49 protein-coding genes (2 of these 49 running past the window's edge) are annotated in these 55,935 nt (G+C 69.5%); 14 read left to right on the top strand and 35 right to left on the bottom strand.

Annotated elements, in window-relative coordinates:
* A protein-coding gene (locus tag EYW49_RS06595; RefSeq protein ID WP_131307444.1) for an ABC transporter permease crosses the window boundary here: on the bottom strand, window positions 1–605 show its 5' portion. 220 nt of this gene lie to the left of the window's left edge; 605 of the gene's 825 nt are visible here — the first part of the coding sequence; its start codon is at window positions 603–605; its stop codon lies beyond the left edge, outside the window.
* Window positions 602–1,795, bottom strand: a complete 1,194-nt coding sequence (locus EYW49_RS06590) for a hypothetical protein (RefSeq protein ID WP_131307442.1) — start codon at window positions 1,793–1,795, stop codon at window positions 602–604. The genes EYW49_RS06595 and EYW49_RS06590 overlap by 4 nt, the downstream gene beginning before the upstream one ends.
* A gap of 322 nt (window positions 1,796–2,117) precedes the next feature.
* Here EYW49_RS06590 and EYW49_RS06585 point away from each other — a divergent pair, with 322 nt between their 5' ends.
* Window positions 2,118–3,341, top strand: a complete 1,224-nt coding sequence (locus EYW49_RS06585) for a Stf0 family sulfotransferase (RefSeq protein ID WP_131307440.1) — start codon at window positions 2,118–2,120, stop codon at window positions 3,339–3,341.
* 19 nt (window positions 3,342–3,360) lie between these two features.
* On the opposite strand, the gene EYW49_RS06580 is transcribed toward EYW49_RS06585, so the two are convergent.
* The 10 genes from EYW49_RS06580 to EYW49_RS06535 form a co-directional block, all read right to left on the bottom strand.
* Window positions 3,361–4,575, bottom strand: a complete 1,215-nt coding sequence (locus tag EYW49_RS06580; protein ID WP_228259520.1) for a lytic murein transglycosylase — start codon at window positions 4,573–4,575, stop codon at window positions 3,361–3,363.
* Window positions 4,576–4,750: 175 nt separating this feature from the next.
* Window positions 4,751–5,731 (bottom strand): ABC transporter ATP-binding protein, encoded by a 981-nt coding sequence (locus tag EYW49_RS06575; RefSeq protein WP_131307438.1) that lies wholly within the window; start codon window positions 5,729–5,731, stop codon window positions 4,751–4,753.
* A complete protein-coding gene (locus tag EYW49_RS06570) occupies window positions 5,728–6,738 on the bottom strand; it encodes an ABC transporter ATP-binding protein (RefSeq protein ID WP_131307436.1) in 1,011 nt (336 codons plus the stop codon). The genes EYW49_RS06575 and EYW49_RS06570 overlap by 4 nt, the downstream gene beginning before the upstream one ends.
* Window positions 6,735–7,604 (bottom strand): ABC transporter permease, encoded by an 870-nt coding sequence (locus EYW49_RS06565; protein ID WP_131307434.1) that lies wholly within the window; start codon window positions 7,602–7,604, stop codon window positions 6,735–6,737. Before EYW49_RS06565 ends, EYW49_RS06570 begins: the two co-directional genes overlap by 4 nt.
* The gene (locus tag EYW49_RS06560) at window positions 7,601–8,542 is read right to left on the bottom strand and encodes an ABC transporter permease (RefSeq protein ID WP_131307432.1); all 942 of its coding nucleotides are present in this window, start codon (window positions 8,540–8,542) and stop codon (window positions 7,601–7,603) included. Before EYW49_RS06560 ends, EYW49_RS06565 begins: the two co-directional genes overlap by 4 nt.
* 85 nt (window positions 8,543–8,627) lie before the next feature.
* Entirely contained in the window at window positions 8,628–10,166 is a 1,539-nt protein-coding gene (locus EYW49_RS06555) for an ABC transporter substrate-binding protein (protein WP_131307430.1), read from the bottom strand.
* Between the two features lie 81 nt (window positions 10,167–10,247).
* Complete coding sequence (locus EYW49_RS06550) at window positions 10,248–11,402, bottom strand: NAD(P)/FAD-dependent oxidoreductase (protein WP_131307428.1); 1,155 nt, start codon at window positions 11,400–11,402, stop codon at window positions 10,248–10,250.
* Complete coding sequence (locus tag EYW49_RS06545) at window positions 11,402–12,778, bottom strand: FAD/NAD(P)-dependent oxidoreductase (RefSeq protein WP_131307426.1); 1,377 nt, start codon at window positions 12,776–12,778, stop codon at window positions 11,402–11,404. The genes EYW49_RS06550 and EYW49_RS06545 overlap by 1 nt, the downstream gene beginning before the upstream one ends.
* Window positions 12,771–13,088, bottom strand: coding sequence for a (2Fe-2S)-binding protein (locus EYW49_RS06540; RefSeq protein WP_323052981.1), 318 nt, complete (start codon window positions 13,086–13,088; stop codon window positions 12,771–12,773). The genes EYW49_RS06545 and EYW49_RS06540 overlap by 8 nt, the downstream gene beginning before the upstream one ends.
* Complete coding sequence (locus EYW49_RS06535) at window positions 13,085–13,768, bottom strand: SDR family NAD(P)-dependent oxidoreductase (protein ID WP_206365402.1); 684 nt, start codon at window positions 13,766–13,768, stop codon at window positions 13,085–13,087. Before EYW49_RS06535 ends, EYW49_RS06540 begins: the two co-directional genes overlap by 4 nt.
* 159 nt (window positions 13,769–13,927) lie before the next feature.
* On the opposite strand from EYW49_RS06535, the gene EYW49_RS06530 reads away from it, so the two are divergent.
* Window positions 13,928–14,794 carry an IclR family transcriptional regulator gene (locus EYW49_RS06530; RefSeq protein WP_131307422.1) on the top strand — a complete coding sequence of 289 codons (867 nt, stop codon included), beginning with the start codon at window positions 13,928–13,930 and terminating at the stop codon, window positions 14,792–14,794.
* 18 nt (window positions 14,795–14,812) lie between these two features.
* Here the strand turns inward: EYW49_RS06530 and EYW49_RS06525 are convergent, their stop codons facing one another.
* The 5 genes from EYW49_RS06525 to rocF form a co-directional block, all read right to left on the bottom strand.
* A complete protein-coding gene (locus tag EYW49_RS06525; protein ID WP_131307420.1) occupies window positions 14,813–15,940 on the bottom strand; it encodes an ABC transporter permease in 1,128 nt (375 codons plus the stop codon).
* Between the two features lies 1 nt (window position 15,941).
* On the bottom strand, window positions 15,942–18,707 hold the full coding sequence (rbbA, locus tag EYW49_RS06520; protein WP_131307418.1) for a ribosome-associated ATPase/putative transporter RbbA: 2,766 nt from the start codon (window positions 18,705–18,707) through the stop codon (window positions 15,942–15,944).
* Window positions 18,704–19,705 (bottom strand): HlyD family secretion protein, encoded by a 1,002-nt coding sequence (locus tag EYW49_RS06515; RefSeq protein ID WP_131307416.1) that lies wholly within the window; start codon window positions 19,703–19,705, stop codon window positions 18,704–18,706. The genes rbbA and EYW49_RS06515 overlap by 4 nt, the downstream gene beginning before the upstream one ends.
* Before the next feature lie 248 nt (window positions 19,706–19,953).
* Window positions 19,954–21,015, bottom strand: coding sequence for an ornithine cyclodeaminase (locus tag EYW49_RS06510; protein ID WP_131307414.1), 1,062 nt, complete (start codon window positions 21,013–21,015; stop codon window positions 19,954–19,956).
* Window positions 21,012–21,941 (bottom strand): arginase, encoded by a 930-nt coding sequence (gene rocF / locus EYW49_RS06505; RefSeq protein ID WP_131307412.1) that lies wholly within the window; start codon window positions 21,939–21,941, stop codon window positions 21,012–21,014. Before rocF ends, EYW49_RS06510 begins: the two co-directional genes overlap by 4 nt.
* A gap of 127 nt (window positions 21,942–22,068) precedes the next feature.
* Between rocF and EYW49_RS06500 the strand changes: the two genes are divergently transcribed.
* Window positions 22,069–22,506, top strand: a complete 438-nt coding sequence (locus EYW49_RS06500; protein ID WP_131307410.1) for an Lrp/AsnC family transcriptional regulator — start codon at window positions 22,069–22,071, stop codon at window positions 22,504–22,506.
* Between the two features lie 27 nt (window positions 22,507–22,533).
* Here EYW49_RS06500 and EYW49_RS06495 read toward each other — a convergent pair whose 3' ends face one another.
* The 4 genes from EYW49_RS06495 to EYW49_RS06480 form a co-directional block, all read right to left on the bottom strand.
* Window positions 22,534–23,295, bottom strand: coding sequence for an ATP-binding cassette domain-containing protein (locus EYW49_RS06495; RefSeq protein ID WP_131307408.1), 762 nt, complete (start codon window positions 23,293–23,295; stop codon window positions 22,534–22,536).
* A complete protein-coding gene (locus EYW49_RS06490) occupies window positions 23,295–24,260 on the bottom strand; it encodes a sugar ABC transporter substrate-binding protein (RefSeq protein ID WP_131307406.1) in 966 nt (321 codons plus the stop codon). Before EYW49_RS06490 ends, EYW49_RS06495 begins: the two co-directional genes overlap by 1 nt.
* 17 nt (window positions 24,261–24,277) lie before the next feature.
* Window positions 24,278–25,252, bottom strand: coding sequence for an ABC transporter permease (locus tag EYW49_RS06485; protein ID WP_131307404.1), 975 nt, complete (start codon window positions 25,250–25,252; stop codon window positions 24,278–24,280).
* Between the two features lie 169 nt (window positions 25,253–25,421).
* A complete protein-coding gene (locus EYW49_RS06480) occupies window positions 25,422–26,927 on the bottom strand; it encodes a xylulokinase (RefSeq protein WP_165498154.1) in 1,506 nt (501 codons plus the stop codon).
* 325 nt (window positions 26,928–27,252) lie between these two features.
* Here EYW49_RS06480 and EYW49_RS06475 point away from each other — a divergent pair, with 325 nt between their 5' ends.
* Window positions 27,253–28,476, top strand: a complete 1,224-nt coding sequence (locus tag EYW49_RS06475; protein ID WP_131307400.1) for an acetylornithine transaminase — start codon at window positions 27,253–27,255, stop codon at window positions 28,474–28,476.
* Between the two features lie 47 nt (window positions 28,477–28,523).
* Here EYW49_RS06475 and EYW49_RS06470 read toward each other — a convergent pair whose 3' ends face one another.
* A complete protein-coding gene (locus tag EYW49_RS06470) occupies window positions 28,524–29,228 on the bottom strand; it encodes a pirin family protein (RefSeq protein ID WP_131307398.1) in 705 nt (234 codons plus the stop codon).
* A 123-nt stretch (window positions 29,229–29,351) separates the two neighbouring features.
* Here EYW49_RS06470 and EYW49_RS06465 point away from each other — a divergent pair, with 123 nt between their 5' ends.
* The 4 genes from EYW49_RS06465 (at window position 29,352) to EYW49_RS06450 (ending at window position 33,772) form a co-directional block, all read left to right on the top strand.
* A complete protein-coding gene (locus EYW49_RS06465) occupies window positions 29,352–30,257 on the top strand; it encodes a LysR family transcriptional regulator (RefSeq protein WP_131307396.1) in 906 nt (301 codons plus the stop codon).
* An 823-nt stretch (window positions 30,258–31,080) separates the two neighbouring features.
* The gene (locus tag EYW49_RS06460; protein ID WP_131307394.1) at window positions 31,081–32,217 is read left to right on the top strand and encodes a mandelate racemase/muconate lactonizing enzyme family protein; all 1,137 of its coding nucleotides are present in this window, start codon (window positions 31,081–31,083) and stop codon (window positions 32,215–32,217) included.
* 33 nt (window positions 32,218–32,250) lie between these two features.
* Window positions 32,251–32,958: a GntR family transcriptional regulator gene (locus EYW49_RS06455; protein ID WP_206365401.1), complete on the top strand. Its 708-nt coding sequence runs from the start codon at window positions 32,251–32,253 to the stop codon at window positions 32,956–32,958.
* 49 nt (window positions 32,959–33,007) lie between these two features.
* On the top strand, window positions 33,008–33,772 hold the full coding sequence (locus EYW49_RS06450; RefSeq protein WP_131307392.1) for an SDR family NAD(P)-dependent oxidoreductase: 765 nt from the start codon (window positions 33,008–33,010) through the stop codon (window positions 33,770–33,772).
* Window positions 33,773–33,811: 39 nt separating this feature from the next.
* Here the strand turns inward: EYW49_RS06450 and EYW49_RS06445 are convergent, their stop codons facing one another.
* From EYW49_RS06445 to EYW49_RS06430, 4 genes are all read right to left on the bottom strand, one after another.
* Window positions 33,812–34,909, bottom strand: coding sequence for an ABC transporter ATP-binding protein (locus tag EYW49_RS06445; protein ID WP_131307391.1), 1,098 nt, complete (start codon window positions 34,907–34,909; stop codon window positions 33,812–33,814).
* A 78-nt stretch (window positions 34,910–34,987) separates the two neighbouring features.
* Entirely contained in the window at window positions 34,988–35,812 is an 825-nt protein-coding gene (locus tag EYW49_RS06440) for a carbohydrate ABC transporter permease (protein ID WP_131307389.1), read from the bottom strand.
* A 1-nt stretch (window position 35,813) separates the two neighbouring features.
* Entirely contained in the window at window positions 35,814–36,755 is a 942-nt protein-coding gene (locus EYW49_RS06435; RefSeq protein WP_131307387.1) for a carbohydrate ABC transporter permease, read from the bottom strand.
* Window positions 36,756–36,780: 25 nt separating this feature from the next.
* Entirely contained in the window at window positions 36,781–38,112 is a 1,332-nt protein-coding gene (locus EYW49_RS06430; protein WP_165498153.1) for an ABC transporter substrate-binding protein, read from the bottom strand.
* Between the two features lie 412 nt (window positions 38,113–38,524).
* Between EYW49_RS06430 and EYW49_RS06425 the strand changes: the two genes are divergently transcribed.
* Complete coding sequence (locus tag EYW49_RS06425; RefSeq protein ID WP_131307383.1) at window positions 38,525–39,604, top strand: mannonate dehydratase; 1,080 nt, start codon at window positions 38,525–38,527, stop codon at window positions 39,602–39,604.
* Window positions 39,605–39,660: 56 nt separating this feature from the next.
* Here EYW49_RS06425 and EYW49_RS06420 read toward each other — a convergent pair whose 3' ends face one another.
* Together EYW49_RS06420 and EYW49_RS06415 are read right to left on the bottom strand one after the other, a co-directional pair.
* Window positions 39,661–40,365: a glutathione S-transferase N-terminal domain-containing protein gene (locus EYW49_RS06420; RefSeq protein ID WP_131307381.1), complete on the bottom strand. Its 705-nt coding sequence runs from the start codon at window positions 40,363–40,365 to the stop codon at window positions 39,661–39,663.
* A gap of 147 nt (window positions 40,366–40,512) precedes the next feature.
* Entirely contained in the window at window positions 40,513–42,480 is a 1,968-nt protein-coding gene (locus tag EYW49_RS06415) for a ferritin-like domain-containing protein (protein WP_165498152.1), read from the bottom strand.
* Between the two features lie 397 nt (window positions 42,481–42,877).
* Between EYW49_RS06415 and EYW49_RS06410 the strand changes: the two genes are divergently transcribed.
* From EYW49_RS06410 to EYW49_RS06400, 3 genes are read left to right on the top strand one after another with little or no spacing between them, the layout of a single operon-like run.
* The gene (locus EYW49_RS06410; RefSeq protein WP_131307376.1) at window positions 42,878–43,912 is read left to right on the top strand and encodes an amino acid ABC transporter substrate-binding protein; all 1,035 of its coding nucleotides are present in this window, start codon (window positions 42,878–42,880) and stop codon (window positions 43,910–43,912) included.
* Between the two features lie 20 nt (window positions 43,913–43,932).
* On the top strand, window positions 43,933–45,141 hold the full coding sequence (locus EYW49_RS06405) for an amino acid ABC transporter permease (RefSeq protein WP_131307374.1): 1,209 nt from the start codon (window positions 43,933–43,935) through the stop codon (window positions 45,139–45,141).
* A 2-nt stretch (window positions 45,142–45,143) separates the two neighbouring features.
* The gene (locus tag EYW49_RS06400; RefSeq protein ID WP_131307372.1) at window positions 45,144–46,223 is read left to right on the top strand and encodes an amino acid ABC transporter permease; all 1,080 of its coding nucleotides are present in this window, start codon (window positions 45,144–45,146) and stop codon (window positions 46,221–46,223) included.
* 122 nt (window positions 46,224–46,345) lie between these two features.
* Here the strand turns inward: EYW49_RS06400 and EYW49_RS06395 are convergent, their stop codons facing one another.
* The 7 genes from EYW49_RS06395 to EYW49_RS06365 all read right to left on the bottom strand — a co-directional run bounded on the left by EYW49_RS06395 (window position 46,346) and on the right by EYW49_RS06365 (window position 53,671).
* A complete protein-coding gene (locus tag EYW49_RS06395) occupies window positions 46,346–47,665 on the bottom strand; it encodes an O-acetylhomoserine aminocarboxypropyltransferase/cysteine synthase family protein (RefSeq protein ID WP_131307370.1) in 1,320 nt (439 codons plus the stop codon).
* Between the two features lie 27 nt (window positions 47,666–47,692).
* Entirely contained in the window at window positions 47,693–48,751 is a 1,059-nt protein-coding gene (locus tag EYW49_RS06390; protein ID WP_131307368.1) for an isopenicillin N synthase family dioxygenase, read from the bottom strand.
* Between the two features lie 328 nt (window positions 48,752–49,079).
* Window positions 49,080–49,775 (bottom strand): methionine ABC transporter permease, encoded by a 696-nt coding sequence (locus EYW49_RS06385; protein ID WP_131307366.1) that lies wholly within the window; start codon window positions 49,773–49,775, stop codon window positions 49,080–49,082.
* Entirely contained in the window at window positions 49,729–50,871 is a 1,143-nt protein-coding gene (locus EYW49_RS06380) for a methionine ABC transporter ATP-binding protein (protein WP_131307364.1), read from the bottom strand. The genes EYW49_RS06385 and EYW49_RS06380 overlap by 47 nt, the downstream gene beginning before the upstream one ends.
* An 11-nt stretch (window positions 50,872–50,882) precedes the next feature.
* Complete coding sequence (locus tag EYW49_RS06375) at window positions 50,883–51,677, bottom strand: MetQ/NlpA family ABC transporter substrate-binding protein (RefSeq protein WP_131307362.1); 795 nt, start codon at window positions 51,675–51,677, stop codon at window positions 50,883–50,885.
* Between the two features lie 59 nt (window positions 51,678–51,736).
* Window positions 51,737–52,912 carry an aminotransferase gene (locus EYW49_RS06370; RefSeq protein ID WP_131307360.1) on the bottom strand — a complete coding sequence of 392 codons (1,176 nt, stop codon included), beginning with the start codon at window positions 52,910–52,912 and terminating at the stop codon, window positions 51,737–51,739.
* A gap of 171 nt (window positions 52,913–53,083) precedes the next feature.
* The gene (locus EYW49_RS06365; RefSeq protein ID WP_131307358.1) at window positions 53,084–53,671 is read right to left on the bottom strand and encodes an RBBP9/YdeN family alpha/beta hydrolase; all 588 of its coding nucleotides are present in this window, start codon (window positions 53,669–53,671) and stop codon (window positions 53,084–53,086) included.
* A 575-nt stretch (window positions 53,672–54,246) separates the two neighbouring features.
* Between EYW49_RS06365 and EYW49_RS06360 the strand changes: the two genes are divergently transcribed.
* Window positions 54,247–55,773 (top strand): nitrogenase component 1, encoded by a 1,527-nt coding sequence (locus EYW49_RS06360; protein ID WP_131307356.1) that lies wholly within the window; start codon window positions 54,247–54,249, stop codon window positions 55,771–55,773.
* Window positions 55,767–55,935: the start of a nitrogenase component 1 gene (locus tag EYW49_RS06355; RefSeq protein WP_131307354.1), read on the top strand. Its footprint extends 1,214 nt past the window's final position; only the first 169 of its 1,383 coding nucleotides appear in the window; the start codon lies at window positions 55,767–55,769; its stop codon lies beyond the right edge, outside the window. The genes EYW49_RS06360 and EYW49_RS06355 overlap by 7 nt, the downstream gene beginning before the upstream one ends.

Raw genomic sequence — 55,935 nt, 5'->3', positions numbered from 1 at the left:
CCGGTGACCGGCAGCGACAGGTACATGATCGGCCCGACGAAACGTTCGACCGCTTCCGAGAGTTCCGTCAGGCCGGCCAGGATCAGCCCGAAGCCGAAGGAGAACCACGACATCAGGATCCACGCCGAGAGCAGGATCAGCGGATCCTCCATCGGTTCGAGAGCCCCGAGCAGGACCAGCGGCACATAGGCGATGTAGAAGGCCGCGAGCCCGCCGACGCTCTCCAGGATCGCCCGCGCCACCAGGATGTCGAGGAAGCGGATGTTGCGATGGAACACCAGACCGATGTTCTGGCGCATCGCATGGACCGAGCGGAACACGATGTGGCGCCACAGGGTCAGCAACGAATAGCCCGACAGCACGAAGGGGATGACCCCGATCGAATGGCCATGGGTGCCGCCGGTGAAGGTCCACACCACCATCACCCCGAGGGTCAGGATCAGCGGCTCGCCCATCACCCAGAAGAAGCCGAGGTTCTCATGGCCGAAGCGGGTCAGCGCCTCGCGGATCATCAAGGCCGAGATCACCCGGCGTTGCACCGCCAGCGAGGCGAGGAAATCGCCGGGCGGCACCGGGCGGATCGGGTCGGGAGCGGCGAGGCTCATTGCGCGTGTTCCCCCGCGCCGACCGTGACGATCCACACCACCGCGAACACCGAGAAACCGAGCACCAGTACGGTGAACAGACAGCGCAGCCGCTCCGGCTCGGTCGATTCGTCGGGCAGGTTGGCCGAGACCACCTCCTCGATGTAGATGTGCTGGCGGCGCACCTCCTGGCGGGCCGTCTCCAGCGCCCCGAGGGCCGCCGCGAGGCTCTTGTCGGCGATGTCGCGGCGCAGCGCCAACTGGTCGTAGATCGCCACCTTGCTCGCCAGCGAGCCGTCGCCGCCGGTCATCTTGGCGCGTTCCAGCCGCACCCGCTCGTCGAGCGCCGCGATCTTGGCCTTCAGCGACGGGATGCTGGGATTGTTCGGCGAGGACGACTGCAGCTCGCGCAACTGTACCGAGGCGAAGGCCAGATCGGTGTTGAGGTTGCCGATCGTCTCGATCAGCGACACGATCGACTTGGACGGGTCGACCAGGACCTCGCGGTTGCGGAAGGCGGTGACTTCGGCCTGGGCCGCCAGGACCGCGTCTTCGGCGCGCCGGACCTCGGTCTGGGCGCCGCCCATGGCGTCCTGCTGCGCCCGCTCGTTCATCCGGTTGACCATCGCCTCGGCCATGCGCAGCAGCGTATTGGCCAGAAGCTGGGAATCCTGCGGGCGGAAGGTGACCACACGAAGGCTGAGGATGCCTTTGACCGAATCCTCGTGCACCGAGATGTGGTCGAGGAAATAATCGTAGAGCGCCTCGTTGGAATCGGTCCGCCAGATCCGGGGATGGCGCGACAGCCGATCCGCCTCCGGGCGAGTGAAGATCGCCCGGATGTCGACGCCCTCGGCCGGCAGGGCCGCGACCACGTCGCGCGACAACAGAAACTTCTGGATCAGAAAGGCGTCGTCGACGGTCTTGGCGAGGCCGAACGAGCGGAACAGCATGTCGATGCCGCTCATCCGCGAACTCGACACCGAGCGCACGATGAAACGGGCCTCCGACGCGTAGCGCGGTCCGGCCAGGACACCGTAGAACACCGCCGCCGACAGGGTCGGCACGATCACCGCGAGCACGAACACCCATCGGGTGATGCGGGCGCGCATCCGCACCAGCGCGACGTAGGCTTCGGAGGCACGATTGGCGGGGTCGCGGTCGGTGGCGACGGCGACGGTCCTCGACGCGCTCCGCAGGATACGGTTCATACTCGTCCAGTCTCTCCGGTCGACGACGACGCACCCGTCAGGGTACCCGATATTCGCCCCCCGGTCACCTTTCGGCACCGGGCGTGCCGGGCGCCGTCGTCCCGTGGCCCATCGTCGCGATCGGGCGTCGGCGCCTTTGTTTCCGAGCCGGGGACTGGACAGATACCGACCGACACGGTCCAATCGGCCCGATCAACCGCCGCGCCGGCCGGGCTGCGGCACCCACCTCTTCGTCGACGACGCGCTCCCGCCCTCGAGAGCGCCGTCCGACCCAGTCGGATCGCGGTGCGATCGCCCTCGCTCGCCCGCCGAATGGAGCCTCATGGGCCGCCCGAACAAGTCGATCGTCATCGCCTGCACGCTCAGGTCGGGATCCAATCTCCTGTGCGAACTCCTCCACCGCCTCGGCTATGCCGACGCCACCGAGTTCTTCCAGGAATCGCGCTATTACAACCGGCTGAGCGCCAATCGCCCGGATCTGCCGCAGCCACCGTCGATCCTGGAGCTGCGCAGCGAGTTCGAAGCCCGTCACGCCGGTCTCGACCACTACGGCGTGAAGTGGAACCTCGCCCAGTACGAACTGTTCCTCGAGACCATCGCCGGCCAGATCGAGGCCCGCGACTTCGCCGACTGGCTGCCGAACGCGGTGTGGATCCGCCTGAGCCGCCGCCACGCCATCGATCAGGCGGTGTCGCTGGTGCTCGCCCGCAAGACCGGCATCTGGGTCTACGGCGACCTGCCGGCGATCGAGAAGGCACCGGTCTACGACTTCGACGAGATCTGGGCGACCTTCGTCGATCTCGCCGTGGAAGAAGCCCGCTGGAACGATCACCTGCGGCGGATCGGCGTCGTCTCGGTGCCGGTCGTCTACGAGGACTTGATCGACGACTACGGCGGCACGATGCGGCGCATCCTGGCGGTGGTCGATCCGGCCGCCGTCGATCGGGTGGCGCCCGGCGAGGCGCTGCCGCCCGGTCTCCTCAACCAGTCGATCGGCAATCCCAACGCCGCCGAGTTCATCGAACGCTTCGCCGCCGATCTCGCCGCCGGCCGCCGCTCCGATCACGACGTCGCCGAGATCCTGTGGCCGCTGATCGAGCAGATGACCAGTCGGCGCGACGTCGATCTGTTCTCGCGCTTCCTCGGCGACCACGCCGGTCACCATCCGGTGATCCGCAAGCTCGACCTGCGCCGCCTCGCGGCGGTCGAGGGCGACGTCTTCTGGGACGAGCGGCCGCATTTTCTCGACGGCATCGCGGTGCGCCTGACTCCCGGAGCGAGCCTGCGCCTCGAAGCCACCTTCGCCCGCCTGTTCATCGAATTCCTCGGTCATCCCTGGTCGGGCACCGTCAAGATCGACGTCGACGGGGTGACCGAGAAGCTCTCGCTGTACAGTCCCTCGACGGTGACCGTGCCGTGGCTGCTGACCTTCGAGGACACGCGGGCGCGGGTGATCACCCTGCGTCCGCTCTCCGAGGCGTCGCGGCTCTCCGACGGTTACGAGGTCTGGACCCAGCGGGTCTGGATCAGCGCCGACGCGGAGTGAACCGCGCCGGCGTCGGCCCTCAGCGCCGGGACTCGAGCGCGGTGATCAGTTCGGCGGTGGGATAGCCGTCGGCCGGCAGTCCGACCTTGACCTGAGCGGCGCGGATCGCGCTGCGGGTCGCTTGGCCGAGGCGCCCGTCGGGTGTCTCGTCGGTGAAGCCGGCCTTGACCAGGAGGCCCTGCAGGCGGCGCAACTGCTCGGGGGCCAGCGCCGCCGGCGCGCCGCGGCCGTGCGACACCGGCGCCGCACCGGCCAGCCGCGTGGCGAAATAGGCCGCGGTGGTCGAATAGACCATCGCCTTGTTCCAGCCGAGATAGGCCTGGAAATTCGGATAGGCGAGGAAGGCCGGGCCATTGCGGCCCATCGGCAGCCACAGCCAGGCCGGCGGCCCTCCGGCGGCGAGCGCGCTGCCGTCGGCGCGCTGCACCCCGAGGCCACGCCAGCCGGCGCGCTCGTGGGCGATCTCGGGATCGGCCTCGGCCCAGTTCATCTCGGCCGGCACCCGCACCTCCTCGAGCCACGGCTCGCCGCGCCGCCAGCCGAGATTCTTCAGGAAATTGGCGGCGGACGCCAGCGCATCGGGCACCGAGCGGATCAGGTCGCGCCGCCCGTCGCCGTCCTCGTCGACGGCATAATGGAAATAGTCGGACGGCGTGAACTGCATCGGCCCGAGCTCGCCGGCCCAGTCGCCGACCATTTCGGAAGGCTTGAGGTCGCCGCGCTCGACGATCCGCAGGAGGTCGATCAGCTCGGCCCGGAAGATGTCGCCGCGCCGGCAGTCGTAGGCCAGCGTCGCTACCGCGGTCGGCACATTGAACTTGCCGAGATCCGAGCCGAAGTCGGTCTCGAGCCCCCAGAAGGCCACCAAGACCGGTCCCGGCACGCCGTATTCCTGTTCGATCCGCCGCAGCAGGCCGGCATAGGTCTGGAGCAGGCGGGCGCCGCGCGTCAGCCGGTCGGCCGACACCATGCGGTCGGAGAACTGCAGGAAGGTCTGCTGGAACACCGCCTGACCATGGTCGCGCCGGACGATCGACGGATCGAAGGTGACGCCGGCGAGCCCCGCCTCGATCGCCGCGCGCGACACCCCGGCCGCCGCCGCTTCGGTCTTGACCCCGGCGAGCCACGCCTCGAAGCCTTCGCGGCGGCAGGACGTGTCGGCGAGCGCCGCGGAACTCGCGCCGCCGATCGCCAGGGCCATCGTCAGGAGCGTCGCCAGGGGCATGCGGTTCATGGGTCTCGTCTCGCGGGCCCGAATGCGGCGGGAACGGACGGCGCGCGACGGGGAGTCGGGCGGCGGCGGCTCGGATCGAGCCGCCGCGCGGTCGCTCGGGCGAATCGGCCGCGTCGCCGCCAACCTGCGGCGAGATCTGGGCGGTTCTGCGCCGCACCCGCGCGGGAATTGCCGGTCACGTCGCCAGATGGCAGGCGACGCTGCGCCCCGGCGCCACGTCGCGCAGCACCGGGCTCTCGACCCGGCAGCGGTCGATCGCCAGCGGACAGCGCGGATGGAAGTGGCAGCCCTTGGGCGGATCGACCGGCGAGGGCGGTTCGCCCTCCTGGAAGGTCATGGCCACCGCCCGGGTCGGGTCGGGCTCGGGCGAGGAGACCTTGAGCAGGCGGGTATAGGGATGGCGCGGATCGACGAAGATCTCCGGCACCGGCCCGGTCTCGACCACCCGGCCGAGATACATCACCACCACCCGCCGGCAGAAATAGCGCACCACCCCGAGGTCGTGGGAGATGAAAACGAAGGCGAGGTGGCGCTCGGCCCGGAGCGTCTCCAGGAGTTTCAGGATCTGCGCCTGGACCGAGACGTCGAGCGCCGACACCGGCTCGTCGGCGAAGATCAGGTCGGGTCCCAGCGCCAACGCCCGGGCGATGCCGATGCGCTGGCGCTGGCCGCCGGAGAACTCGTGCGGATAGCGATCGAGCGCGCTGTTGGGCAGTCCGACCTCGTCGAGCAGACGGGCGACCATCGGCCGCACCGCCGCCCCCGAGGCGAGCCCGTGCACCCGCAGCGGCTCGCCGAGCGCGTCGACGATGCGCTGGCGCCCGTCGAGCGACGACGACGGGTCCTGGAACACCATCTGCATGCGGCGACGGATCGCCCGCATGTCGATCTTGGAGGCCTCGAGCACGTCGGCGCCGTCGAAGTTGACCGAGCCGCCGTCGGCCTCCTGCAGGCGCAGGGCGACGCGGGCGACGGTCGATTTGCCGCAGCCGCTCTCGCCGACCACGCCGACCACCTCGCCGGCGCCGACGGTGAAGGACACGCCGTCGAGCGCCTTGACCACCGAGGTCCGGGCGATCGGCCAGCCGCGCCGCGAGGTGAAGCTCTTGCGCAGGTCGCGGATGTCGAGCAGCGGCGTCGCAGGGATCGCGTTCATGTGTCCATCCTCACCCAGCAGCGCACACGATGATCGGGATCGCCGCCGACCGCGGCGAGCGGCGGCAACAGTGCGCAGCGGTCGATGCGCAGCGGGCAGCGGCTCTGGAAACGGCAGCCGACCGGCATCTCGGTCAGCGTCGGCACCTGACCGGGGATCGGTTGCAGGCCGCCCTCGCCCTCGATGCGTGGCATCGCGGCGAGCAGCGCCGAGGAATAGGGATGGGTCGGCCGTGCGAAGAAGGCGGCGACCGGCGCGCTCTCGACCACGTCGCCGCCGTACATCACCATCACCCGGTCGGCGACCGAGGCGACCACGCCGAGATTGTGGGTGATCAGCAGGACCGCGAGGCCCTCCTTCTCCTGGAGATCGGCGAGCAGCGCCAGCACCTGCGCCTGGATGGTCACGTCGAGCGCGGTGGTCGGCTCGTCGGCGATCAGCACCCGCGGCCGGCAGGCGAGCGCCAGGGCGATCATCACCCGTTGCCGCATGCCGCCGGAGAACTGGTGCGGATAGGCGTCGAGCCGATCGGCCGCCGCCGGCACCCGCACCCGTTCGAGCAGCTCGCAGGCCCGGGCGCGCGCCTGTTTGCGGGTCAGCCCGTGGTGCTGCATCAGCGCCTCGCCGACCTGGAAGCCGATCGGCAGCACCGGATTGAGCGAGGTCATCGGCTCCTGGAAGATCATGCCGATGCGGTCGCCGCGCATCGACTCGCGCTTGGCCTCGGCGGCGGCGGTCATGTCGACGCCGTCGACGACGATCCGGCCCGCGGTCACCGAAGCGACGCCGGCCGGCAACAGCCCCATCACCGACAGCGCCGTCATGCTCTTGCCGCAGCCGGATTCTCCGACCAGCGCCAGCGTCTCGCGCGGCCCGATCGAGAACGAGATGTCGCGCACCACGTCGTGGCGATCGGAGCCGACATGGATCGAGGTGGTGAGATGTTCGACGATCAGCGGCGGACCGTCGGTGGCCGCGGTTGCGGCGGGCGCGGGGATCGCGGTCATTGGGGGGCCCTCGGGTCTGAGGCGTCGCGCAGGCCGTCGCCGATCATGTTGAGACCGATCATCACGGCGAGGATCGCCAAGCTCGGGAACAGCGCCAGCCATGGCCCGTCGAGCAGGTTGTCGAAGCCCTCGCGCACGATGCCGCCCCAGGTGGCGGTCGGCGGCGGCACCGACAGGCCGATGAAGGCCAGCGTCGATTCGGTGCGGATCGCCGAGGCGAGCCACAGCGAGGCCATCACCACCAACTCGTCGAGGATGTTCGGCAGCACGTGCACGAACATGATGCGGAAATCGGAGAAGCCGAGCGAGCGGCAGGCGTCGACGAAGTCGCGCTCGCGCATCGCCAGGGTCGAGCCGCGCGCCATGCGGATGAACGCCGGCACCGCGGTCACCGCGATGGCGATGATCAGGTTGGTCAGCGACGCGCCGAGCACCGCGACCAGCAGCAGTCCCATGATCAACTGCGGGAAGCTCAGCAACACGTCGGTCGCCGCCACCACCAGCCGGTCGACGATGCCGCCGTAATAGCCGGAGATCACGCCGATCACCGTGCCGATCACCACCCCGGCGGCGGTCGCCACGAAGCCGACGTAGAGCGACACCCGCGCCCCCCACAGCACCCGCGACAGCACGTCGCGACCGAAGGCGTCGGTGCCGAACCAATGGACCGAGTCCGGCGTGCCGAGCACCAGGAGCACGTCCTGGGCATCGGGGTCGTAGGGGGCGATCCACGGGGCGCCGAGGGCCGCGGCGATCATCGCCACGACGATCACCGCGCCGAGCACCAGCCCGACGTTGCGCAGGGCCTTGCCGAGCACCGACAGGCGGCGGCGCGGCTGGGGGGCGGGAGGAGCGGCAGCGGTCATTGCGTCTTCACCCGCGGGTCGACGAGGCCATAGGTCAGGTCGGTCAGGATGTTCGCCACCACGATGGCGAAGGCCGAGACCACCATCAGCCCCTGGAGGAGGGTGTAGTCGCGCTGGTTCAGCGCGGTGACGATCAGTTTGCCGATGCCCGGCCGGTTGAACACGATCTCGGTCAGCACCGCATTGCCGATCAGCACCCCGAGATAGAGCCCGACGACGGTGACGATCGGCACCAGCACGTTGCGGAAGGCATGGCGCCACACCACGATCCGGTAGGGCAGGCCCTTCGATCGGGCGGTGCGGACATAGTCCTCGCCCAGCGCCTTGAGCATCCCCGAGCGGGTGACGCGGGTGACATAGGCGACCATCAGCAGGCCGAGATTGACCGACGGCAGCACCAGGGCGCGCAGTCGTTCGAGCGGATCGGCGGCATTGGCCGAGGAGATCACCGGGAACCAGCGCAACTGCACCGAGAACACCATCAGCAGCAGGATGCCCGAGACGAAGGCCGGGAAGGACACGCCGGCCAGCGAGAAGATCCGGGCGAACCAGTCGGCCGGGCCGTCGCGCCGCTCCGCCGCCAGCACCCCGAGGGGGATGCCGATCACCGTGCCGACGATCAGCGAGGCGATGGTCAGTTCGATCGTGTAGGGCAGCACCGCCAGCACGTCGTCGACGATCGGCCGGTTGGTGGCCAAGGACCGGCCGAGGTCGCCGTGCAGGATCTGGCCCATGAAGTCGAAATACTGCGACAGGATCGACTTGCCGAGCCCGAGCCGCTGGCGCAGTTCCATGCGCGAGGCTTCCGAGGCCTGATCGCCGAGGATGATGATCGTCGGGTCGCCGGGGACCACCCGGACCAGCACGAACACGGTGGTCAGCACGGCCCACAGCGTCGGGATCGCCAAGAGCAGCCGTTTGATCACGAATCGCAGCATCGCTGGAGCACCCCGCTCGGTGACGACCTGATCGGAAGGGTTCCGTCGGTGCCGGCCCCGGAGGCCGGCACCGACGGAAGACGGGTCACTTCTTGGTGGTCGCCTCGGTGATCACCGGGCCGAGGTGGATCGCCCCTTCGAAGGTGTAGCCGTAGTCGACGGTGGTCTTGCGCGCCCACACCTGGAGCTGCTCGAACAGCGGCACCGCGCAGACGTCCTCGATGATCTTGGCCTGGGCGGTCTTCCACAGTTCCTTCTGCTTGGCGGCATCGCCCTCGATCGCCGCGGCGTCGATTTCGGCGTCGGCCACCGCGCAGTGGGAGAAGTTGGTCACCGCCGTCGGCTTGCCGACGATCGAGTCCGAATGGAAGAACTGGCGCAGGTAGACGTCGGCGACCGGGAAGCGCGCCGCCGAGTAATAGACCGCACCCGACAGGTCCTTGCGGATCTGCGAATGGAACGACTGATGGTCGACCACTTCGAACTGCAGGTCGATGCCGGCCTTCTTGAGCTGGCTCTGCACGATCTGCATCGAGTTGAGCATGGTCGGTAGGCTGGTCTGGATCACCTTGATCGCCACGCCGTTGGGATAGCCGGCCTCGGTCAGCAGCGCCTTGGCCTTGGCGATGTCGTTCGGGAACAGCTTGGCCTTCTCGTCGGTGCCGAGATACCCGGTCGGCACCACCGAGACGGCGGGAACGGCGGTCGCCGCACCCTTGAAGCCGGCGATCTGCGGCCGGTCGATGGCATAGGCGATCGCCTGACGCACCCGCTTGTCGTCGAGCGGCTTCATGCCCTCGTTGAGATAGAGGGTCGCCAGTTCCGACGGCTTGACCACTTCGACGACCGTGCCGGGCTCCTTGGAGAAGCGCTCGACCCAACGCTGATCCTGGCGGCCGTAGACGATGTCGAGTTCGCCCGAGGAGAAGGCGAGATCGCGCGACGCGTCGGCCGGGATGAAGCGATAGACGATCTTGTCGATCTTCGGCTTGCCGCGGAAGTAATTGGGGTTCGAGATCAGCGTCAGGCTCTCGTTGGACTTGTACTCGACGATCTGGAACGGCCCGGTGCCGACCGGCTTGGTGCGGAAGTCGGCGCCCAGCGCCTCGGCCGCCTTCTTCGAGACGATGTTGCCGCCGTGGTAGTTGGCGACCAGACCGAGCAGCGCCGGGATCGGCTTCTTCAGCACGATCTTGACCGTCACCGGATCGACCGCTTCGATGCTCTCGACCACCGCATAGTCGGGGGCGAAGGCCGAGGTCTTGCCGTCGGCGGCGCGCTTCAGCGAATAGACCACGTCCTCGGCGGTCATCTCGCCCCAGTCGCCGTGGAACTTCACGCCCGAGCGCAGGTGGAAGATCCAGGTCTTGCCGTCGGCGCTCTTGTCCCAGCTGGTGGCGAGGTCGGGCTCCAGCGTCTCGAGGCTGGCCGAGCCGGGCTTGAAGCGCACCAGGCCGTTGAAGATCCACGACACCACCGGCTTGTCCTGGGTAGTGGTGGCGCGATGCGGGTCGATCTGGCCGATGTCGGCGGCCGCCATGCCGATGTTCAGCACGGTTTCGGCGCGCGCCGTGGCGAAGCTCGCCAGCAGTATCGCGGCGGTGGCGAAGATGTGTCGCTTCATCGTGCGGTTCCTCTTTGCTAGGGACGCGACCGGGCCCGGTCGATGGTCTGGTGGAGCGAGCCGCGCCGCGGAGCGCGAAGCTCAGTGTTCGGTGTGAGCGGCCTCCGCGCTGGTCGCTGTGGGCATGTCGCGGAAACGGGTGATCGCGAAAGGCTCGATCGGCGAGGGCGTGCGGCCATCCGTCACCAGTTCGGCGAGGATCAGCCCGATCACCGGCCCGAGCTGGAAGCCGTGGCCGGAGAAGCCGAAGGCGTGGATCAGCCCGGGTGTCGTCGCCGACGGCCCGATCACCGGGATGTGGTCGGGCATCTGGCCGTCGAAGCCCGACCAGGTGCGGATGACGTTGGCCTGGGCGAGGCTCGGCACCAGTTGCAGGGTCCGTCGCATGCCGTCGAGCGACTGCTCGGCGGTCGGCCGGCCGAACCCGAGCTCGACGTCCTGCCAGCCGTGGCCGCCGCCGAAGATCGCATTGCCGCGCCGCGTCTGGCGGATGTAGACGTCGCCGCCGCACACCCCGATCGAGCGCGAGATGAAATAGGGCAAGGGCTCGGTCACCAGCATGTTGGGCGACAGCGGCGTCACCGGCACCGTCTCGCCGAAGGCGGTGGCCAGCAATCCACCCCCGGCCCCGGCGGCGTTGATCAGATGGCGGGCGGTCACCGTCAGCCCTTGCGCCTCGATCTCGAAACCGCGGCCGGTCGCCACCGCACCGGTCACCGGCGTGAATTCGCGGATCTCGGCGCCGAGGCGGCGGGCGAGCCGGGCATAGGCCGGCCCGACCACCCGCGGATTGGCCTGCCCGTCGGTCGGCGACAGCGAGGCGCCGAGCACCTTCTCGCCGAGCCACGGCAGTTCGGCATGGACCGCGTTGGCGCCGAGCATGGTCAGCTCGAGGCCGTACTCCTGCGCGGCGAGCCGGTAGGCTTCGAGATCGGCGAGATCGGCCTCGGAGCGGGCGAGCTTGATGTGGCCGCTGACTTCGAATTCGACGTCCTCGCCGAGCAGGGCGGAGAGGCCGTCCCACAGGGTGCGCGAGCGGCGGGCGAGCGGCAGTTCGCGTAAGTCCCGGCCCTGCTGGCGCACGCCGCCGAAATTGACGCCGGACGCACCGGCGCCGCAGCGACGCTTCTCCAGCACCGCCACCGTCAGGCCGTGGCCCCGGAGTGCGACCGCGGCGGCGCAGGCCGCGGTGCCTCCACCGACGATCGCCACATCGACGTCGAGACGTTCGACCATCACAGCGTCTCCTTGACCGGGATCGGTTTGACCGGCGGATTGCCGCGCAACCGGCCGACCGCCGCCGGCTCGCTCGCCAGCGTCCGCGCCAGGATCTCGGCGGCCGCCTGACCGCACACCCGGCCCTGGCAGCGGCCCATGCCGATGCGGGTGAAGGCCTTGAGGCGGTTCATCTCATGGGCTTCGCGGACCTTCGCGGTGTCGCGCAGGCGACCGACCGTGATGCCCTCGCAGCGGCACACCATCTCGTCGTCCGGCACCGCGTCGAGGAGATGGCCGGGGAAGGGATAGGCCGCTTCGAGCGCCGCGCGGAACCGGCGCTGGCGGGCGAGGCGGCGATCGAGCAGCGCGACGCGGGACGCGTCGACCGGCCGGCCGAGATCGGCGAGCAGCGTCAGCGCGGTGCGTTCGCCGGCCAGCTCCGCGACATCGGCACCGCCGATCGCCGCGCCGTCGCCGGCGAGATAGACGTCGGCCCGGCTCGACCGGCCTTCGGGATCGCGCTCCGGCTGCCACTGGCGGGTGACCGCGTCGAAGGTGAAGCGGCAGCCGGCGAGATCGGCGAGCTGGGCCTCGCTGCGCAGTCCGAAGGACGCGCCGACCGCGTCGCAGGCGACCCGGTGTTCGCGCCCGCGGCCGTCGGTCCACACCAGCGCCTCGACCCGCGCGCCGCCCTCGACCCGCAAGGATTTGACGCCGAATCGGATCGGGTGGCCGGCGAGCGTGATGTGGGCGGTGTACCACAGGCCCTTCAGCAGCGTCGCCGGCTGCCAAGCCAGGCCGAGGCCGTGGCGGATCTTCGGCGCCAGCGGCGTCACGTCGAGGACGGCGGCGATCTCCGCCCCGGCCTTCAGATATTGATGGGCGACCAGCGGCAACAGCGGCCCGGCGCCGACCAGCGCCACCCGGCGGCCGATCGCCACCCCTTGGGCCTTCAGCGCGATCTGCGCCGCGCCGAGGGTGAACACCCCCGGCGTGGTCCAGCCGGCAAAGGGCAGGACGCGGTCCATCGCCCCGGTCGCCAGGATCACCCGGTCGAAGTCGATCTGGTCGAAACTGCCGGCCGACAGCAGGTCGAGACGGTTCTCGAGCAGGCTCCAGGCCAGCGTGTCGGGGCGGTGGTCGACCCGGTCGCCGAGCCGGTCGAGGAGGCGATGCAGGGCCACCGCCTTGGGCGCTTCGAAGCCGTAGAGGTCGCGCGCCGGGCGCTCGGCGCCGACCGGCGGCTGGCGATAGATCTGGCCGCCGGGGCGCGGCGCCTCGTCGATCAGGATCGGCCTGAGGCCGGCCGCGGCCAGGGTCTCGACCGCCCGCAGCCCGGCCGGACCGGCGCCGACCACCACGATCGCCGGATCGCGCTTCGCCACGTCAAGCATCCTGCGGGTCCTCCCCGATGATCACCGCCATGCCGGCTTCGACCGGCGTCGAGCACGAGCGCACCCGGCGGCCGTCGGCGAGCTGGACCCAGCAGTCCTGACAGCCGGCCATCAGGCAGAAGCCGGCGCGCATGCCGGCCGCGAATTCGAAGCGCCGGAGATGGGGGCGATGGGTCAGAATTGCGGTGATCAAGAGATCGCCGGTCTGGGCTTCGACCGGTTCGCCGTCGATGGTGATCGGCACCGGCGGACCGGCGCGCGGCACCAGACGGTGGAACAGGGGCGTAGCGGCGGCGACGGGGTTCTTCACAGCGTGGTCTCGTAGCGGCAGTTGACGAGGAGTTCGGCGACCGAGGCGGTGTTGGGCAGCGCGACCACGGTGGCGACGAGGCGGGCGAGATCTTCGGGCGCGGTCATCGCCGCGGCAGGGATCTCGGTGACGCCGGCGGTGAGGTCGGTGGCGACGTAGCCCGGGCACAGCGCGGTGGCGCGGATGCCGTGCTCGAAGCCGAGCCGGCGCACCGCGTGGGTCAGCCCCACCACCGCGAATTTCGACATCTGGTAACCGGCGTTGAGCCCCAGCACGCGCTTGCCCGACAGCGACGCGACGGTCACCACCCGGCCGGTGCCGCAGGCCTTGAGGGCCGGCAGCGCCGCGCGGATCAGCCGGAACGGCGCCTTGACGTTGATCTCGAACATCGTGTCGAGGTCGTCGTCGGCGCCGTCCTCGAGCCCGACGAAGGGGGCGATGCCGGCATTGGCGACCAGCACGTCGATCCGTCCGAAGCGTGCGAGCGTCGCCGCCACCCAGGCGTCGCCGGCGCCCCGCTCGGCCGCCTCGTAGGGCAGCGCGACCACCGCCGGCCCGTCCTCGGGGAACAGCGCGGCCACCGTCTCGGGCCGCCGCACCCCCAGCGACAGGGCGAAGCCGTCGGCCCGCAGGGCCCGGGCCACCGCCAGGCCGATGCCGCGGTTCGCTCCCGATATCATCGCCACTCTGGTCATTCGATCGACAGCCTCGTAAGGGATTTTTCTGATTTCCGATCAAAAAACGCCGTCTGTCAATTTGATCTCTTGATAAATGGAATTTTGGAGCAAAGAATTCCACTCAATGGAATTTGCTCAAGGAATGAACGGGAGTCGTTTCGGATGAAGAAACAGGCAGACGACCTCGCCGCCCCGACCAGCCTGCAGCGGGGCCTGCGCATCCTGGCGGTGCTCGGCAGTGCTCCGGTCGGCGGCATGCGCCTGTCCGACATCGCCGAGGCCTGTACCGCCAGCGAGGCCACCACCCACCGATTGCTGAAGTCGCTGATCGCCGAGCGCTTCGTCGACCAGACCACCGAGCGCCGCTATCGCCTGTCGCTCGACTTCTTCTCGCTCGCCGCCTGCGCCGCCAATCCGGACAATCTGCGCGACATCTGCCGACCGCATCTGATCCACCTCTCGGCGACCCTCAACGACACGGTGTTCCTCCTGGTGCGCAGCGGCTTCCACGCGGTCTGCGTCGATCGCGCCGAGGGCCCGTTCCCGATCCGCTCCTTCACCGGCGACATCGGCGGCCGCATCCCGCTCGGCATCGGCCAGGGCTCGCTGGTGATTCTGGCGTTCCTGCCCGAGGAGGAGCGCGAGGAGGTGATCCGCTTCAACATCCCGCGGCTGCTCGACATGGGGGCGATGGACGAGGTGGTGCTGCGCACCGAGATCGCCCGCGCCGTGGCCCAGGGCTACAGCGGCGTCGAGACCGGGATCATTCCGGGGATGACCGGCGTCGCCGTGCCGATCTTCGACACCAACGGCCGGGTCGTCGCCGCACTCAGCGTCGGTACGCTCAAGGAACGCCTCGGCCCCGACCGGCGCCCGACGGTGATCGAGCTGCTGCGGCGTGAGGCGGCGATCATCGGTGCGCGGGTCTCGCCCTTCGATCCGGCCCTGCGCCGGCCCGCCCAATATCTCGGCGGCGTCGTCGCTCCGCTCGCCGCGGCGTCGCGGGTCACGCCCGGCGACGTGTCCTGACGCGGGCCTCGGCCGGGCTCAGCCGGCGTGGGCGAGCATGATGCGGAAGCGGTGGACGGCGAAGGCGAGATAGACGACGCCGAGGCCGACCATGATCGCCAGCGGCTGCCAGACGATCTCCAGCGTCGCACCGCGGTAGAGCAGGCCCTGCGCGAACTGGACGTAATAGACCGAGGGCGAGACGTGCATCGCCCATTGCAGCGCCTGCGGCATGCTCTCGAGCGGCGTCATGTTGCCCGACAAGAGCATCATGGTGGTGAACACGGGGATGGCCATCAGCGCGAACTGCGGCATCGACCGCGCCAGGGTGGCGATCAGAATGCCGAGCGAGGTGGTCGAGAACAGGTAGAACACCGTCCCGCACAGGAACAGCGCCCGCGATCCGGCGATCGGCACCCCGAGCCAGCCGCGCACCACCAGTTCCATCGACAGCACCACCGCCAGGAGCAGCACCGCGCCGTTGGCCAGCACCTTGGCCAGCGCGATCTCGAAGGCGCCGACCGGCATCACCAGCAGGTGCTCGATGGTGCCGTGTTCGCGCTCGCGGATCACCGCCGCCCCGACCAGCAGGATCGACAGGATCGTGATCGAATTGGTCAGCTGCATGATCGACGAGAACCAGCGGCCTTCGATGTTCGGATTGAAGCGCACCCGCGAAACCACGGCGATCGGCAACTGCGCCTCGAGCGGCGTGCCCTGGAGATAGGCGGTGGCCTCGCGCAGCAGGATCGACTGGATGTAGGCGGCGCCGTTGCCGGCCTGGACCATCACCGTGGCGTCGATGGTCAGGCCGATCGCCGGCACCCGCCCGCGCAGCACGTCGGCCTCGAAGCCCGGCGGGAACTCCAGCACGAAACCGTAGCGCCCGACGTCCATCGCCCGGTCGACCGTGCCGCGGTCGATCACCTCCGGCGTCTTGAAATAGGGGGCGGCGAAGGCGTCGGTCATCCGCCGCGAGAGCTGCGAGCGATCGTCGTCGACCACGCCCATCGTGGCGTTGACGACCTCCAGCTTGACCCCGTCGGCGACCATGATCACCGCCGCCGAGAAGGCGTAGACGATCAGGAACAGCATCATCGGATCGTGGCGCAGGCTCTGCAGTTCCTTGATCGCCAGCCGGAAGACGTTCAGGAAAAAGCGCCCCATGTCACTTCTCCTGCTTGGCGAGCAGCGCGCAGGCGCCGCCGATGAACACGAGCGCGAAGCCCGCCAGCGCCAGATCGCAGGTCAGGAGATCGAGCGCGCCGACCCCCTTGGCGAAGCTGCCGAGGGCGATGGTCTGGAACCACGCCGCCGGGAACAGCAGCCCGACCCAGCGGGTGACGCCCTCGATCGACGACATCGGATTGATGAAGCCCGAGAAGTTGATGGTCGGCACCACGCACAGGATTGCCGTCGCCATGATCGCCGCCACCTGGGTGCGCACCAGGGTAGAGACGAGCAGGCCGAAGCCGGTCGCCGCCATCACGTAGAGCGCCGCCCCGATCGTCAGGGCCACGAAGGAGCCCTGGAAATGCACCCCGAAGAACAGCCGCGCGAAGGCGAACAGCACCCCGAAGCTGATCATCGCCACGACGACATAAGGGATCTGCTTGCCGACCATGAAGGCGAACACCGGCGCCGGTGACGCCTGGAAATTGGCGATCGAGCCGATCTCGCGTTCGCGCGCCACCCCGACCGCGGTCATCACCGCCGGGATCAGCACCAGGAGCAGCATGATCACCCCCGGGGTGATCGCGTCGAGCGACAGGAAGGCCTGATTGTAGGCGAAGCGCGGGCGCAGATCGAAGGGCATCAGCGCCGGCACCCCGGTCGGCCCGAGGACGTCGCCGGCCCGCTCGGTCGCCCAGGCGAGCACCACCCCCTGGACATAGGCCTTGACCGTCTCGGCGCGGAAGGTGTTGGCGCCGTCGATCCACACCGACACTTCCGGCCGGCGTCCGCCGATCAGATCGGCGCCGAACCCCGGCGGGATGCCGAGCACCAGCCGCAACTCGCCCGACACCAGCCGGCGGTCGACCTCGCGGTCGTCGGCGATCGGCGCCTGCGCCGCGAAATAGCGCGAGCCGGAGAAGGCGTCGATCAGCCGACCGCTCTCGATCGAGCGGTCGCGATCGAACACCGCATAGGGCAGGTTCTCGACGTCGAAGGAGATGCCGTAGCCGAACAGCACGAACAAGAGCAGCGAGCCGAGGATCGCGAAGGACAGCCGGACCGGATCGCGCAGCAGCTCGAGCCCCTCGCGCCGCGCGAAGGCCCAGGTGGTCGCCAGCGTGTCGACCCCGCCGGCGGCGGTGGTCGCCGGCGCCTCGGCGGCGGGCGCGCCGGCGATCGCCGGTGCGGCCGCCTTGGGGCCGGCGGCCGCGGCTTCCGCGGTCTCGAGGCTGGAGATGAAGGCCTCTTCGAGTGTGGCGGCACCGGCGGCGCGCACCAGTTCGGCCGGCGGCCCGACCGCCAGCACGCGGCCGAGATGCATCAGCGAGATGCGGTCGCAGCGCTCGGCCTCGTTCATGAAATGGGTCGAGACGAAGATCGTCACCCCGTCGCGGCGCGACAATTCGGCGAGGAAGCGCCAGAAGTCGTCGCGGGCCTGAGGGTCGACCCCCGAGGTCGGCTCGTCGAGGATCAGCACCTCGGGGCGATGGAGGCAGGCCGCGGCCAGCTGCAGGCGCTGGCGCACCCCGAGCGGCAGGGCGGTCGGATAGGCGTCTGCGACCTCGGCGAGCCCGAAGCGGGCGAGGCTCTCGTCGACCCGCGGCGTCACCGCCGCCTCGGCCAGACGATAGAGCCGGGCGTGCAGCACCAGATTGGCCCGCACCGTCAGTTCCTCGTAGAGCGAGAAGCTCTGCGACACGTAGCCGACCCGCAGCCGCACGGTGATGTCGTCGGCGTCGACCGGCACGCCGAGCAAGGTGGCGCTGCCCTCGCTCGCCGGCAGGAGGCCGGTCAGCATCTTCATGGTGGTGGTCTTGCCGCAGCCGTTGGAGCCGAGGAAGCCGAAGATCTCGCCCTTGCCGATCCGGAACGAGACGTGGTCGACCGCGGTGAAGGCGCCGAAGCGGCGGGTCAGGTCATGGGCCTCGATTGCCGGCGCGGCGTCGTTGGCCACCCGCGGCGGCATCACGAAGGCCGGCGGCAGGGCTTCGCCGGGCGCCCGCCCGAGCCGGCGATAGGCGTCGTCGAGGGTCGCTTCGCCGGTCTTCGCCAGGATCTCGGCGACCGTGCCGTCGGCGACCACCCGGCCGGCGTCGAGGGCGATCACCCGGCCGAAGCGCCCCGCCTCGTCGATATAGGCGGTGGCGACGATCACCGTCATGGTCGGGCGCGAGCGGTGGATGTCGTCGATCAGGTCCCAGAACTGCCGCCGCGACAGGGGGTCGACGCCGGTGGTCGGCTCGTCGAGGACCAGCAGGTCGGGGTCGTGGACCAGGGCGCAGCACAGCGACAATTTCTGCTTCATGCCGCCGGACAGTTGCCCGGCCGGCCGGTCGGCGAAAGGATCGAGCCCGGTGGCGGCGAGCAGCCGCGTCAGCCGGGCGGCCCGCGCGGCGGCGTCGAGGCCGAACAGCCGGGCATGGAAGTCGACGTTCTCGGCCACCGTCAGCGCCGGGTAGAGATTGCGGCCGAGGCCCTGCGGCATGTAGGCGATGCGGGCCGCGACCCCGTCGCGCACCCGGCGTTCGCGCATCGAGCCGCCGAACACCGCGATCTCGCCGCTCTGGATCGCCCGAACCCCGGTGATCAGCCCGAGCAGTGTCGACTTGCCGACCCCGTCGGGGCCGATCAGCGCCGTCGACGATCCGGTGGCGAAGGCGAGCGTGACCTCGGCGAGCGCCGTGCCGGCGCCGTAGCGATGTCCGAGCGCCGTCACCGCGACGGCCGTGGCGGCCGCGCCGGTGCGGCGCTCGCTCATGGCGCGCCCTCGCCGGGTTTGGGCAGCCGGACCTCGAGTGCCGCCGGCCAAGTCGCCCCGGGCTCGGTCAGGAGATGGACGTCGCCGGTCAGGCCGGATTTGACATAGGCCCGGTGGGCGTCGAGCACCGCCGGATCGATCCGCACCTTGACCCGGTACATCAGCTTGTCGCGCTCTTCCGCCGTCTCGACGCTCTTCGGCGTGAACTGGGCTTCCGCCGCGACGAAGGACACCGTCGCCGGGACCACCCAGGTCTTGGCGGCGTCCAGCACGATGCGCGCCGGCGCGCCGAGCGAGACGCGGCCGACCAGCCGGGTCGGCAGGAAGATGGTCATGGTGACGTCGGAGAGGTCGAGCAGCGTGGCGACCTTGCCGCCGGCGCCGATCACCGCGCCGGGATCGACCAGCTTGTATTCGACCCGGCCGGCGGTCGGCGCCTTCAGGGTCATGTCGTCGATCGACACCTGGATCAGGTCGACCTGAGCGCTGGCGGCGTCGCGGGCGGCCATGGCGTCGGCGACCGCGGCGCGGGCCGCGTCGACCGTGGCGGCGGCGACGTCGCGCTGGGCCTTGCGCTGATCGAGCAGCGACTGCGGACTGACCGCCTTGTCGAGCAGTTCCGCCGAGCGGCGCATCTCGACCTCGGCCAGCGCCAGCTGCGCCATGGCCGCGGCGACGTCGGAGACGGCTTTGGCGATGCCGGCGGTGGCGCGGGCGACGGTGGCGCGCGCCGCGGCGCGCTGGGCCAGGAGGTCGGCGGTATCGAGCACCGCGACGACCTCGCCGGCGGCGACCAGATCGCCCTCCTTGACGCGGATCTCGGCGACGCGGCCGGGGAGCTTGGTGGCGACGTCGATGCGTTCGACCTCGACCCGTCCGTTGGCCGCGGCGACGCCGGGCGGCAGCGCCGGGGGTCGCAGCACGGTCCAGGTGATCCAACCGCCGACGGCGAGCACCGCGGCGACACCCGCGACGACGACGAATTTCGGCTTGTTCATCGCGGCGCCTCTTCGAGATTGCCGGCGGGATGACGACGACCCGATCCTAGTCCAGGTCGCCCCTCGCAGGCAGGGGACACATTACGTAAGGGATCGGTCACCCGTCGACCGCGGCGGCGCATCCGACGCCGCCGGTGCCGCCGGAACGGCCGTTCGATCAGTCGCGCAACCTAGGGCTCGGCCTCGGCGGTCGGCAGGCTCGGAATGTACTCGAGCTCCACCGCGACCGGGCGCGCCGGCACCGGCCCTCAGGCCGAGACCGCCTCGCGGATCGCCGAGCGGTGCAACATGCCGAACAGATCGCGCGGTTCGTCGGGATCGGCGAGCAGATCGAGGTCCTCGTGGAAGCCGCCGAGCGCCAGTTTCGAGCGCACATAGCGCAGCGCCGCGAAGTCCTCGATGGCGAAGCCGACCGAATCGAACAGCGTCACCCGGTCGACCGAGCGCCGCCCTGCCACCTCGCCGGCGATCACCCGCCACAGTTCCGTGACCGGATGGTCGGGGGGAAGCTGCTGGATCTCGCCTTCGATGCGGGTCTGCGGCGGATATTCGACGAAGATGTCGGAGCGCAGCAGGATGTCGCGATGGAGCTCGGTCTTGCCCGGGCAATCGCCGCCGACCGCGTTGATGTGCTGACCGGCACCGACCAGATTGTCGGTGAGGATGGTCGCGCATTGTTTGTCGGCGGTCACCGTGGTGACGATGTCGGCGCCCTCGACCGCCGTCGCCACGTCGGCGCAGATCGTCGCGGCGATGCCGTGGCGGGCGAGGTTGGCGGCGCATTTGGCGCTCGCCCAGGCGTCGATGTCGTAGAGCCGCACCCGCTCGATGCCGACGAGCGCCTTGAACGCCACCGCCTGGAACTCCGATTGCGCGCCGTTGCCGATGATCGCCATGTTGCGCGAGTTGGGTCGGGCGAGGTGGCGGGCGGCGACGGCGGAGGTCGCGGCGGTGCGGAGCGCGGTCAGGATCGTCATCTCGCACAAGAGGTCGGGATAGCCGGTGGCGACGTCGGCGAGCAGGCCGAAGGCGGTCACCGTCTGGCGACCCTCGCGCATGTTCTTCGGATGACCGTTGACGTATTTGAAGCCGTAGGTGGTGCCGTCGCTGGTCGGCATCAGTTCGATCACCCCGTCGATCGAATGGGAGGCGAGCCGCGGCGTCTTCTCGAAGGCCGGCCAGCGGCGGAAATCGTCCTCGACGAACCCCGCGAGCTCGGTCAGGAAGCGTTCGACGCCGATCGCGTTGACCAGCCGCATCATGTTGTGGACGCTGACGAAGGGCACCAGGTTGAGGGGGCGACGGGTCATGACCAACTCCGGGTCGGACGATCGAGGATGCGCCGGCCCATCAGGCTGGCGATCAGATCGACCAGCAGCAGGGCGGTGCGGCCGCGATCGTCGAGGAAGGGATTGAGTTCGACCACGTCGAGGCTGCGCACCCGGCCGCAGTCGTGCAGCATCTCCATCACCAGATGGGCCTCGCGGAAGGTCGCCCCGCCCGGCACCGTGGTGCCGACCCCCGGGGCGATCTCGGGATCGAGAAAATCGACGTCGAAGCTGACGTGGAGGATCCCGTCGCGTGCTTCGACCTCGCGCAAGAAGGCGCCGACCAGCCGGCCGATGCCGGTCTCGTCGATGGCGCGCATGTCGTGGACGGTGATGCGCCCCGCCTCCAACGCCGCCCGCTCGGCCGGATCGACGCTGCGCAGGCCCACCATGCAGACGTTCTCCGGCTTCACCGGCGCGGCGAGCGGCGGGAAGAAGCCCTCGAAGCCCGGCCGGCCGGTGACATAGGCCATCGGCACGCCGTGCAGATTGCCGCTCTCGGTCGACTCGAGGGTGTGGAAGTCGGGATGGGCGTCGAGCCACAGCACGAACAACTCGCGGCCGTCCTCGATCGCCCGGCGGTTGATCCCGGCGATCGAGCCGGCCGACAGACTGTGGTCGCCACCGAGGAAGATCGGCATGCCCTGGCCGGCGGCCGCATAGGCGGTCGCCTCGATCAGTTCGGTCCAGGCGGCGATCTCGGCGAGGTCGCGGATCGCCGCATTGGGATGGGCGCGCGGCGCCACCGGGCCGATCGCCAGGGCGCCGGCGTCGCGCACCGCGAGGCCGAGGTCGCTCAGCGTCTCGGCGAGGCGGGCGCAGCGGAAGGCTCGCGCCCCCATGTCGGCGCCGCGCCGTCCGGTGCCGGCTTCGACCGGCGCGCCGATCAGGATGCAGGTGTCGATCATCTCGGGTCCTCGCCGCTCAGGGACCCTCAGGCTAACCGTCATCAGTGGCGGAATGAACGGATCATATTGGCAAAAAGCGCGAAAGGACTTATCGATATGGTCGATTTGCCTGATCGGAGCGCTCTCCATGGACGATCTCGACCGCCGTCTGGTGTCCATCCTGCGCCATGACGGGCGCCGCAGCATTTCCGATCTCGCCCTCGAGCTCGGCCTGTCGCGGGCGACCGTCCGCGCCCGCCTCGAGCGGCTGGAGGCGAGCGGCACCATCCTCGGCTACACCGTGGTGCTCCGGGCCGATGCGGTGGCGCTGCCGGTGCGCGGCCTGACCATGATCGAGGTCGAGGGCCGCATGCTCGACAAGGTGATCGACGGTCTGGTCGGTTTTCCCGAGATCGGGGCGATCCACACCACCAACGGCCGCTGGGATCTGGTGGTCGAACTGTCGGCCCAGAGCCTGACCGATCTCGACGCGGTACTGCGGCGCCTGCGTCTGGTGCCGGGCATCACCGCCTCGGAGACCACGCTGCTGCTCGCCACCCCGCGCAGCACCCGCGCGCGGCTGTGAGCGGGGAGGGGGGCGTCGTCGCCCCCGTCACCCTTCGCGGCCGGTCATCACCATGTGCGCCAGCCGGTCGGCGTCGACGCCGTCGATGCCGCGATCGATCACCTTGCGCCCGCCCTTGAGCACCGCCACCCGCGTCGCCACGGCGCAGACGTCGGCCATGTTGTGCGAGATCAGCACCACCGTCCGGCCCTCGGCGTGCAGGCGGCGGATCAGGTCGAGCACCAGCCGCGTCTCCTGGACGCCGAGTGCCGCGGTCGGTTCGTCCATGATGATCATCCGCGCGTCCCAGCGCAGCGCCCGCGACAGCGCCACCGCCTGACGCTGGCCGCCCGACAGCCGCTCGACCGGCGTATCGGCGTCGGCGACGTTGACCGACAGGCGGGTGAGCAAGGCCCCGGCCTCACGCCGCATCCGCCGCTTGTCGAGCAGGTGCAGGCCGGGCAGCCCGGGGATGGTCCGCGTCAGTTCCGAGCCGAGAAAGATGTTCTCGGTGATCGACAGCCGCGGCGCCACCGCGAGGTCCTGATAGATCGTCGCGATGCCCTTCTGCAGCGCGTCGCCGGGTGAGGCGAAGTGCACCGGCTCGCCCTTCAGCCGGATCTCGCCGCCGCTCGGCGGATGGGCGCCGGCGAGGATCTTGACCAGACTCGACTTGCCCGCCCCGTTGTCGCCGACCAGCGCCAGCACGTCGCCCGCATGGACGTCGAGGTCGACGCCCTTCAGCGCCTCGACCGGTCCATAGGACTTGGTGACGCCGGTGAGCGACAGGAACGGGGCGGTGTCGGCCATCACGGCTTGAGGAACTGCGCGACGTTGACGGCGTCGACCAGGGTCGCGTCCATGAACAGGTAGGGTCCGGCGGTGATCGCCGCCTTGGCCTCCTTCTTGACGACGATACGGTCGAGCGCCTCGACCGCCCCGCTGCCCATCGCCTCGAAGGGGATCGCCACGGTGGCCATCAGCAGCGAGTCCGGATCGGCGATGCGGCGGAAGGTCTCGGCGCCGCCGTCGATCGACACGAACTTGATCTGGCCCTTCTTCACCCCTTGCGCCTTGAGGATGTCGTCGATGACGAAGGCCTGACCGTCGAACGAGGCCCAAAGTCCGTCGATCTCGGTGCCGTGCTGGAGCAGCTGCGTCTGCATCCCCTGGCGGACGTCGTCGCGCCACGACTGAGTGCGGGCCATGGCGTGGCTGCCGACCACCTTGACTCCGGTGTTCTCGGCGAGCACCGCATCGAGCACCCGGCCGCGGATGCGCGTGCCGACGTTGCCGTCGAAGCGTTCGGTGAGGATCTTGCCCTGGAAGCCCATCTGGCCGAGCAGCCACAGCGCGGCCTCGGCGCCGACCTTGTACTCGTTGGCCTCGATGTCGAACAGGATGTGCGGCGAGGCGCCGGACATCACCATCACCACCGGAATGCCGGCGTCCTTGGCCTTCTTCAGCTGCTCCTCGGCCTCGACCGGCTTGCCCATCGCCACGATGATCGCCGAAGGCTTGGACTGGATCAGCGTCTCGAGCTGTTCGGCGTGCTTGGGCAGCGAGCCCTCGGAGTTGAGGATCGTCGTCGACCAGCCCTTGGCCTTGCCGGCCGCGGCGGCGGCATTGGCCACCCGCGCATGGGTCTCCGACGACATCTGGAAGGCGACGACCGCCAGTTCGAAGCCGGCGGCCGCCGCGGCGGTGCCGGCCAAGCCGACGGTCGACAGCGCCAGGGCGCCTCCCACCAGGTCGCGACGCGTGATCTCGTTCATGGGCGTAGTTCTCCGACTCACGAAGGCCGTTTGAAATTCAGTTTCTCGACGAAGGCCGCCCGCCCGAGGGCACCGGCCGACAGGGCGACCGAGGCGACGATGACCAGACCCAGCACGATGTCCTGAACGTAATAGGCGGCGCCGACCAAGACGAGTCCATTACCGAGCGCCTTCAGCGAGAAGGCGGCGACCAACGTGCCCGGCACGTTGGGCCGCCCCGGCTCGAACATCGTCATGCCGAGCAGAACCGCGGCGATGGCGTAGAGAAAATGGTCGCCGGCCATGTTCGGCGCCGCCGACGACAGGCTGGCGGCGAGCAGAACGCCGGTCAGACCGGCGCCGAGGCCGCACATCGTCAGGCCCGCCCGCTTCATGCGACCCGTCGCCACGCCCGCCAGCCGCGCCGCTTCTTCCGCCTCGCCGGTGGCCCGCAAGTGAGCGCCGATCCGCGTCCAGTCGAGCAGGACCCAGCAGGCCGCCGCCGTTCCCGCCAGCCACCAGGCGAGATTCGACAGGCCGAAGATCGAGCCGCGGGCGAGCCCGGTGAAGCTCACCGGCCAGCGCCCGACGAAGGCCACGCCCTGGGTGATCATGAAGCCGAGGCCCTTGGCGATCGCCGCCATGCCGAGCGTGGCGATCAGCGACGGCACCCGCAGCCGGGTGACCACCAGCCCGTTGGCCGCGCCGCAGACGAGCCCGGTCGAGAGCCCCGCGGCGACGGCGACCGTCGCACCGAAGCCGGCATGGACCAGCGCCCCGGTCACCACCGCCGACAGGCTGGCGACCTCGGCGATCGACAGATCGAGCTCGGCGGTGACCAGCGCCAGCGTGAAGCCGAGCGACAGGATGCCGAGAAACGCCGTCTCCTTGAGGATGATCGCGAAATTGGCCGGGGTCAGGAACACCGGTTTCAGAAGCGCGAAGACCACGACGACGGCGAGGCCGGCGAGCGCCGTGCCATAGGTCGCCAGGAAGGGTCGCAGCGCGGTCATGCGGTCGGTCACCGGGTCGATGGGGCCTCGGTCGGATGCCGGTCGCGCCCGGTCTGGGCGCGCCGTCGCCGAGGCGCGGGCGGGCGGCCGCGAAACTCGCATCGCGGGATCGTCGGCGCAAGCCCTCGCCGCCGTCGATCCCGCTCGGGCAGGGCAGACGCGCGATCGCTCAGCCGCTCGCCGACGGGTCGCGGTCGATCGCCGCCAGCCGCCGGGAGACGTCGGCGACGAAGCCCTGGGACTCGCGGAAGATCGCGTGGAGCCGATCGGCGCGGCGCGCGGCGGCGGGATCGGGGCGGAACCGCTCGAAGGCGAGCCCCGCGCCGTCGATCGCCGCGGCGAGATCGGGCGCCAGCCCGAGCCCGACCTGCGCCACGGCGAAACAACCGGCGAGCCCGGTCTGGCGCTGCGGCATGGCGACGATCTCGCGCCCGATCCCGTCGGCGCGGATCTGGTTCCACACCGAACTGGCCGCCCCGCCGCCGCCGAGCCGCACTTCGCTCGCCCGTCGCCCCACCGCCGCTTCGGCGCGCTCGAGCACCAGGCGGGCGTGGAACGCCACCCCCTCCATCACCGCCCGCACCAGATCCGCCGGACCGTGGCCGGCGCCGAGGCCGAGGAAGGCGGCGCGCAGATCGCCGTCCCAGAACGGCGTCCGTTCGCCGACGAGATAGGGCAGGAACAGCAGCGGCGCGGCGTGGCGCGGGCCTGCCAGCAACCCCGCGAGTTTCGCCTCGAAGGGCAGGTCCGAGCGGTCGAGACGGTCGACGATCCAGGCGAGCGCATTGGCGCCGTTGAGCCCCGGCCCGCCGATCTGCCACAGCCCATCGCCCCACGGCAGGGTCAAGAGCCCCTCGGCTTCCGCCGCGTGGTCGGCGATCAGGCCGAACACTTCCGACGATCCCGAGATGCCGTAGGCCCGCCCCGGTGCCAGCGCCCCCAGCCCCGCCGCCGCCGCCCAGCTGTCGTTGGCGCCGCAGAACACCGGCACGCCGGCGAGCCGCGCCATGACCGGATCGTCGCTTGGTCTCACCCGCCCGACGATCGCGTGCGGGGCGAACAGCGGCGGCAGAGCCGGCGGCCGGATCCCGGCGAGTGCGGCGAGCGAGTCCGACCCGCCGGCGGTCGCCATCGCCATCCAGTGCTGCGAGACGGCGTCCGAAGCGACGCGGCCGGTCAGGCGGAAGTTGAGATGATCCTTCGGCTCGACGACCCAGGCGACCTTCGACCACACCTCGGGCTCGTGGGCGGCGACCCACAGCAGACGCGCCAGCGGATGGAACACGTTGAAGGGGCGCGCCGCCGGATGCGCCGCGAACTCCGGCCGGGCCAGCGCCGCCGCGACCTCCGCCCCCGCCCGGGCGTCGCGAAAGCCGATCGCCGGGCGCACCACACAGCCCTCCGCGTCGAGCAGCACCTGGGTGCGGGTGAAGCCGCAGATCGCGATGCCGCTCACCCGATCGAAGTCCGGCCCGGCGGCCGCGGCGATCTCGGAGAGCGCCTGCCGCGCCCCCGCCCACCACACCGCCGGATCCTGCTCGGAGATCCCCTCGCGCGGTTCGTCGAAGGCCATCGGCACCGAAGCGGTCGCCTGCAGGGTGCCGTCGGGCGCGAACAATCCGGCCTTGAGGCCCGATCCGCCGAGATCGAGGGTGAGTATCCTGTCCGTCGGCACGTCGGCCTCCCCGCGGGTCGGCCCGCGCGCCGCCCGGCCGGACCATACGAATTTCGCCACGGCCCGACCACCCCGCCGCGCGCGCCGCAGCGCCGACCGACCCCGCCTCTGGACAGGCCCGCGGTCCGCTGCTATCCACGCCGCATGACCCACGGCACCGCCAACCGACGCGCCTCCACCGATCGTTTCGCCCTCGGGCGGGAACGGGACGTGTAGGCGCGACCATCGGTCGGCCGAAGCCTCCGAGGTCCCCATCGAGCGCGATGGGGGCCTTTTTTATGTCCGGCAGCGGTCCCCGTCGCGCCTCCCTTGCAAAGGAGCCGCCATGACCGCCCATCCCATCGCCTTGTCCCCCTTCCCGCCCTCCGATGCCCTGATGGACATCGGCCCGAAACCTCCCGTGGTCTTCGTCGAAGGCCGTGGCTCGCGGCTGATCGATCGCGACGGCAAGAGCTATCTCGATTTCGTCCAGGGCTGGGCGGTCAACGCCCTCGGCCATTGCCCGCCGGAGATCGTCGACACGCTGGCCCGTCAGGCGGCGCGGCTGATCAACTGCTCGCCGGCCTTCCACAACGGGCCGCAGCTCGATCTGGCGGCGCGGCTCGCCGCGGTGAGCGGGCTCGATTCGGTGTTCTTCGCCAACAGCGGCGCCGAAGCCAACGAAGGGGCGATCAAGCTCGCGCGCAAATGGGGCGGCAAGTTCCGCGCCGGCGCCCACGAGATCGTCACCTTCCGCGACGGCTTCCACGGCCGCACGCTCGCCACCATGTCCGCCTCGGGCAAGGAAAAATGGGACGGATTGTTCGAGCCGCGCGTCCCGGGCTTCCCCAAGGCCACGCTCAACGACCTCGCCTCGGTCGAGCGTTGCCTCGGCCCGGCCACCGTCGCGGTGATGCTGGAGCCGATCCAGGGTGAGGCCGGCGTGGTCGTCGCCGACGACGACTTCCTGCGCGCCCTGCGGGCGCTGACCACCCGGCGCGGCCTGTTGCTGATCTTCGACGAGGTCCAGACCGGCATGGGCCGGACCGGCAAGATGTTCGGCTTCGAGCACGCCGGCGTGCGCCCCGACATCATGACCCTCGGCAAGGGCCTGGGCGGCGGCGTGCCGATCGCCGCGCTGCTCGCCGATCGCGCGGTGTGCTGCTTCGAGCCGGGCGACCAGGGCGGCACCTTCAACGGCAACCCGCTGATGACGGCGGTCGCCGACGCGGTGGTGGCGACCATCGCGGCGCCCGACTTCCTGGCGCGGGTGACCAAGGCCGGCGAGCTGCTGCAGCGCCACCTGACCCGCATCGCCGACGCCCGGCTCGGCGGCGGCGAAGTGCGCGGGCGCGGTTTGTTGCGGGCGCTCGATCTCGGCTGCGACATCGCTCCCGCCGTGGTCGACGAAGCCTTGCGGCGCGGCCTGCTGCTCAACGCCCCGCGGCCCCATCTCCTGCGCTTCATGCCGGCGCTGAACGTCACCGACGCCGAGATCGCCGAAATGGCCGACGGTCTCGACGCGGTTCTGCGCGACATCCTCGGCGGCCGCGCGGCGCGCGGCGCCTGAATCACGGCGGTCGGATGCGGACCCGTCAGGATCCGCATCCGCAGGCCTCACGGTGCCATGTCGAACAGCAGCACCTCGGCGTCGTCGATGCCTTCCAGCCGCAGCGACCCGGCGTCGGAGATCGCGACACCGTCGCCCTCGTGCAGCGTCTCGCCTTCGAAGGTCACCGAGCCGCGGGCGACCTGGATCCACGCCCCGCGTCCCGCCGCGATCGCGTGCTCGACGGCCTCGCCGGCCCCCAGCACCGTGGCGTAGAGATCGACGTCGGCGTGGACGGTCACCGAGCCGTCGCGGCCCTCGGGCGAGGCGACCAGCCGCAGCTTGCCGCGCTTGTCGTCTGCGGCGAAGGCCTTCTGCTCATAGCTCGGGGCGATGCCTTCCTCTTCCGGAATGATCCAGATCTGCAGGAAGTGGACGGGTTCCTCGCCCGAGGCGTTGAACTCGCTGTGGCGGATGCCGGTGCCCGCCGACATGCGCTGCACGTCGCCCGGCCGGATCACCGAACCGGTGCCGAGGCTGTCGCGATGCTGCAATCCGCCGTCGAGGACGTAGGAGACGATCTCCATGTCCTGATGGGGATGGGTCGGGAACCCGCCGCCGGGGGCGACGCGGTCGTCGTTGATCACCCGCAGCGGGCCGAAGCCCATGTGTTCGGGGTCGTAGTAGTGGCCGAAGGAGAAGGTGTGGCGGCTGTCCAGCCAGCCGAAGTTCGCACGGCCGCGATCGGCGGCTCTCCGGATCGTGAAGGTCATGGTGTCCTCGTTTCGTTTGGGGGTCGGACGATCCCGCCCCGGTGAGCGTCAATCTGGGGCTTGCGGCCTTCGGAGACAATCGTCACTATTCGACACGGACTGCATCCGATTTGGAACCGATCCATGGACAAGCTCGAAGCGATGAACGCCTTTTCCAAGGTCGTTGCGCTCGGCAGCTACGCCGAGGCCGCGCGCAGTCTCGGGCTGACCCGCTCGGCGGTGAGCAAGGCGGTGATGGAGCTCGAACATCTCCTCGGCGCCCGCCTGCTCGATCGTTCGACCCGCCGGGTCTCGCCGACCGAAGCCGGGCTCGCCTATTACGAACAATGTATCGACATCGTCGCCCGGGTCGAGGAGACCGAGCTCCGGGTCTCGCGCCTCCACGACGAGCCCCGCGGCGTGTTGAAGATCAACGCGCCGGTGTCCTTCGGGGTGCTGCATCTGGCCCCGGCGGTGGCCGAGATCATTGGTACCCACCCGGATCTCAGGATCGAACTGGCGCTCAGCGATCGCTTCGTCGATCCGATCGAGGAGGGCGTCGACGTCACCGTGCGGATCGCCCAATTGACCGATTCGAGCCTCGTCGCCCGCCGTCTGGCGCCGGTGCGGCGGGTGATCGTCGGATCCCCCGACCATCTCGCCCGCTTCGGCACGCCCGCGTCGCCCGAGGATCTGGCCCACCGGCCTTGCCTGTCCTACGGCCACACCACGACGCTGCCGCGCTGGCACCTGACCCGTGACGGCGCGGCGATCGACGTCGCGGTCGGCGCCGCGATGTGTTCCAACAACGGCGACGTGCTGCGCGTCGCCGCGCTCGCCGGCCGCGGCCTGACCCTGCTGCCGACCTTCCTGGTCGGCCCCGACGTCGCCGCCGGCCGCCTGGTGACCGTGCTCGACGCCTTCCCGGCGCCGGACCTCGGCCTCTACGCCCTCTACGCCCCCAACCGCTACCTCGCCGCCAAGACCAGGGTGTTCATCGATGCCCTGGTCGCCCGCTTCGGGCCGCGCCCGCCGTGGGACCGGTTCTGAGGAACTGGCGCGCGGGGCGTGGAGCGATGCGCTCCGATCCGCGACCCTGGCGTCGATGAGTCGCAATCAACTTACGCGAGCGTTGTCGAATCCCCGTTGTGCGGTCTCCGGATTCGGTCATGCTGTCGCGGCGGGAGTCCATCTCTGCCCTGTTTCGTCATTCCGATGAAGGGTTGCACATTTGATATTCGAAGGAAGTCAGAAATGGGCGATTTCGACGCACCATTGAGATTTATCCTAGCCATGCCGATAATTATAGCCGTGACGACGACCGTGAACATACGGTTCATAAAGAAAAAATTACGCATTTGGAATTTTGAGCGAGCTCTCGTATTCTTACTTACATTCAATATGGTCTATTCGGATAAATGTAAGCTGATAGTATTTAGATATTTCCTTATTCCGCAGGAAGAGTTGCAGGTTTTCAACAAATATCAGGGCTACTGCTTGGCGGAAACCTTTTCCGTTGCGGCTGTTTTCGTATGGGTCAACAGCTACTTCTGAAAGGCGGCGATTCCCGTCGTCTCGCCCTCGCCCGGTCGAGCCTCAGGGCGAGGGGCGTGGACCCGAAGGCCGTCCCGGGCGCGCCGGTCACCGTACCTCGCCACCGCCGCGGTTCCCCTTCGCCGGCAGGCCGGCTCCGGCCGGGGATGACGCCGAGGGTCGGGCCGGCGCAGGAGGTCGGCCGTGCGTGCCGCATGCCTCGGAGTCCGACCTTCGAGCGAAGCCCGCGTCCCTCGTGCTCCCGACTTGGATCCAAGTACGCAAGGTGCTATGACCGGCCTCGGACCGGCGCGACCGGGCCGTGATCGGGAGCTCGGCGATGAAGATCGTGGAAGTCAGGACGTCCGCCCACCGTCTGCCTCCGAGCGTGCCGTGGGAGGATGCCACCAACAAGGTCCAGGGGCTGGAGTTCGTCGTCGTCGAACTCGTCACCGACACCGGCCTGGTCGGCACCGGCTTCAGCTACACCGTCGACATCGGCGGCACCTCGATCGCCGCGCTGGTCGAGGACTACCTCGCCGCCCTGGTGATCGGCATGGACCCGCTCGACTACGAGCGCATCTGGCTGAAGCTGCAGCGCCAGTCGCGCCGGCTCGGGGTCGGCGTCAATTCCATGGCCATCGCCGCGATCGACGTCGGCGTCTGGGACCTCGTCGGCAAGTTCCTCGGCCAGCCGCTCTACCGCCTGTTCGGCGGCACCCGCGAGGCGATTCCCGCCTACATCAGCGAGATCAACCTCGCCGCCGACGACACCGTCGAGGACCTGCTCGCCCGTGTCGACGACTACATGGCCCGCGGCTATCGCACCGTGAAGATCAAGATCGGCCGCCCCGACATCGAGGACGACGTCGAGCGCATCGTCCGGGTGCGCGAGCGGCTCGGGCGCGGCGGCGGCCTGCTGGTCGATCTCAATCAGAAATGGTCGGCGCGCGAGGCCCTGGTCAAGGCCGGCCGCATCGACGGCCTCGGTCTCGGCTGGATCGAGGAGCCGCTGCTGTTCGACGACATCCCCGCCCACGTCGCGCTGAAGCGGGCGATCCGCACGCCGATCGCGCTCGGCGAGAGCCTGCATTCCCGCGCCCAGTTCCTCGACTATCTGCGCGCCGACGCCATCGACTTCGTCCAGGCCGACGTCGCCTTCGTCGGCGGCCTCACCGAATGGCTGAAGATCGCCCATCTGGCGCAGATCTTCGGCCGCCCGGTCGCCCCCCACTACATGATGGAACTGTCGCTGCACATGCTCTGCGGCGTCTCCAACGGCTTCATGCTGGAGAACGTCATCGGCGGCAGCTTCACCGAACTCGGCCTGCTCGAAGAGCCGATCGTCGTCGAGGGGGCGATGGGCCATCCGCCGCTGCGCCCCGGCCATGGCATCGTCTTCGACCGCGCCGCCCTCGACCGGGTCCGCCTCGATCCGCAGACGCTGAAGCGTGCGTTTGCCGGCGGAAGCAAATAGGCTCGGCGGATCGTCGATCGCAGGAGACCGGGCATGACGCGGATGAAGGCCGAGGAGCTGATCGCCGGACGGCAGACCCTGGACGGCGTCATCTACGACGAGCTCAGGACGCGGATCATCTCGCTCGACTATCTGCCGGGCAAGATGATCTTCGAGAACGAGATCGCCGCCGAATTCGACGTCAGCCGCACGCCGGTGCGCCGCGCCTTCTTCCGCCTGGCGATCGACGATCTCCTCCAGGTGCTGCCCCAGCGCGGCGCCCGCGTCTCCTTCCTGTCGGCGGCCAAGGTGCGCGAGGCCCAGGCGGTGCGCGAGAGCCTCGAGGCGACCGCCTTCGCCGACGTCGCGCGGCGCTGGGACGAGGCCGATCCGGCCTGCCGGGCCCTGCTCGCCGAGGTCGAGGCGATCCTCGCCGATCAGGCCGCGGCGGTCGACGCGCAGGACTACCTCGCCTTCATGCGCCACGACGAGGCGTTCCACGGCGCCTTCCTGCGCTTTGCCGGCAATCGCACGCTGATCGCGGTGATCGGCGAGATGCGCGCCCACCTCAACCGCGTCCGCTTCGTCGAGCTCCAGGAGGCCCACCACGACGCCGCCGCCCTGGTCTGGCACCGCGACATCCTCGAAGCGCTGCGTCGCAACGACGTCGCCGCCACCACCGACCGCCTGATCGCCCATCTGAAGATGCTCGAGGCCTTCCGCGAGACCATCTTCGCCAAACGCCGCGACATGTTCCTCTGACCGACCATCGGGCGGCCCGCGACCGCGGCCACGCCCAGGAGACGACCCCATGGAGTTCCCCCAGGCCTTTTCGCTCTCCGGCCATCGCGCCCTGATCACCGGCGGCGGCAGCGGCCTGGGGCTCGCCACCGCGCAGTGCTTCCTCAAGGCCGGCGCCGAAGTGGTGCTGGTCGGTCGCGACGCCGACAAACTCGAAGCCGCGGCGAGCGAACTCGGGGCCGGCGCGTCGGTCGCGGCCTTCGACGTCGCCGATGCCGACGGGGCGCAAGCCTTCGCGGCCGAGATCGAGGCGGCCTTCGGCCCGGTGTCGATCCTGGTCAACAACGCCGGCGGCACCTGCAAGAAGCCGATCGAGGACATGACCATCGCCGACTTCCGCGGCGTGCTCGACGTCCACGTGGTCGGCGCCTTCGCCATGACCCGGGCCTTCCTGCCGCAACTGGCCACGACCGGCCGCGGCTCGGTGCTGTTCACCGCTTCGATGAGTTCGTTCCTCGGGGTGCCGATGGTCGCCGGCTACTCGGCCGCCAAGGCCGCCTATGTCGGGATGATCCGCTCGATGGCGACCGAACTGGCGCCCAAGGGCATCCGCGTCAACGGCGTCGCGCCCGGCTGGATCGACACGCCGCTGTTCCGGCTGGCGACCTCCAACGATCCCGCCCGCCTCGACAAGATCATGGGCCGCATCCCGATGAAGCGCACCGGTGAGGGCGAAGACATCGGCTGGGCCATGACCTATCTCGCCGCCGACGTCGCCCGCTACGTCACCGGCCACATCATCGTCGCCGACGGCGGTGCGCTGCACGGCTTCTGACGGCGATCGACGACACGACGGAAACGCCGCCGCGCCGGGTCACACGACCCGGCCGGACTCGTCGTCGATCAGGTGCATCTGGTTGAGGTCGGCGGCCAGCGCGAAGCGCTCGCCGTGCGTGACCACGCAGTCGGGTGCGATGCGGGCGCACAGCGGTTTGCCGTCGATGAAGAAGTGCAGCAGGATCTCGCTGCCCATCGGCTCGACCACGTCGATCGGCGCCTCGATCCGGGTGACCCCGGGCCGCTCCACGTCATGGATCTCGGTGAGGTTCTCGGGGCGCAGACCGAGGGTCATCGCCTTGCCCTTGTAGGGGCCGTAGCGGTCGACCCGCGCCGCCGGCACCGGCAGCACGATGCCGTCGGCCAGCCGCAGCTTCAGCCCGCCGTCGTCGTAGAGATCGACGGGGAGGAAGTTCATCGCCGGCGAGCCGATGAAGCCGGCGACGAAGCGGGTGGCGGGATGGTGGTAGAGCTCCTGCGGCGCGCCGACCTGCTCGATGCGCCCGGCGTTCATCACCACCACGCGGTCGGCCAGCGTCATCGCCTCGACCTGATCGTGGGTGACGTAGAGGGTGGTGGTGGCGATGGTCTGATGCAGCTTCTTGATCTCGGTGCGCATCTGCACGCGCAGCTTGGCGTCGAGGTTGGACAGCGGCTCGTCGAACAGGAACACCTTCGGATTGCGCACGATCGCCCGCCCCATGGCGACGCGCTGGCGCTGGCCGCCCGACAGCGCCTTGGGCTTGCGGTCGAGGAGCGCCGTGATGTCGAGGATGCCGGCGGCGTGCTGGACACGCTTCTGGATCTCCTCGCGCGGATATTTGCGCTGCTGCAGCCCGAAGGCCATGTTGTCGTACACCGACATGTGCGGATAGAGCGCGTAGTTCTGGAACACCATGGCGATGTCGCGCTCGCGCGGCAGCACGTCGTTGACCAGTTTGTCGCCGATCCAGATCTCGCCGGCCGAGATCTCCTCGAGACCCGCGACCATCCTGAGCGTCGTCGACTTGCCGCAACCCGACGGCCCGACCAGGACGACGAATTCGTCCTCGGCGACCTCCAGGTCGATCGCCTTGACCGCCTGGAACTTGCCCTCGTAGACCTTGACTACCTTGCGGATCGAAACGCCAGCCATGCGGCCCCCCTGAATTCTTCTCTGTGTCGGTGCGGCGCCGAATCGCGGGGCGCGAGAGGCCCGCGGCGGTCTGCGCCGTCAGCCCTTCATGCCCGAGGTCGCGATCCCCGCCATGATGTGCCGCCGCAGCGCCACGAAGACGATCAGCATCGGCACGATGCTGATGACCGCGCCGGCCGCGATCGGACCGTATTCGGTGTAGAAGGCGCGTTGATAGACCGCGAGGCCGAGTTCCGTGGTGTACATGTCGCCGGTCGAGACCACCACCAGCGGCCACATGAAGTTGGCCCAGGCCTGGGTGAAGGCGAACACGCCGATCGCCATCAACCCGTTCTTGCTCAAGTTGAGGATGATCCGCAGATAGATCCAGAACTCGCTGGCCCCGTCGATCCGCGCCGCTTCCAACAGTTCGTCCGGGATGCCCATGATCACCTGACGCATGAAGAACACGCCGAAGGTCATGATCGTCAGCGGCAGGATCAGCGCCGCGAAGGTGTTGAGCATCTTCAGCTTGAACACCATGATGTAGACGGGGATCATATAGGCTTCGAGCGGGATCGTCGCGCTGGCCAGCAGCACCATGAAGATCAGGCCGCGGAACGGGAACTTGTATTTGGCGAAGACGAACCCGGCGATGCTCGACGTGATCATGATGCAGACCGTCGAGACGGTCGAAACCAGGATCGTGTTGAGAATGTAGCGCGGGAATTCGGTGTGATAGATGATCTCGTCGAAATTCGCCCAGGTCGGCGCGCTCGGCAGGAAGGTCGGCGGCCAGGCGTTGATCTCGGCCGCCGTCTTGAACGCGGTCGCGACGATCCACAGCACCGGCACCACGGTGAACAGCGCCAGAAAGGAGCAGGAGATCCAGGCGGCGATACGGACGGAGCGTTCTCGGAACATGTCACTTCTTCTCCCGGAACGCCAGGAACTGGACGATCAGCAGCGACATCACGAACAACAGCAGCACCACGCATTGGGCGCCGGCATAGCCCATGTGGTAATAGACGAAGCCGTTCGAGTAGATCTCACCGACCAACACCTTGAAGTCGTAGGCCGGCGCCCCCTGCGAAGAGGCGGTCAGCACGTAGACCGGGGCGAAGACGTTGAAGTTGATGATGGTGCAGGTGACGACGCTGAACAGGATGATCGGCCGCATCAGCGGCAGCACGATCCGCGTCAGCTTGCGCCAGGCGGTCGCCCCGTCGAGATCGGCGGCTTCCAGGAGTTCCTCGGGGATGGCGCGCAGGCCGACCCCGAAGATCACCACGAAATAGCCGACCATCTTCCACACCGAGACGGCGACCAGCGCGAACAGGATCAGCGTCGGATCCTGCAGCCAGCCGAGCCGCGCCACGCCGAAGAACGACAGCGCGTAGTTGAGCGCCCCGAAGGTCGGGTCGAAGATCCATTTCCAGATCACCGAGGCCGGCACCCAGGGCGTCACCACCGGGATGTAGAACAGCAGTTCGTAGATCGGCGCCGCCTTCTCGATGCTGCGCAACAGGATCGCACAGGCGAGTGCCAGGAGCAGCGTCGCCACCACCGCCAGCATCGAGAACAGGATGGTGTTGACCAGCGCCTCGTGGAACGGCCCGTCTTCGAACAGATAGGCGTAGTTGCCGAGCCCGACGAAGGGATTGGACCGCCGGGTGATGTGGTAGTCGTAGAACGACAGCCGGATCGTCTCGGCGATCGGATAGATGCGGATCACCACGAACAGTGCCAGCACCGGGCCGAGCGCGCAGATCACGAATCCGATGTGGTTGCGCTTCATGCGCGCCCAGCCACGGGCCAGGCGCGCAGGCAGCGACGAAGGCTGCGGTGGCAGGATCACGTCGCTCATCGCCGTCCTCCGTCGGGTCTGTCGATCAAGGCGCGAAGATGCCGGAGCGCTTCAGGATGTTCGCGGCCGTGTCATAGGCCTTGAACAGCACCGCCTTCGCCCCTTCCGGGTTGTCGAGCAGCGAGGCGTCGCGGAAGCCCGCGAGGATCACGTCGCCGGTGCGCGCGGTGGCCTCGACATAGGCGACGTTCGGGGGCTCCAGATAGGCCTGATAGCCCGGGGTCGGCTCGAGGAAGGCCTTGTATTCCGGGTTCTTGCTCAGGAAGGCGGAGAAGTCGCGGTCCATCCGCAGCGGCACCCAGCCGCTCTGCTGCAGCACGATGTCGAGATACTGCTGTTCCTGGAGCAGGCGGATCAGATCCCAGGCCGGCTTCTTCATCTTCGAGGTCTTGTTGACCGACAGGATCTCGACCAGATGGAAGTTGCCCCAGGCCTTGTCGCGCGGCAGCGGCGCGGTGGCGAACTTCACGTCCGGGCCGTTCTTGCGGATGAACGCGACCGCCCAGTCCTCACGGAACAGCATCGAGGCCAGCCCGTTGGCGAAGCCCTGCGTGTCGTGCTTCAGCGCCCAGTCGTCGACCTTCTTGGGGCCGTGCAGATGCGCGACGTAGTCGAGCAGCAGCTTGGTGCCGGCTTCGAGATTGTCCTTGTCCTTGAGCGTCACCCGCACGGTGCCGGGCTTGGGGCCGGCCTCGAGGATCTGGTGGCCGGTCGAGGCGTAGTAGTGGTCGGAGAACTTCTGCAGACCACCGGAGCCCTCGGTCAGGCGCAGGGTGATGCCGGCGCGGGTGATGGTGCCGTCGGGCGCCTTCTTGGTCAGCTTCTCGGAATAGTCCCACATCTCCTTCAGGGTCTTCGGCGGCCCGTCGAGGCCGGCTTCCTTGAAGTGATCGACGTTGTAGAAGAACGCCCGGCTGCCCTTCCACCACGGCACGCCCCACGGCTTGCCGTCGCGCGAGCACACGTCCTTGAACACCGGATCGATGATCTTGGGGTCGTCGACCACCTTGGCGAGATCCGCCGGCACGTCGTCGAGCGCATCGCCGTCGTAGTAGTGGGGGAAGATGTAGTCGTGCAGGGTCAGGATGTCGGGGCCGTTGCCGGTCGGCACCGCGACCGACAGCTTGGCCTCGTATTCGTGCAGGTCGAAGGACAGCAACTCGACTTCGACGTTGGGGTAGAGCGCCTTGAAGGCCGGCAGCGCCGCCTTGAAGGCCGGCGCGGTCTCACCGTAGCCGAGCCAGATCGACAACCGCCCGGCGGTGGTGTCGGCCGCCTGGGCAGGGCCGCGCCCCACCGAGGTCAATCCGGTCAACGCCAAGGCCGCCCCGCCGAGGAGCACACTGCGACGCTTCATGGTATTCCCTCCCGTCGTACCGGCTCCCTTCGAGTGGGGGCCTGTTGTTGTCGAGAACATATGTCAAGAGTTGGGGTCTTGCAACTCGATCGGCCGTGCCGAGAACGCCCTCCGAACGTCAGCCCTGGGTTGATCTCGGTGCCGGGGTCGGCAGCGAAATCGTTGTTCGGCAAAGCCAAAATCGACTTCCGAGGCGATCTCGGAACGGTCTCCGAGGCGGTCGGTCTTCGATGTCGACGATGCAAACTAATGTACTAGTCGTCTAGTATACGCCTTCTGAGCACCACGACGACACCGCCGGCCGACTCGGCGTCTGCGGCGAACCGCCGCAGGCCGATGTCCTGGGCGAACAAGACATCCGGCCACGGGCGGCGCAGGAAACGCCTCGAAGGCATGGACCTCGGAGGAAGCGATGAAACTGGGACTCGGCCTCTATCGGCACCAGCTGACCGACGACAACCTCGCCTATGCGCGCCAACTCGGCTGCACCCACATCGTCGTCCATCTGGTCGACTATTTCGCGCAGGGCGATCAGGCCGGCACGGGCGATTCCCAGCCGATCGGCAGCTCCGGCGGCTGGGGCGTCACCCGCGTCCGCGACGTCTGGAGCGTCGACGAGCTCGCGACGATCAAGGCGCGGATCGAGGCCGCCGGCCTGATCTGGGCGGCGATCGAGAACTTCGATCCCGGCGTCTGGTACGACATCCTCCTCGACGGCCCGCGCAAGGAGGCGCAGGTCGAAGCGATCAAGCAGCTGATCCGCAACCTCGGCCGGGTCGGCATCCCGGTGATGGGCTACAACTTCAGCCTCGCCGGGGTCGCCGGGCGGGCGACCGGCCTCGAGGCCCGCGGCGGCGCCGAGACCGTCGGCGCCCGCGGCGGCACCGACCAGACGCCGATCCCCGCCGGCATGGTGTGGAACATGGTCTACGACCCCGACCTCCTCGGCACCGGGGTGATGCCGGCGACCACCCATGCCGAGCTGTGGGACCGGCTGGCGTGGTTCCTCCGCGAGGTGGTGCCGGTGGCCGAGGCCGCCGGGGTCCGGCTGGCGCTCCACCCCGATGATCCACCGTTCCCGATGGTCCGGCAGGCCCCGCGGCTGGTCTACGAAATCCCGATGTATCAGCGGGTCCTCGACCTCGTCCCCAGTCCCGCCAACGCCATCGAATGCTGCGTCGGGACCCTGTCGGAGATGGCCGGCGGCCACGATCTCTACGACTGGCTGGAGACCTACGCGCGGCAGGGCGCGCTCGCCTATCTCCACATGCGCAACGTCGTGGGCACCGTGCCGACCTACACCGAGGTGTTCATCGACGAGGGCCAGATCGACGTGCTCCGGGTCTTCCGGATCCTGCAGAAACACGGCTTCGACGGCGTGATCATCCCCGATCACACCCCGATGGTGACCTCGCCGGCGCCCTGGCACGTCGGCAAGGCCTTTTCGCTGGGCTATCTCCGGGCGATGATCGCGGTCGCCGAAGCCGGCTGAGGCGAAGCGGCCCGCCGCCGGGGCGGGGGCCGCGCCGTCGTCCGAGGATCGCCGGATCACGGCGCCGCGGGGATCTCCAGGCCGCGGACGACCGCCGGGCGGGCGAGACCGGCGGCGAGCCAGCGCTCGACCGCCGGCCAGCGCCCCCAGCCGACCAGTTCGCCGGCACCGTAGAAGCCGATCAGATTGCGCACCCAGCCGAGCGTGGCGATGTCGGCGATGGTGTAGTCGTCACCCATCAGCCAGGCGCGTTTCGCCAGCCGGCCGTCGAGCACCCCGAGCAGGCGGATGGTCTCGTCGGTGTAGCGCTTGAGCGGCCGCTTGTCCTCGTACTCGCGGCCGGCGAACTTGTGGAAGAACCCGAGCTGCCCGAACATCGGCCCGATCGCCGCCATCTGGAACATCACCCACTGGATCGTCTCCATCCGCCCGGCGGCCGACGCCGGCAGGAAGCGGCCGCTCTTCTCGGCGAGATAGAGCAGGATCGCCCCGGATTCGAACAGGCCGAAGGGCCGGCCTTCCGGGCCGTCGGGGTCGAGGATCGCCGGGATCTTGCCGTTGGGATTCAGCGACAGGAACGGCTCGGTCCAGGTCTCGTTGCGGCCGATGTCGATGCGATGGGGCTCGTAGGGAAGGCCGATCTCCTCGAGCATGATCGACACCTTCACCCCGTTGGGGGTCGGGGTCGAATAGAGCTGGAGATGGTCGGGATGCGCGGCGGGCCAGCGCTGCGTGATCGGGAAGGCGGACAGATCGGTCATGTCGGATCCTCGGGTCGAGCGGGTTGGGCGTCGGCGATGAGAGTCGGCGATGAGAATGGCCTGTCCCGATCGGGAGACCAAGCGACTTTCGTCCGGTCGCCGTCGGGGGCGCGGAACGTGTCGCCGCGCGATGGGGGGAAACCGCGGTCAGGCGCCGTCGGCTTGGAATCCCGCGGCGCGATGGCTGCCGTCGCAGAACGGCTTGGTCTTCGACTGACCGCAGCGACACAGGCGCGCCTCGGTCACCCGTTGCACCACGCGGCCGGTGCCGGCGCAGATCTCGAGGTTGCCGGCGACCGCGAGCGGACCGTCGGCGAGCGGCGTGACCGCCAACGGCCCGTCGCGGGTCGGGAGCGGATCGAGGCTGACCGTCGCCGGTTCGCCGGAGGCGGCAAAGCCGATGTCGTGGTGCGAACCGTCGCAGAACGGCTTGTTCTTCGAGGCGCCGCAGCGGCACAGCGTCGCCCGATGGCCGATCTCGCGGCCGGCCAGCGTCATCGGCGCGCGGATCGCATAGGGGCCGGCCTCGCGGATGTTGAGCAGATTGACCGGCGGCGGCGCCTCGTCGGGTTTGCCGTCCTTGCGGCGATAGCCGATCGCCCCCGACGGACAGGCGTGGGCGACCTCGATCAGGCGATCGGTGTCGGTGTCGTCCGGATGGAGCCACGGCCCCTGGACGTTGGCGAGGAAGGTCTTCGGCGCGCCGGTGACACAGAAGCGGGCGTGGATGCAGCGCCGGCCTTCGAACGCGATGACGAGGTCGCGACCCTCGACCGACTCGATGCCGGAATTGCCGCCGACGGCGGCGGGAGGCGGGCCAGCCACCACGGGATCGGCGGGCGGCGCGGCCGTCGCTTCGGTCATGGCTTCCACCCTCGAGGCAGCCGCGGTCTTCGCGGCGATCTGGCCGAGCGCGGCGAGCGCCGCCGCCACCCGCGGCGAATCCGGCAGCGCCGTCGCACCGCGGGCCAATTCACCGATCCGCTCGGTGAGCGTCGTCGCCGCGGTGTCCGGGGCGAGGAACGGGTAGGCGCGCAGCGTCGCGAAGGAGAGACCGGCGTTGCAGGCGTCGGCATCGTTGGCGCGCAGCCGCGCCAGTTCGCGGGCGAGCGGGTCGAGCGCGAACATCGCGTCGATCGCCGTGTCGAGCGCCCGCCGTTTGCGCGTCGGATCGGTATCGCCGAAGCCCTGGGCCAGACAGCGCAGCATGTGATTGTAGACGGCGTTGCCGAGATCGAGGACGGCGCGGGCATCTTCGCGCTGGATCCACACCCGCCCGGCCGCCGCGGGCGGCCGCCGCATCACCGGGTTCTCGGCCGCCGGATGGGCGGCGACGAAGGCGGGGTCGCGGGCCAGCGCCTCGGCATATTCGCTGCGCACCCGGATGAACCGCCGGAAATGGCTGTCTTCGCGGTCGCTGGCGTGGCCTTCGCCCTGTTCGACGATCACCTCGATCGCCCGGATCGCCGAGGCGAGGTCGGTCACCGTGGCGAGTCCCGGCAGTGAGACCAGCGAGGGGCCGACCTGCAGCCGCGGATCGCCGCAGAACAGCACGGCCTCGCCGAGTTGCGCCGCGAGGGTCCCCAGGGCGGTCTCGATCGACCGATAGAGATGGCCGACGGTCGTGAAATCCTGGGCCGAGGGCATGATCTCGAGGCCGTTCAGGCCGCGGCCGTAGGCGAGCGGCGGCGCGAAGCCCTCGCCGTCCGGCTCGTCGCTGCCCTCGGGGCGCTCGAGATGGATGAAGTGCTGCAGTGTCGCCATCGAGAACGGGGCGAGCCGCACCTGCAGTCCGGCGGGGTGATAGCCGGCGGCGATCGGAAAATTCGGGCGCTGGAAATGCGCCGCCCCGCCGATCGCCGCCATCAGATTGGCGACCATGGCGAGATGGCTCATCTCGTCGATCGCCACGGCGACGATCGCCCGCTGCCACCGCCGCAGCATCGTCCCCGTCGCCTGGTCGACCCCGTCGTCGGGCTCGGTCTTCAGGCTCCAGGCGGCGTAGAGATAGCAGCACATCAGATTGTGCTCGATCTCCGCCGCTTCGGCGAGCGTGTAGAGCAGTTGCTCGCGGCTGCGGATCTCGACGTCGGCGCTCGGATCGATTGCGGCCATCGCGTCACCCCACCTTGCTCGTCGCAGCGTCACGTCGGCAGAGCCGTGACCTCGGAGACCCGGACAGAATAGCAGATTTCCGCCGCGCCAACCGCGGGCCCGTCCGTCCTGTCCTGCGTCGGTACCACGCCGATGTGACCGCCGGGAAACGCGACGGGGCCGGCCCCCGCGATAGGGGGACGCCCACGGCGACGCGCCGCCACCACCTTCGCAAACCCGGTCGCCCCTGGGAACGGATTTCCTCGATTGTTGATTATTTCGGTAGTTCATATTTTGATCAGCTGCCGTGCTTTTGATCAGATGGTCAACGAGAGCCGCCGCCGCCCGATGCCCCTCCCGAAGGGCTCGGACCTCCTCCCTTCCGCGGCGGACTCCGTTCATCCCTCCGAGGTGGCCCATGACCTTCCAGACCGCACGACACATCCTCGCCGCCGGCGCCTTCGCCCTCGGGCTCGGCGCCGCGAGCCTGCCCGCCGCCCACGCCGGCCCGACCCTCGACGCGATCAAGGCGCGCGGCCTGATCAAGGTCGGGGTCGGCACCTCGCCCGGCTTCTTCGCCCCCGATTCGAGCGGCAAGTGGCAGGGCTTCTTCGTCGATTTCGGCCGCGCCCTCGCCGTGACGGTGTTCGACGACCCCAACAAGGTCGAGTTCACCAACTCCTCGCCGCAGCAGCGTCTGCCGGCGCTGCAGTCGGGCGAGTTCGACATCCTGCTGTCGGGTGTCACCCAGACCATCAACCGCGCCTTCAAGCTCGGCTTCCACTTCGGTCCGGTGGTGTTCTACGACGGCCAGGGCCTCCTGGTGAAGAAGTCGCTCGGCGTCACCAAGGCCGCCGATCTCGACGGCGCGACCATCGGCATCCAGTCCGGGACCACCGGCGAGCTCAACATCGCCGACTTCTTCCGCAAGACGAAGAAGAAGTTCACGCCGGTGGTCATCGAAGAGACCAAGGAGTTCCACAAGGCCCTCGAATCCGGCCGCGTCGACGCGCTGACCCAGGATGCCTCCGACCTCGCCATCGCCCGCACCCAGCTCGCCAAGCCCGACGACTTCGTCCTGCTGCCCGAGCGTCTGTCCAAGGAGCCGCTGGTCCCGGCGGTCCGGGCCGGTGACGACCGCTGGCTGGAGATCGTCAACTGGACGGTCTACGCCACCATCCAGGCCGAGGAATTCGGCATCACCCAGGCCAATGTCGACGAGTTCCTGAAGAGCGAGGATCCCGGCATCAAGCGCTTCCTCGGAGTCGACAAGTCGCTCGGCGAGGCGATCGGTCTCGACCCGGCCTTCGCCTACAAGATCGTCAAGGCGGTGGGCAACTACGGCGAGATCTTCGACCGCAACATCGGCCCGAAGACCAAGGTCGGCTTCGAGCGCGGCTACAATCAGCTGTGGACCAAGGGCGGCCTGATCTATTCCCCGCCGTTCCGTTGAGCCGACAGGAGACGGCTCCGATGCACGGCGCCTTCGAGGGTCGTCTCGTTCATTACGTCGCCCCGGACCGGAAACGGCCCGGGGCGCGCGGCCGCTTCGCCGACTGGGTCGGCGAACGCCCGGTCGCCCAACTGCTGCTGTTCGTCGGCCTCGCCGGGATCGGCGCGCTGTTGTGGACGGCGCTCGCCACCAACCTCGCCCGCCTCGGCCTGACTCCCGGCTTCGCCTTCCTCGGACACGCGGCGAATTTCGAGATCGGCGAGGCGCCGATCGCCTATGCCGCCGGCGACAGCTACGGCCGGGCGATTCTCGCCGGCCTCGCCAATACGGTTCTCGTCTCTGCCGCCGGCTGCCTCCTGGCGACGATCCTCGGCGTTCTCCTCGGGGTGGCGCGGCTGTCCGACAATCCGCTGCTCTCCGGCACCGTCGCCGGCTTCATCGAGATCGTCCGCAACACGCCGCTGCTGCTGCAGCTGTTCTTCTGGAACGCCACGCTGCATGCGCTGCCCGGTCCGCGTCAGGCCTTCGCGCCGCTGCCCGGCGTGAAGCTCTCCAACCGAGGTCTGGCTTTTCCCTGGTTTTCCGACGACGGATCGAGCCCGGCGGTCGCCGGCGCGACGCTGGCGCTGCTCGCCCTCGTCGGCCTCGGTCTGGCACTGCGCCGCCGCCGTCGCGGTCCGGCGCCCCAGGGGGGCGCGGCGACCGCGGTCGGTCTCGCGCTCCTCGGCCCGGCCTTCGTCGCCGCGCTCGCCGGTGCGCCTCTGGCGCTCGAATTGCCGCAACTCGCCGGCTTCAACATCCGCGGCGGGCTGACGCTCACCCCGGAATTCGCCGCCCTGCTGATCGGCCTGACCGTCAACGCCTCGGCCGGCATCGCCGAGACGGTGCGCGGCGGCATTCTGTCGGTGCCGCGCGGCCAATGGGAGGCGGCGCGCGCCGTCGGCCTGCCGCCGATGAAGGTACTGCGCCTCGTCGTCCTGCCCCAGGCCCTGCGGGTGATCGTGCCGGTGCTCGCCTCGTCGTGGCTGAGCCTGACCAAGAACTCCTCGCTCGCCGTGGCGATCGGCTTTCCCGACCTCGTTTCGATCCTCAACACCACCGCCAACGTCACCGGCCAGAGCCTCGAGACCATCACCCTGATGATGGGCCTCTATCTGACCCTCAGCCTGCTCGTCTCGGTCACCGGCAACGCCTGGAACGAGCGGCGCCTGCGGCGCGAAGGACGCTGACGATGACCGATCTCGCCACGGTTCTGCCCCGTCCGCTCGCCCCCCCGCCGGCGGTCCGCCCGAAACTGTGGGTCGGCCTGTTCGGATCGAAGCTCAACACCGCGATCACCCTCGGCTTCGCGGCGCTGATCTGGTGGGTCGGCATCCCCTTCCTGCGCTGGGCGGTGATCGATGCGACCTGGACCGGCACCGCCGAGACCTGCGCCGCCGGCCATGGCGCCTGCTGGGCCTTCGTCGTCGAAAAGGCGCCGCTCCTCGCCTTCGGCCTCTACCCGCCCGACGAACGCCCGCGAGCGTTGGCGGCATTGCTCCTGATGGTCGGGCTGATCGTCGCCTCGACGCGGCCGCGGTTCTGGCGCCGCGGGCTGGTGGTCGCCTGGGTCGCGGTTCTCGCGACCGTCGTCGCCCTGCTCGCCGGTGTCGGCCCGCTCGCCGCGGTCTCCTCGGAACGCTGGGGCGGCCTGCCGATCACCTTCTTCCTGGCGATGACCGCCTTCGCCGGCGCCTTCCCGCTGGCGATCGGCCTGGCGCTGGCTCGGCGCTCGAAGATGGGCGGCATCCGTCTGCTCGCCGGGGCCTTCGTGGAAACCGTGCGCGGCGTGCCGCTGATCACCCTGCTCTACGCCTCGACCCTGTTGGTGCCCCTGATGCTGCCGGCCGGTGTGGCGATCGACAAGTTCGCCCGGGCGACGGCGATGCTGGTGCTGTTCACCGCCGCCTATCTCGCCGAGATCGTCCGCGCCGGCCTCGCCGCCGTGCCGGCCGGCCAATCGGAAGCGGCCCGGGCTCTCGGCCTGTCGCCCTGGCAGACCACCCGGCTGGTCGTCCTGCCGCAGGCCCTCAAGGTGTCGATCCCGTCGATGGTGACGCTGGCCATCGGCATCCTGCTCGACACCACGCTGGTGGTGATCATCGGCATGTACGAACTCCTCAACGCCGCCCGCACCGCCGCCAACGATCCCGCGTGGCTCGGCTTCTTCGACGAGGCCTATGCGGTGGCGGCGCTGGTCTACTTCGTCCTCGGCTTCGCCGGCTCGCGCTGGAGCCTGACGCTCGAGCGCCGCTTCGCCCGCGGGAGGTGAGCGGCGGCGCCGACCCGCGTCGCGGCCGCCGGCGCCTCGCCTCACTTCGCCTCACTTCACAAAGACACTCGCCGCGGTCGGCCGACCGCGGCGAGCTCGTTTTTGGGGCGATGTCGTCGCGCTCACTCGGCGGCGAGACGGGTCTCGGCGGTCGCCGCGGCGAGCGCATGGTCGAGATCGGCGATGATGTCGTCGGGATGTTCGATGCCGATCGACAGGCGCACGTAGCCGGGCGTGACGCCGGTGCGCAACTGCTCTTCCGGCGTCAGCTGCGAATGGGTGGTCGAGGCCGGGTGGATCGCCAGCGAGCGCGCGTCGCCGATGTTGGCGACGTGGTAGAACAGCTCCAGGCCGTCGATGAACTTGCGGCCGGCCGCGACGCCGCCCTTCAGTTCGAAGCCGACCAGGGCGCCGTAACCGCCCTTCAGATAGGTGTCGGCGCGGCGGCGCGCTTCGCCGGTCTGCAGGCCCGGATAGATCACCCGCGACACCGCCGGATGGGCGGAGAGGTAGTCGACCACCTTGGCGGCGTTGTCGACGTGCTGACGGATGCGCAGCGGCAGCGTCTCCAGGCCCTGGATGAACTGGAACACGTTGAACGGCGACACCGCCGCGCCGACGTCGCGCAGCAGCTTGACCCGGGTGCGCAGGATGTAGGCGATCGGCCCGAGCGGCTTGGCCGCCTCGACCCAGATCGCGCCGTGATAGGCGGCGTCCGGGGTGTTGAGCAGCGGCTGGCGTTCGGGGAATTCTTCCCACGGGAAGTTTCCGCCGTCGACGATCACGCCGCCGATCGAGGTGCCGTGACCGCCGATGTACTTGGTCGCCGAATGGACCACCACCGCCGCGCCGTGCGCGAGCGGTTTCGCCAGGATCGGCGCCGCGGTGTTGTCGACGATCAGCGGAATGCCGAGCGGCCGGCCGATCGCCGCGACTTCCGCGACGGGGAACACCTCGAGCTTCGGATTGGGCAGCAGCTCGGCGTAATAGGCGCGGGTCTTGTCGTCGGTGGCCTTGCGGAAGTTCTCCGGATCGGCCGGATCGACGAAGCGCACTTCGATGCCGAACTGCTTCAGGGTCTCGGCGAACAGCGCCCAGGTGCCGCCGTAGAGGTCGGTCGACGACACGATGTTGTCGCCCGCCGAGGCCAGCGTCAGAATCGAATAGGCCGATGCGGTCTGGCCGGAGGCGACGGCCAGCGCCGCGACGCCGCCCTCGATGTCGGCGATCCGTGACTCGAAGGCTTCCTGGGTCGGGTTCTGGACGCGGGTATAGAGGTAGCCGAGCTCCTCGAGCGCGAACAGCCGCGAGGCGTGGTCGGCGTCGTGGAACTGGTAGGAACTGGTCTGATAGATCGGCACCGCCACCGCACCGCTGGTGGGATCGGCGCGCCAGCTGCCGCCGTGCAGCGCGAGGGTCTCGGGATTCTTCGACTTGGCCATGGGTCTGTCCTCTTCGGATGCTCGGGTTCAGTAGGCGGAGGCCACGGCGTCGCCGGCCCGTTCCTCGGGGCTGAGGAGATCGGCATGGTGGCGGCGGGCGACGTCGGGATGGGAGCGCAGGCGGCCCTTGAGATGATTGCGGCCGACTTCGCGGAACAGCGGGTTGAGGGGATCGGCGGTGATCCCGCGGCTCTCGGCGCCGAGATGGGGCGGCAGATCGAGCACCGGCACGGTCGAATCGAGCCGGGCGCCGAGGAAGAAGGCGACCGAGTAGCGCTCGCTGCCGGCCGGCGGCGCCACCACGTCGTGGACGTCGGCGCGGACCCAGCCGTTGGTGGCGAGCTCCAGCACCTCGCCGGTGTTGATCACGAAGGTGCCGGGAATCGGCGGCGCGTCGATCCACACCCCGTCCTCGGTGCGCACTCGCAGCCCTTCGGCGACGTCCTGGAGCAGCACGGTGAGGATGCCGCCGTCCTTGTGGGCGCCGACCCCTTGCGAGGTTTCGGCGACGTCGCGGCCGGGATAGCGGATCAGCTTGACGTGCTGGGTCGGCGCGGGCGTGTAGATCTCGGCGAACACCGCTTCGTCCTGGCCGAGCGCCGCGGCGATCGCCCGCAGGGTCTCGATCGCCACCCGCGTCGCCTCGGCCTGATAGGCGAGCACCACGGGCTTCAGCTCCGGCAACGCCGCCGGCCACTGGTTCGGCCCGATCAGGCGCTTCCACGGCGGCGTGTCCGGGCCGATCGGCTCGGGGTCGCGTTCGCTGTTGAAGTCGATCTGCTCGCGCCAGTCGCGGGCCCCGCGGGTGTACTCGAGCCCGACCCGGTTGTAGCCGCGGAAATGCGGAGAGTGGATCATCTCGACCGCGCGCTTGTCGGCCTCCGGCAGCGCGAAGAAGCGCTTGGAGATCGCCAGAATGTCGGCGACGAGTTGCGGATCGACGCCGTGGCCGGTCAGATAGAAGAAGCCGTGGTCGTGCAGGATCCGCGCGAGATCCTCGAGAAATCGGGTCCGCTCGGCCGCGGGGCCGTGGAACCGCGACAGATCGACGATCGGCAGATCGAGCTTTCCGGGATGAACGGTCATGAGGAAGATCTCGCTTGCGGGGACGGAACGGCCCGTGGAACGGGGGTGATGCGGCGACGGGCGTGGGCTTCGTCGACTTCGCTTCATCCGACCACGGACGGAATATTTTCGATAGATTTCATATTTTATATCCGCGGACGTCCGGGGAACCGGTTTCGCCGCTCGGCCCGCGCGGCGAAATCGGCCCGGCGCCCGTGCGACCGCCCGACCGCCGCCGGATCCGAAAGGGCCGCGAACGCGGGGCACCGAAACGGATCGGGCGCCGGCGCGCCCCGCGCGGGGCGGCCGACGCCCGAGGACGCGCCGATCGGCGGTCCGGCGGAGCGGTTCAGACGCCGCCGCGGCGCCGCCGCGCGATCCGGTGATTGACCGCCCGGGCGACGGCGTCGCCGACGATCTGGACCGCCTGGACCAGCACCACCAACACCACCACCACCGCGACCATCACCTCCGGCATGAAACGCTGATAGCCGTAGCGCACGCCGAGGTCGCCGAGCCCCCCGCCGCCGACCGTGCCGGCCATGGTCGAGTAGCCGATCAGGCTGACCAGGGCGACGGTGACCCCGGCGACGATGCCGGGCAGGGCCTCCGGCACCAGCACCTTGACGACGATCTCCCAGGGGCTCGCCCCGATCGCCTCGGCGGCTTCGATCACGCCGCGGTCGACCTCGCGCATCGCCGTCTCGGCGAGGCGGGCGAAGAGGGGGGTGATCGCCAGGGTCAGCGGCACGATCGCCGCGGCCGTGCCGACCGTCGTCCCGACGACGAGCCGGGTGAAGGGGATGATCGCCACCATCATGATGATGAACGGCGTCGAGCGGACCAGATTGACCACCGTGCCGACCACCCGGTTGACCGCCGGACGTTCGGCGATGTGGCCCGGCGCGGTCACCACCAGCAGGATGCCGAGCGGCAGGCCGAGCAGGGTCGACAGCACCGCCGCCACCGACACCATGAAGGCGGTCTGCTTCAGCGATTCAACGAGGGCCGCCGTGACGGCGGGCGAGAGCAGGTCGAAGGGCATGGCCGATCACTTCCGCATGGAGACCGAGACGGGCGAGGTGGGCGAGGGCGGCGGCGAGCCGGCCGTCGCCGCCGTCGCCGGCGACCAGGGTGAGGACGCCGAGCGGCCGGCCGGCGACCTGATCGATCCGGCCGTGCAGGATGTTCGGCCGCAGACCGAACCGCCCGACCAGATCGGCGACGATCGGTTCGTTGGCCGCCGCGCCGGTGAAGACGATGCGGATCACCGGATCGCTGTCGGCCTGCGGTTCGGGCGACAGCGTCGCCTGGATCTCGGGCGGCAGTTCGTGGGCGACGATGCCGGCGAGGAACGACCGCGCCACCGGCGATTTCGGAAAGGCCAGGACATCGAAGGTCGCCCCTTCCTCGACCAGACGGCCGCGCTCCAGCACCGCGACGTGGCTGGCGATGTCGCGCACCACCTCCATCTCGTGGGTGACCAGGACCACGGTCAGGCCGAGCCGACGGTTGATGTCGCGCAACAGCGCCAGGATCTGTTGAGTGGTCTCCGGGTCGAGCGCCGAGGTCGCCTCGTCGCAGAGCAGCACCGACGGCGCGGTGGCCAGCGCCCGGGCGATCCCGACCCGCTGTTTCTGCCCCCCCGACAGTTCCGAGGGATAGGCCTGCGCCTTGTCGGCGAGACCGACCAGCTCGAGCAGGGCGGCGATGCGCGGACCCCGTTCGGCCTTCGGCACGCGGGCGACCTCGAGCGGCAGCGCGACGTTGCCGGCGACGGTGCGCGACGACAGGAGATTGAAGTGCTGGAAGATCATGCCGATGTCGCGCCGCGCGGTGCGCAGCGCCCGCCCTTCGAGGCGCGAGGTCTCGTGCCCCGAGACCACCACCCGGCCCCCGCTCGGCCGCTCCAGCCGGTTGATGCAGCGCACCAGGGTCGACTTGCCCGCCCCCGATCGGCCGATCACGCCATAGATGTCGCCGCGCGCGATCTGCAGCGAGACGTCGTCGAGCACCGGCCCGGCGGCGTCCGAAAAGGTCTTGGACAGGCCTTCGATCCGGATCACCGGCTCGGACACCGGCGGGTGCGGGGCGAGCGGCAAGCCCGCGGCGAGGCTCTCGCTCGGCAGCGGTGCATTCATGCCCGACCTCCTCACCACGCGGTGATGATGTTGCCCTTGAAGGTCTTTTCGATCGCCGCCTTGACCTCCGGCGAGCGGTAGCTCTCGGCCAGGATCTTCACCCAGGGCTCGCCGGCGCGCTTCCGCTGGACCCCGATCAGGCAGAAGTAGTCGGACTGCTGGCTCTCGATCAGGATCGCGTCGCGGCTCGGCAGCAGCCCGGCGGAAATCGCGAAATGCGAGGTGATCACCGAGAAGTCGACGTCGTCGAGCGAGCGCGGCAGCTGCGCCGTCTCCATCGCCAGGATCTTGACCTTCTTGGGGTTGTCGACGATGTCGAATTCCGTCGCCTTGAAGGTCGAGCCCGGGGTCAGCTTGATGACGCCGCCGGCCTCGAGAAGCTTCAGCGCGCGGCCGCCGTTCGACGGATCGTTGGGGATCGAGATCACCGCCCCGGTCTTCAACTCCGCGAGCGACTTCACCTTCTTCGAATAGCCGGCCATCGGCAGCAGCACGGTGCGGGCGACCGAGACGATGTCGAGGCCGCGATCCTGGTTCTGCTGATCGAGATAGGGCGTGTGCTGGAAGCCGTTGGCGTCGAGGCTGCCGTCCTGGGTCGCCGGATCGATCAGCGCGCCGTCGGAGAACTCGACGATCTTGACGTCGAGACCCTTGGCCTTGGCGACCGGCACCAGCGCTTCGGCGATCTGGGCATGGGGTCCGGCGGTGACGCCGAAGCGGATGGTCTCGGCCGACGCCGGCAGGGCGAGGCCGCAGATCAGCGCCGCGCCGGCGAGGACCAGAGTGAGGGCGGAGGAACGGCGCATGTCGGACAACCTCGGGGCAGGGGAGGGATCGGGGGAAGCGGCCGGGACGGCCTTGGGACTCATTCGGCGGCGCGCAGGCGGTCGCCGCGGCGCCAAGCGGCGAGCCGTTCGACCGCTTGCGTCAGCGTGTCCTCGCGCTTGGCGAAGCAGAAGCGGATGTGCGAGCGCACGTCGCGGGCGCCGTAGAAGGAGGAGATCGGCACCGCCGTGACTCCGGCCTCCAGCGTCAGGCGCTTGCAGAAGGCGAAATCGTCGCCGGCGTCGTCGAGCCCGTCGACCGCCGCGACCGCGAAATAGGTCGCCGCCACGTCGGCGACTTCGAAGCCCGCCGCCCGGAGACCTCCGACCAGCAGATCGCGCCGCCGGGCGAGTTCGGCACGAAGCCCCAGGAAATAGGCGTCCGGCAGACCGAGCCCGAAGGCCACCGCCGCCTGCAGCGCCGGCGGCGTGGTGAAGGTGATGAACTGATGGGCCCGGGCGATCGGCGCCAGCAACTTCGCATCGGCGGTGACGTAGCCGACCTTCCAGCCGGTGACCGAGAAGGTCTTGCCGGCCGAGCCGATGCGGACCACGCGGTCGCGCACCCGCGGATCGGCGAACAAGGTGAGGTGACGCCGCCCGTCGAGGACCAGATGCTCGTAGACCTCGTCGGCGATCACCACCAGATCGCGCTCGAGCACCAATTCGGCGAGGAAGGCGAGCTCGCTCTCGTCGAAGATCTTGCCGATCGGATTCATCGGCGTGTTGACGACGATCGCCCGGGTCTTGGGCGTCAGCGCGTCGACGAGCCGCTCGCGCGGCAGCGCCCAGTCGGGCGGGGCGAGGCGGACCGGCACCGGTATGGCCCCGGCGCGGCGGATGATCGTCGCATAGCTGTCGTAGGCCGGTTCGAACAGGATCACCTCGTCGCCCGGCTCCAACAGCCCGAAGAAGGCGTCGGCCAGCGCTTCCGTGGCGCCGGACGTGACCAGCACCTCGCGCTCCCAGTCGACGTCGAGGCCGAGGAACCGTTTGGTGTTCTCGGCGACGGCCCGGCGCAGCGCCGGCACACCCATCATCGGCGGATATTGATGCGGTCCGGCGCGCAGGGCCGCGATCGCCGCCTCGACCACCTCCGGCGGTTCGAGACCTTCGGGGAAGCCCTGGCCGAGATTGATCGATCCGGTCTCGGCGGCGAGCCGCGACATGGTTTCGAAGATCGACGTGCCACCGGCGCCGAACACGGAATTGACCATCGGGAATCCTAAGGCGCCGGCCGCCACGGTCGATCCCCGGTTCCGGCCGCACCGAGGATCGTTCAGACGATATTGTCGATCGGAACGATAGACAAAGCATGGAGCTGCCCGCCGGCCGCGCTCGGGGGGCACGGTTTGCCGGAAATCCGGGTTCCTCGGGTCTGAAATTCCTCAGCCGGCGGCGGCGACCAGGTGCAGCGACGGGCGTTGCCGCAGCGCCGGGCTCGGCCGGCGGACGCCATCGATGCGGGCGAGGAGGCGACGGCCCTCGGCCCAGCGCCCCAGCCCGCTCTCGGCATTGACGTGGCCGGCCCGCCCGAGATCGACCAGCGCGCTCTCCCAGATGTTGGCGAGGACGCGGGCACGATCGAACGGCATCCACGGATCGTCGCGGCTCGCCACCAGGATCGACGGAAAGGCGAAGGGGCGGCTCGGCAAGGGTGCGAAGCCGGCGACGACATGGTGATCGTGGGCGGCCTCGACGTCGGCCGGGGCGACCAGCAGCGCCCCGCCGATCGGCAACTCCGGGTGATCGGCGGCGAGATGGGCGATCAGGATCGCCCCGAGGCTGTGGCCGACCAGCAGCGCCCCGGGATGGGCTCGGACCGCGCGGCACGCCGTTTCGACCCAGGCGCCGCGATCCGGCCGCGACCAATCGCGCTGTTCGACCAGCACCGAATCCTCGATGTCCTCGAGCCAGGCGTGCTGCCAGTGGCCGGGACCGGAGCCGTGAAGACCGGGCAGGACGAGAACCGTCATCGCGAGACACTCCCAGACTGAGAACGGGTCGGCGGAGCCGACGCGGCCGATCACCGATCGCCGATCGATCGGAGCGTCTTCAGGATAGGGAAGAGCGCGCCGGCGGGCGTGGTCTGGCATTCCAACCGGTTCCCCCGATCCGACTTTCTTTGCCGCCGATCGGCGGTTTCGGCGAACGGCGTCGCCGATCCGCCTCCCGGCGGCCGATGTCGCGGCTCGCGCGCGTTTTCCTCCGATCCCGCACGAACCCCGGAGCGGCGCTGCCCCGGCAACCCGTCCGGCCCCGCCGCAGTCCGCCGTCGCGACCGCGCGCAGAAGTCCCGCGCCGAGCGTAAGTATTTGCGCGTGTTCGGTCTTTCGGTCGACGAAATTTCTCTCCGAGCCCCGCTTCGGGCAAGACCCGTCGCTTTCGCCCGCCGATTTTGGAACGAGAAATCTACACATTTTATCGACTACATGGTCCGATCGCTCCATGGTCGCCGGCCGGCGCGATACCCCTCGGGCGGGGCGCGCCGGTCGCGGCGACCGGAGGTGCGGCGCGGGATGCCGCAACCAGCGACGGAGTCGAGACCGGCATGGCGATCAATCTCAGAACCGTCGAGGCGGAGACCCGCGAGCAACGCCTCGGGACGATCACCCAATGGGACGGATCGGCGTCGCAGCTCGCCGCCGACAGCGTCGCCACCCATGGCTGCGGCCACGCCCGTCCCGGCGGACGGCGCCTGTGCGAGACGGCGAGCCCGTTCTCCCAGGCCTCGATGTGCGCCGAGCACATCGCGGTGACCAATGCGACGATCATCCGCGATTCGGTGGTGATCCAGCATTCGCCGATCGGCTGCGCCGCCAGTCAGTCCTTCACCGCCCGCTACGCCCGCGACCTCGCCGAGCGCCGCGGCTGGAAGCCCGAAGATCCGCATTCGGTCTGCTCCAATCTCGGCGAGCAGGACATGGTGTTCGGCGGCGTCGACCGGCTGGCCGCGGCGATCCGCGAGGCTTTCGAGCGCCACGCGCCGCGGGTGATCTTCGTCGCCACCTCCTGCGCCACCGGCATCATCGGCGACGACGTCGACGGCACCGCCCGGGCGCTCGAGGACGAGCTCGGCATTCCCGTGGTCACGCTCCATTGCGAGGGCTTCAAGTCCAAGCATTGGTCGAACGGCTGGGACGTGATCGAACACGGGATCCTGCGCAAGCTGGTCGACCGCGCCCCTGCGAAGACCGATCCCGATCTCCTCAACGTCATCCATCTCGGCGGCCCCGACGTGTTCACGCCGCTGGTCGCCCCGCTCGGCCTGCGGGTCAATCTGGTGATGGGCGGCAACACGCTGGAGCGCCTCGCCGAACTCTCCTCGGCCGCGGCGACGGTCACCATGTGCTTCGTGCTGTCCTATCTCGCGACCGGGCTCGAGCAGGAATACGGCGTGCCGGAGATCCGTGCGCCGCTGCCCTACGGGCTCGACGCCACCGACGCCTGGCTGCGCGACATCGCCCGGGTCACCGGCCGCGAGGATCGGGTCGAGGCGGTGATCGCTGCGGAGCGCGCCCGGATCGCCCCCGAACTCGCCACCTTGCGTGAAAAGTTGAAGGGCAAGAAGGGCTTCGTCGCCGCCGGCGCCGCCTTCGCCCATGGCCTGATCGCCGACCTGCGCGAACTCGGGGTCGAAGTCGACGGCACCTTCTCCTTCCACCACGACCCGATGACCGACAGCCGCGATCCGCGCCAGGATTCGCTCGGCCACCTGATCGACACCACCGGCGACGTCCCGAACTTCACCGTCAGCCCCGATCAGCACTTCCAGGCCCATGCCGCGCTGAAGCGGGCCAACCCCGACTTCATCGTCACCCGCCACACCGGCGCCATGGCCTCGCTCGCCGCCCGCATGGGCATTCCGGTGCTGCCGATCTTCTATTCCAACGACGGGCTGGCCTACGACGGGCTCCTGACCATCGGCCGGGCGATCCTCCGCACCCTTCCGAAGAAGCGCTTCTACGCCGATGTCGCGGCGCATTCGAGCTTCCCCTATTCGCCCGCCTGGCTCGCCGAGACCAACCCCTACGCGGCCCCGCCCGAACGGGTTCGGGCGGAGGAACCCGCATGCTGAGACCCGCCAAAGCCGCGACCCGCACCTCGGAAGCCGAATTCCACGCCGCCCCCGGCGCCGTCGAGCAGGTGCGCTACGGCTGTGCGCTCGGCGCGCTGCTCAGCGTCATTGCGATCCCGAACGCCGTGCCGATCACCCATTGCGGCCCCGGCTGCGCGCAGA

Origin of the sequence: Siculibacillus lacustris (assembly GCF_004328075.1) — a bacterium.
In the GTDB taxonomy this organism is placed as follows: domain Bacteria; phylum Pseudomonadota; class Alphaproteobacteria; order Rhizobiales; family Ancalomicrobiaceae; genus Siculibacillus; species Siculibacillus lacustris.
This window is presented reverse-complemented; position numbering and strand designations above follow the sequence as displayed.

What these genes read in the sequence shown, in the direction of transcription:
- EYW49_RS06590 (WP_131307442.1), bottom strand. Translation starts at nt 1,795, where the DNA reads ATGAACCGTATCCTGCGGAGCGCGTCGAGGACCGTCGCCGTCGCCACC.
- EYW49_RS06585 (WP_131307440.1), top strand. Translation starts at nt 2,118, where the DNA reads ATGGGCCGCCCGAACAAGTCGATCGTCATCGCCTGCACGCTCAGGTCG.
- EYW49_RS06580 (WP_228259520.1), bottom strand. Translation starts at nt 4,575, where the DNA reads ATGAACCGCATGCCCCTGGCGACGCTCCTGACGATGGCCCTGGCGATC.
- EYW49_RS06575 (WP_131307438.1), bottom strand. Translation starts at nt 5,731, where the DNA reads ATGAACGCGATCCCTGCGACGCCGCTGCTCGACATCCGCGACCTGCGC.
- EYW49_RS06570 (WP_131307436.1), bottom strand. Translation starts at nt 6,738, where the DNA reads ATGACCGCGATCCCCGCGCCCGCCGCAACCGCGGCCACCGACGGTCCG.
- EYW49_RS06565 (WP_131307434.1), bottom strand. Translation starts at nt 7,604, where the DNA reads ATGACCGCTGCCGCTCCTCCCGCCCCCCAGCCGCGCCGCCGCCTGTCG.
- EYW49_RS06560 (WP_131307432.1), bottom strand. Translation starts at nt 8,542, where the DNA reads ATGCTGCGATTCGTGATCAAACGGCTGCTCTTGGCGATCCCGACGCTG.
- EYW49_RS06555 (WP_131307430.1), bottom strand. Translation starts at nt 10,166, where the DNA reads ATGAAGCGACACATCTTCGCCACCGCCGCGATACTGCTGGCGAGCTTC.
- EYW49_RS06550 (WP_131307428.1), bottom strand. Translation starts at nt 11,402, where the DNA reads ATGGTCGAACGTCTCGACGTCGATGTGGCGATCGTCGGTGGAGGCACC.
- EYW49_RS06545 (WP_131307426.1), bottom strand. Translation starts at nt 12,778, where the DNA reads ATGCTTGACGTGGCGAAGCGCGATCCGGCGATCGTGGTGGTCGGCGCC.
- EYW49_RS06535 (WP_206365402.1), bottom strand. Translation starts at nt 13,768, where the DNA reads ATGATATCGGGAGCGAACCGCGGCATCGGCCTGGCGGTGGCCCGGGCC.
- EYW49_RS06530 (WP_131307422.1), top strand. Translation starts at nt 13,928, where the DNA reads ATGAAGAAACAGGCAGACGACCTCGCCGCCCCGACCAGCCTGCAGCGG.
- EYW49_RS06525 (WP_131307420.1), bottom strand. Translation starts at nt 15,940, where the DNA reads ATGGGGCGCTTTTTCCTGAACGTCTTCCGGCTGGCGATCAAGGAACTG.
- rbbA (WP_131307418.1), bottom strand. Translation starts at nt 18,707, where the DNA reads ATGAGCGAGCGCCGCACCGGCGCGGCCGCCACGGCCGTCGCGGTGACG.
- EYW49_RS06515 (WP_131307416.1), bottom strand. Translation starts at nt 19,705, where the DNA reads ATGAACAAGCCGAAATTCGTCGTCGTCGCGGGTGTCGCCGCGGTGCTC.
- EYW49_RS06510 (WP_131307414.1), bottom strand. Translation starts at nt 21,015, where the DNA reads ATGACCCGTCGCCCCCTCAACCTGGTGCCCTTCGTCAGCGTCCACAAC.
- rocF (WP_131307412.1), bottom strand. Translation starts at nt 21,941, where the DNA reads ATGATCGACACCTGCATCCTGATCGGCGCGCCGGTCGAAGCCGGCACC.
- EYW49_RS06500 (WP_131307410.1), top strand. Translation starts at nt 22,069, where the DNA reads ATGGACGATCTCGACCGCCGTCTGGTGTCCATCCTGCGCCATGACGGG.
- EYW49_RS06495 (WP_131307408.1), bottom strand. Translation starts at nt 23,295, where the DNA reads ATGGCCGACACCGCCCCGTTCCTGTCGCTCACCGGCGTCACCAAGTCC.
- EYW49_RS06490 (WP_131307406.1), bottom strand. Translation starts at nt 24,260, where the DNA reads ATGAACGAGATCACGCGTCGCGACCTGGTGGGAGGCGCCCTGGCGCTG.
- EYW49_RS06485 (WP_131307404.1), bottom strand. Translation starts at nt 25,252, where the DNA reads ATGACCGCGCTGCGACCCTTCCTGGCGACCTATGGCACGGCGCTCGCC.
- EYW49_RS06475 (WP_131307400.1), top strand. Translation starts at nt 27,253, where the DNA reads ATGACCGCCCATCCCATCGCCTTGTCCCCCTTCCCGCCCTCCGATGCC.
- EYW49_RS06470 (WP_131307398.1), bottom strand. Translation starts at nt 29,228, where the DNA reads ATGACCTTCACGATCCGGAGAGCCGCCGATCGCGGCCGTGCGAACTTC.
- EYW49_RS06465 (WP_131307396.1), top strand. Translation starts at nt 29,352, where the DNA reads ATGGACAAGCTCGAAGCGATGAACGCCTTTTCCAAGGTCGTTGCGCTC.
- EYW49_RS06460 (WP_131307394.1), top strand. Translation starts at nt 31,081, where the DNA reads ATGAAGATCGTGGAAGTCAGGACGTCCGCCCACCGTCTGCCTCCGAGC.
- EYW49_RS06455 (WP_206365401.1), top strand. Translation starts at nt 32,251, where the DNA reads ATGACGCGGATGAAGGCCGAGGAGCTGATCGCCGGACGGCAGACCCTG.
- EYW49_RS06450 (WP_131307392.1), top strand. Translation starts at nt 33,008, where the DNA reads ATGGAGTTCCCCCAGGCCTTTTCGCTCTCCGGCCATCGCGCCCTGATC.
- EYW49_RS06445 (WP_131307391.1), bottom strand. Translation starts at nt 34,909, where the DNA reads ATGGCTGGCGTTTCGATCCGCAAGGTAGTCAAGGTCTACGAGGGCAAG.
- EYW49_RS06440 (WP_131307389.1), bottom strand. Translation starts at nt 35,812, where the DNA reads ATGTTCCGAGAACGCTCCGTCCGTATCGCCGCCTGGATCTCCTGCTCC.
- EYW49_RS06435 (WP_131307387.1), bottom strand. Translation starts at nt 36,755, where the DNA reads ATGAGCGACGTGATCCTGCCACCGCAGCCTTCGTCGCTGCCTGCGCGC.
- EYW49_RS06430 (WP_165498153.1), bottom strand. Translation starts at nt 38,112, where the DNA reads ATGAAGCGTCGCAGTGTGCTCCTCGGCGGGGCGGCCTTGGCGTTGACC.
- EYW49_RS06425 (WP_131307383.1), top strand. Translation starts at nt 38,525, where the DNA reads ATGAAACTGGGACTCGGCCTCTATCGGCACCAGCTGACCGACGACAAC.
- EYW49_RS06420 (WP_131307381.1), bottom strand. Translation starts at nt 40,365, where the DNA reads ATGACCGATCTGTCCGCCTTCCCGATCACGCAGCGCTGGCCCGCCGCG.
- EYW49_RS06415 (WP_165498152.1), bottom strand. Translation starts at nt 42,480, where the DNA reads ATGGCCGCAATCGATCCGAGCGCCGACGTCGAGATCCGCAGCCGCGAG.
- EYW49_RS06410 (WP_131307376.1), top strand. Translation starts at nt 42,878, where the DNA reads ATGACCTTCCAGACCGCACGACACATCCTCGCCGCCGGCGCCTTCGCC.
- EYW49_RS06405 (WP_131307374.1), top strand. Translation starts at nt 43,933, where the DNA reads ATGCACGGCGCCTTCGAGGGTCGTCTCGTTCATTACGTCGCCCCGGAC.
- EYW49_RS06400 (WP_131307372.1), top strand. Translation starts at nt 45,144, where the DNA reads ATGACCGATCTCGCCACGGTTCTGCCCCGTCCGCTCGCCCCCCCGCCG.
- EYW49_RS06395 (WP_131307370.1), bottom strand. Translation starts at nt 47,665, where the DNA reads ATGGCCAAGTCGAAGAATCCCGAGACCCTCGCGCTGCACGGCGGCAGC.
- EYW49_RS06390 (WP_131307368.1), bottom strand. Translation starts at nt 48,751, where the DNA reads ATGACCGTTCATCCCGGAAAGCTCGATCTGCCGATCGTCGATCTGTCG.
- EYW49_RS06385 (WP_131307366.1), bottom strand. Translation starts at nt 49,775, where the DNA reads ATGCCCTTCGACCTGCTCTCGCCCGCCGTCACGGCGGCCCTCGTTGAA.
- EYW49_RS06380 (WP_131307364.1), bottom strand. Translation starts at nt 50,871, where the DNA reads ATGAATGCACCGCTGCCGAGCGAGAGCCTCGCCGCGGGCTTGCCGCTC.
- EYW49_RS06375 (WP_131307362.1), bottom strand. Translation starts at nt 51,677, where the DNA reads ATGCGCCGTTCCTCCGCCCTCACTCTGGTCCTCGCCGGCGCGGCGCTG.
- EYW49_RS06370 (WP_131307360.1), bottom strand. Translation starts at nt 52,912, where the DNA reads ATGGTCAATTCCGTGTTCGGCGCCGGTGGCACGTCGATCTTCGAAACC.
- EYW49_RS06365 (WP_131307358.1), bottom strand. Translation starts at nt 53,671, where the DNA reads ATGACGGTTCTCGTCCTGCCCGGTCTTCACGGCTCCGGTCCCGGCCAC.
- EYW49_RS06360 (WP_131307356.1), top strand. Translation starts at nt 54,247, where the DNA reads ATGGCGATCAATCTCAGAACCGTCGAGGCGGAGACCCGCGAGCAACGC.